The organism is Nostoc sp. LEGE 12454 (assembly GCF_056620565.1).
The window spans coordinates 230,687-288,357 of record NZ_JBWQXL010000006.1 but is presented as its reverse complement, the minus strand read 5'-3'; the positions used below and the strand labels follow the sequence as shown (position 1 = coordinate 288,357).

The window sequence follows — 57,671 nt, the reverse complement described above, 5'->3', positions numbered from 1 at the left end:
ACGCACAATTAACGGGTTATTATCTAAATCGCCACTAGAAGCACGAGTGATATGAGCTTTGTAGAGCTTTTCACGCAAATCTCGACGGGTGCTGTGCTGCATGAAAGGGCCGTAGCTGGGGAAGTCTAAAGTAATGCGCCAAGGGCCATTTTCTGGTGTGGCGTTCTCTTCTCCAGCAGCTCGTGCAGCTTGAGCGGCTAAACTCACCAAACTTGGTGGTAAACCGTCAATTTCCGCTTTTGTTGTCAGGGTTAAGCTAAAGGCTTTCGTGGCATCAAGTACATGGTTAGAGAATTTAGTAGAAAGTTCTGCCAACTCCATCTGAATGGCGTTGAAACGGTCTCTTGCCTCTCCTTTTAAGCCAACACCAGAAAGTTCTGCATCTCGAATGGCAGCTTCTACAATGCGCTGTTGGGCTAATTCTAAAGTTGCCCAACTATCACTGCTACGGAGTACCTTAAAAGCATTGTAGATGGGTTGGCTTTGACCGAGTTTGTTGATAAATTGTACAACTAGTGGCTGTACGATTTCATGAGCTTCGCGCAGTTCCGGGCTATTTTTAACACCCATTAAATGATTTACCACCCCCCAACTCCAGGTAAGCCGTTCCGTCACCTTTTCTAAGGGTTCTACTAAACCACTCCAAGTGGGCTGTACATTAGCCTCTAAGGTGGCAAGTTGTTGGTCAAGTTCTGCTAGCAACTGATTGAAGGCGGGTACTACTCGTTCTGGTTTAATCTCTGTAAATGGAGGTAAACCAGTGCCTTGGAGTAAGGGATTATCGGAAATAATGGTACTTGCACTCATGATTTTGTGTGAACTGCGAACGAAAAAAAATCATTGTTGATTTTTATTTATATATCTTCTAATGTAACGATCGCTGTGCTATTTAGTATTGCCATTGTGGCAAAAAAGTAAAAAAAACGATAATTCCTCACAAAAGTATCCCAATACGACTATTTTGTTTGGTGTTTGAACAATATTGTCGGGGACTGGGAACTGAGCAGGAAATCCTCCCCTCTGCTCCCTTCGTTTACTCGGCAATTTTAGAAATGTTAGGGAAAGTCTCTAAGATAATATAAATGCACCCATCCTCGACTCTGATACTATCTAGCTATATATTTGCGATCGCATTTGCTGGGTGCTTCGTACTATAGTAGATGACTAAAGGCGATGCCTATGGCGGGCTACGCCTACGCAAAAAGACGCGATCGTGTATTATGTCAAACAGGTAACTCCTCCGTCAGCATGGGCGTTACCTTGAAAGCGCAGTTTCAGCCCGATAATTGCACGTTTTCAAGGCGTAGAAGCGTACAAATCAACTGAGCGTCAGCGAGCGTCCTTAGCAAACCGAAAAGGAAGGCTCCAGATTTCCATATTTATGATATTATTTGGCAACTCATCTTTTTACTCGTAAAATCGAAGACAAGATCAAGGTCAGTAGAAAAGAGTCCCTAAATTAATGAATACGTTAATCAGTCAGGGTGGAAGAGCTATCACTAAATTTCAGATGGTAGACCGGATAAACGATATAGCTTGGCAAGCTCACCAAGGCAGCGTTGCGGCGATTATTCAGCTATTGAACGAAAAGCTAGCCCAGTCTTGTGTCAGAACTAGAGCCATTTTTTCTGATGGTGTCTTACAAATTCTGTGCGAGGCAGCTAAAGTAGAGCAACTTGAGCAATCTCCCCTGGTAGAACAAATCCAGCAAATTCTTGAATCTATCGCCCCGCGTCACATTCGCCGCGTCAAAATCAACAGTCGGATTGTTCGAGAACAACAATTGCTGTGGTTAAAAGAAATAGATAGCGATCGCGAAAATCAATTGCTTTGGTCACAGGAAATTACATTAATTCAGCCAAATATTGTAAAGCAATTAATTAAAGATTTCACAGAAGCTCAAGCTGAACTAGGAAAACCAAATTATCCTAAAACTCAAGTATCTCGTCCTTTAGTACTCATTAACAAAGAAAAATACAAAAATAAACCTAAAACAAAGATATTAGCAGCAGCTGGTTTATTCTCGTTGTTATTGCTTAGTTGGGTTGTTTATGCCCAGCTAGGTAATAAACTGAAAAATCTAATACAACCAGAAACTTCCAAATCTTTAACTACAGAAAATACCAACGATAGCAAAGCCCAAACACCATCTCGTCCTAACAATAGCTTTTCTGAGCCATCGGACGATCCATTTCAAATATCTGTGCGAATTGCCAACCAAGCTTCTGCATCTGGAAAAACAGCTACAACCTCAACTCAGTGGTTAGAGATTGCTGCTAAGTGGCAACGGGCTTCAGATTTAATGAGTACGGTACCACAAACCCACAGCCGTTATCAAGAAGCCAAGATTCGTACTCAACTTTATAAAAAATACAGTGAGGCGGCACAGAAAGAAGCAGATAAGAGCAAATCTTAGTTTTTTCTGATTGGAAGACTTCGATTAGTGATTAGTATTCCAGCGGTAGTTAATGGATTATTTACTTTACTTATCACGCTTGATCCAAGCGCATAAAACGAATTTCAATGGCTAACGTTTTTCTTGGGGAATAGGAGCAAATTCCCCACTTGATAATATTAGTTATACCGCCGAATAGGCGCTCAAGGGTTCTAGATAACACATACAGCAGCTTGCAAGTAACTGAGATACAAAATGCAGGACTCACGCATCAGATATAAAGAATTTCTACCTCCTGCCTCAAAGCCTATAGCTCAATACATTTCAGTTAAGCGTTTCTTCCTTCTCTTTGCGTCCTTTGCGTCCTTCTCTACGAGACGCTGCGCGATGGCGGTTCGTTAAAAAAATTGACTTTGGCAAAGGATTTTAGCCTTAACCCAAGCGTATTAGCCTATCGCTTTGTACTTATGCAAAAGAAAACTGCTGTATTTAATTTCTGAAGATATCTATAAAAAAATCGACTTTATTCACAATAAAGTCGATTTAATCAAGCAGATTAATTTGTAGGGTCAATCTAAAATCCAAAATGTGTATGTCCCCTAACTCAGGAGTTCTCCTGTTTCTTGCAGGGAGTGCAAGCGGCGGTAAATACCCTCGTGACGCAAGAGTTCATCGTGGCTACCCACTTCTACAATCTTTCCTTGCTCTAAAACGACAATTTTATCAGCTTCCCGGACTGTGCTTAAACGGTGGGCAATAACAATGGTGGTGCAAGTGCCCTGAATAGATCGCATCGCTAGCTGAATTGAGCGCTCAGACTCATAATCTAAACTAGAGGTGGCTTCGTCAAAAATCAGCACGTCTGGTTCCACTAACAACGCTCTAGCAATTCCCAAGCGTTGTCTTTGTCCTCCAGATAACCTGACACCTCGTTCTCCCACGACAGTGTAATAACCTTTGGGTAAGTGCTGCACTACTTCATCGACCCTGGCAATTCTACAAGCTTCCTGAACCTGCCCGAAAGTGGCATTTGGTCTGCCGTAGGTGAGGTTATCCAATATAGTACCGTTGAAAACGTCTACTTCTTGGTGAACGATCGCTAGCCTTCGTCTATACTTACCTACATCCAAAGTGCGAATATCTTGACCATCAATCAGAATTTGACCTGCTTGAGGTTCAAAATATCGCAACAGCAATTTTACTAAAGTAGACTTACCAGAACCGGAACGTCCCACTAATGCCACTGTTTGGTATGGCTCAATCAACAAGTTGATATCTTGCAAAACTTGACGGTTGGCATCATATCCAAAACTGAGGTGTGACAACTCAACTTTTCCAGTAAATTTATAAGGTGATTCTGTCTGGTTGCTCTCTTCTAAAAGACTAGCTGAATCAGATGCAGTTGGCTCTTGCAGAAATTCATGAAACCGCAGCATGGGAGAATAACGACGGGCAAAAACTTCTGCCAAATTACTAATAGGTTCTAATTCGGCATAAGCCATGCTAGAAAGAGTTAAGGTCATGACAAAGTGACCGAGAGAAATTCTCCCATTTACTGTTGCTGCTAAAGTCAAACCCAGAATTGTAAATACACAAAACTGAATTACGGTTCTTTGCCAAGTACCCAATATCGTATAACCTTTGTGGATGCGATAATCAAGCACCATTAGTTCGCGATCCAAACGTTGCTTTTGCCGCTTCAGTTCCCTAGCTTCTGTAGCAAAGGCTTTTACCGTTTTGATATTGGTGATTAATTCGGAAGTGCGGCTTTCGGTGTCTTCTCCATACTTATCCAGACGACTTTCGTGCCTAATTAGCTGTTGTAAACTCCTCAAGCTGAAGCTGAGAATAATTACAAAGGAAATTAGATATAAAATTGCAATCCGCCACTCAATGAACAAGATAAACACAAAAATCCCCAGCACACGAGCCAGTTTAGGAATCAACTGTCCGGCAACTTCAGGGTAACTAAAAGTATGATTAGAAATACCTCTAGCTACTCTTCCGGCAATGCGTCCAGGATTATTTTCATCATAAAATTCTAGTGGCAGAGTAAGAACTTTAGCGATCGCTGTTTCGTTTTTTTCTCGACGCGACCTGAAGGCTATATCCCAATGAAACCAATTGGTTAACCAGGGTTGTGTTGGCGCTCTCACTATGGTGACAACGAAAATTAAACCCAGTAATACACCCAAAGATAGAGTTTTATTAACTGGGTAATTGGTGATGTCCGAAAAAGTTGCGATCGCACTTTGAAGTGGTTTATCCAAGGGTTGAGCAGACAAAACGTTTAATATCTGCCCGATCGCATAAGGAACAACCAAATCAATAACTTCGTAAATGCTAGATGCTGTAATACTGAAAACACCCTGCTTCCAGTAAGAGCGAAAGTAATTGACAATATCTCGAAATTTGGCCATGATGCACACCGTCCAAGAGCGCGATCGTAAAACTTGGATTTTATATACTACAAATGTATTACAAAGTAGTCAAGAGCTAGATGACAAATCACTCTTTGGGAGTAGTTGGTAGTTCTTGAAGGAAAAATTCGAGGCGATAGCGGTAGAGAGCAACTGGTTGAGAACCCGCTTTAAAATAATCTGGATCTTGGGGTGAAAGATAAACAGCAGTAACTTGATCTGCTTCAATCGCCGGATTAGATGTTGAAACTTTATGATAAGCCGTAGTCGATTCTACAGAGTTTAAATAGGGGCGTGAGCCACCTTTAAATAGTTGTTGAAACACTTCTGTGGTGATGAACTTGCCATTAGGGGTAGTTTCTGTAGCACGTGCAGTCACAATAGAAACTAGTTGGCGACTGCCACGCAAGAACGTAATTTGACGATTAGGTGAATCTGGATCTACTTTGACTAATAACACTGCTTCATCCCCTAAATAAGCTCTTGCCAAATTCAAGCTATTAAATGCTCTATCTGCTACTAAATTTGGGGATTTGTAACCTATCTGAGGAAGTATTTTTAACCCAGAAATAGATGGTTGCTCTTTCACAAATCTTACTACAAAACTCACAGGTTGGTTTAATTGTCGGCGATTACCTTCAAACCCTGGTGTTACAATCTCTGGTGCTAAAGGCGCAGCTAAATCTACTAAGGTACTTGTAACTTTCCAAGTTCCAGCCATCCATTCAGGGTAAACCAAATCACCCGAAGCCGGTTGCACTGAAGTTAGTTTTTCCCATTGGGGAAAATTTGCTAACCTTTCAGATAACTCTCCTGCAAAAGCTTCACCACCCCACAATAGGAAAAAAAACAGCAAGCAAAAACTCCAAATTACCTTCATTACAAGCATTAGCAGTTTTGTATTTAATGTTTATTATTTATCGATTAAAAATTAAAACTTTGTAATGAGATAATTAGCCCTATCCCGAATTTATAGTGATAGCATGACATTGGCATTAGGCATGATTGAAGTTTATGGCGTTCCCACTGCTGTGGAAGCAGGAGATGCCATGTGTAAAGCTGCCCGTGTAACCCTTGTTGGTTATGAAAACACTGATTTGGGACGAATTACTGTCTTAATTCGAGGAGCTATAGGCGAGGTGAATGTAGCAGTGACAGCAGGATTAAAGGCGGTGATGCGAGTTGACGGTGGCGAGGTACTTTCTCATCACATTATTCCCCGTCCCCACGAAAATTTAGAATATATTTTACCGATTCATCGCAGCGTTAATATCGAGCAGTTCAGTGCAGATATCCGATTTCCTCCACCCCTATCAGTTTAGCTGTATTAAATTTCTGCTGGTAAAGGTTCCCAAAGTTCGCCATACTTCTCTTTTAGAGTTTCCCAAGCTTCCACTTGTCCTAGTTCATATTCTCCTGGTTTACCCCATTGCAAAAAGAGGCTTAAAGCAGCTTCTTGCTTATCATCTAAAAACCGAATAGCATAGGTTGTAAAGTTACCTCTCTTAGCTTCACCTGTTTCAAATTTCACCTGAGTTATTTTGTCCATATTCAAGTGAAACTCAAAGCCTTCAGTATGCATATTCGCATATTTACCTTTAGGCAATTCTGCATAAAATAACTTTTCTACCTTACCTCGTGCTTCTAAAACAGCAGCACTACTAGTAACAATTAAACGCAACGTTCCAAGAGTCTCGCAAGCTTCTAAAAATTCTTTCAATGTTGTGGTCATTTGTCATTTGTCCTTTGTCACTTGTCACTTGTCATTTGTCATTTGTCATTTGTCATTTGTCCTAGCCTGCGGGTAGCCGCTGGCGCGTCTACGTCATTTATTAGTTTTTTACTAATGACTAATGACCAATGACTAATGACTAATAACTATTTTTCATATTGTTCATAAGCCGCAACAATACGCTGAACTAGAGGATGGCGTACCACATCTCTTTGGGAAAATTCGCAAAAGGCAATGCCTTCAACGTGTTTTAAAATTTGTAAAGCCACTCCTAAACCTGATTGTTGGTGAAGTGGTAAATCAGTTTGTGTCATGTCGCCTGTAATCACCATCCGCGAACGGAAACCCAAACGAGTCAAAACCATTTTCATCTGAGCGGGTGTAGTATTTTGAGCTTCATCTACAATTACAAAAGCGTTATTGAGGGTGCGTCCCCGCATATAGGCGAGTGGTGCAACTTCAATCACACCGCGTTCCATTAAACTGGGTACTTTTTCTGGGTCGATGAATTCATAAATAGCATCGTAAAGTGGGCGAAGATAGGGATTCACTTTCTGCTGTAAGTCTCCAGGCAAAAAACCGAGTTTTTCACCGGCTTCGACGGCAGGGCGAGTTAGAATTAGCTTTTCAACTTGGTTGGCAAGGAGTGCCTGCACGGCGACAACAACAGCGAGATAAGTCTTGCCGGTACCAGCAGGACCAATTCCAAAGGTGAGATCGCGTTTGCGGAGTGCGTCAATATATTGGCGCTGGCGGAAGGTTTTGGCACGGACTTCTTCACCCCGGCGACTTTTGGCGAGGACATTTCGCTGTAAATCTTGTAGTTCTCCTTGCCGATCGCTATCTATGGCTTGACGGGCTGTTAAAATATCGGCACTGGAAATAGTATTGCCTTTAATCCAGAGGTCTTCAAGCGATCGCACTAATCGAGAAGCCAGATCGATTTGCTTTTCAGTACCAGAAATCACTAATTCCTGTCCGCGTAGCACTAAAGCGGCTCCTGTTTGCCGAGATAGGATTTTGAGATTTTCTTCTCCATCTCCGCCAAGAGCGATCGCACTGGTAACATTCGGCAGCTGAATTGTTAAGGCACCTGCCATAGTATTTCTTAATTGTTGAGGATCTGTATTTGACAAAGGTTAATATTTTCTCGCTAACGGCGAAATTATGCTTTTATTACCTACATTTTGAAAAATATTTGCAACAAATTAATCGTCCGTAGGGGCGTACAGCTTGCCCTCATCCCCTAACCCCTTCTCCCATGTTGGGAGAAGGGGAACTGGAGAATTTTCTCCCCTCTCCCAACATGGGAGAGGGGCTGGGGGTGAGGGCATAGCCCCTACTGGTGAAGAGTTCAAAAAAAGATTTAAAAATCTTTTTGCTACTTTCTATCTTTATAAAAATTCTGAGCGGAGGTAACAACAACCGCTCAGATTTACTTTCTAGTTTCAACCTAACGGAGGCGCGGTTTAACAATGGGTTTAGGCCCATCATTTCGCGGTTCTCTCTTAGTCGGCGGTGGCGATCGCTCTTCTGTCTCTTCATCAAAAGACATACCCTCGCGGCCCGGCGTGGTGCTGCCGTAGATATCCAGGTATGTTGATTGCCCAGCTGCGGCTGCGGCTGCGGCAATTACTGTACGAATCGCCTGAATATTGCGTCCCCCTCGACCAAACACTTTTCCTTTATCTGCGCTTTCAAAGGCGATGCGAACCCAAACCCGGTTAAGGGCCTGAGAAATTTCACAATCGACACTTAATGTCTCTGGAGATTCCAAAAACGGCTGCACCAAAAACCGAACCAGCTCAACATAGTTGGGGCTAGCTGTTGGGAGTTTTGTTCCGAAATTATGATGCGGCTGTTGCACTGACCTGCTCAAAAACATTAGCTTTTACTAGAATGCGACGAACGGTATCAGTGGGTTGAGCGCCTTGTTGTAGTCGCTTGACGATACCGGGAACGTCTAGTCGCACTTCATCAGTTCTGGGGTTATAAAAACCCAATTCTTCTAAGGGACGGCCATCGCGGCGAGCGAGGTTGTTAATGGCGACAATGCGGTAACTTGCTTCCCGCTTTTTACCGAATCTTTTCAAGCGCAGTTTGATCATGGTTGAAGAATCATTCTCCTGTTGTTAGATATTAGTTAGCAACTAATTGGTGAGGAAGTAACCTAAATCTGGCTGCTGCCGAGAAATTGAGGGTTAGTTTCCTCTGCTAATAAATTCTGAGGTCGAAATGCTAATTTTAGCACTGCCTAGCATTTGCTGCTATTTGTCATTAGTGATTAGTCCTTTGTCCTTTGTCATTGGTTAATGACCAATGACCAATGACTCTTGACTAAAGATTGCCAAAGCCTTTTTTCTTTTTATCTTTGGGTTTTTTCTTTTTCGTGGCTGGGACACCATCATAACCTCGCCATCCGGGGGCTGCGGGACGATTACCAGCACCTGCGAAGGCGTTGCCCATACCGCCACCGCCAAACATTCCCGGCATTCCAGGGAAGCCGCCTTGACCCATTTGCTGCATTAGCGATCGCATTTTTTGGAAATCACCCACCAGTTTGCTCACATCTGACTCTCTATAGCCGGAGCCAGCAGCAATCCGCCGCCGCCGACTGGGAGAACTGGCTAATAAATCGGGGTCGTGGCGTTCTTGGCGAGTCATGGAGTTAATCATCGCCTCACAGCGCTTTAACTGGGTTTCTCCCTGTTTGAGTTGATCGTCTGAGAGCTTGTTCATCCCTGGAATCATCTTGATCAAGCCTCCCAGAGAACCCATGTTCTTCAGCATCCGCAACTGCTTGAGAAAGTCAGTAAAGTCAAACTTTGCTGACAAAATTTTCTCCTGCATTTTCTCAGCATCAGCTAAGTCAAACTCTTCTTGGGCTTTTTCTACCAAAGTGAGAACATCACCCATACCGAGAATCCGCGATGCCATGCGATCGGGATAAAACGGTTGCAGTGCCTCGACTTTTTCACCCACGCCCACAAATTTAATCGGCGCTCCCGAAATTTTTCGCACTGAAAGCGCTGCACCACCACGGCTATCACCATCCAGCTTGGTGAGAATTGCCCCAGTAATTCCGATCTGATCGTGGAAGGTGCGGGTAAGATTTGCCGCCTCTTGACCAGTCATCGCGTCCACCACCAACAGAGTTTCATGGGGTTGAACGGTTGCTTTGATGCGGGCTAATTCCGCCATCATATCTTCGTCAATTTGCAGGCGTCCAGCAGTATCAATAATTACTGTGTTGACACCTTCTGCCCTAGCGCGTTCTACACCTTGTCGAGCAATTTCTACAGGATCGGCGTCGCTTCCTAGTTCAAATACTGGTACGTCAATTTGCTTACCCAACGTCACCAATTGGTCGATCGCTGCTGGGCGATATACATCTGTCGCCACCAACAAGCAGCTACGGTCTAATTTACGGAGATGTAAAGCTAACTTAGCGGTAGCTGTGGTTTTACCAGTACCTTGTAAACCAGCCATTAGCACGATGGTAGGCTGTTCCGGGGCTTCTGCTATGGGAACATTTTCTTCTCCCATCACCTGCACTAGTTCATCGTGAACAATTTTGATGAACTGTTGGTCAGGTCGCACGCCGGCAACCACCTCGGCTCCCTGTGCCTTGGCTTCGACTTCGCTAATAAAATCTTTGACTACCTGGAGATTGACATCTGCTTCCAACAAGGCGCGGCGCACTTCGCGCAATGCATCTTGAATGTTGGATTGAGAAATTTTGTCCTGTCCTCGCAGTTTTTTCCAGGCGGATTCTAAACGGTCAGATAATGCATCAAACATAATGTAATTACAGGTAGTTCGCCAATGAGGAATTTTGAACCGCCGATGAATGCGATTCCGAATTTCCGCTAAATTTTAAACGTGCTATTTACCAGCTTAGTAGTTTTCACGGCGACTGTAGCAACCAGATACCTACCGTTATTGAAGTAGTAAACCGTCCTTTGGGTGTAAATTTTGATTTTTCAAGGGGAAAAATGCCAGCACTACAGATAAATTAAGGATTTTAGTGTGAATAGTTGAGAAAGCGCAGGATAGCAAAAATATATGAAAGAATATAGAGCATATATGTGCGACTTTGGACATCAGTGGTCTATTTTTAAGGATAAACAAGACCCTGAAGATGAAGGAGACTGCATATGCTCAGAAGGTCATCCCGCAGTAATGCTCAAAAAGGAACCAGCAGTTGATGATGTTCAAATGACTTTTAGACCAGCAGGTAGAGTAGTAGATACAGTCAAGCAGCAGGTTCATGGACGAGGCAAATACTACATAATAATCTCCAACTTAGCAGGCACACAGGAGAGAGTTTCAAAAAAAGTATATTCTTGGGAAGAGGTATATCAAATTGGTAAAAGGTTTGATAAACGTTCATTTGAATGGGCATTAAACTATTGGCAAAGTCTTTCTCTTTGACTAGATTCTGGGTAGAACATACAATGCTTCAGCGAAAATAAATTCAAAAATTATTTATGAGCTAAGTGGCTACGGGAGCCAAGATGTCGCAGCGAATCAAAGTTTACTCATACTCGATATACCACTCGTCAAATTCATATATTGGTATTGCTCTTGCCGAAAAATCTTTGCAAGGTTTACCTGTTGATATTGAACGACGACCAATCTACATACCGAAGGAACGAGGTATAAAGGTCGCTGACCTTCAAGGACGAAGTGAAAGCGCCGTGTTATCGTCCTATCACAAAGAAGATTGTCTGCGGTGGGCAAAAAAGTACGGCATTGAAATTCGGCTCAAGGAGTTTGAAGAATTTGCCAAGTGGGTCAAGCGCTGGGAGAAAATGAAGTTTGGCCGCGAAGAACTTCCCGCGAGAGCCTATTACGCTGCTTGTGGAACTGGGAAGGAGCATCTGCTTGATGCCGCGTTCTTTCGAGCGACTCATCGTTGACCTACTTGATGTCAACGATGAGTCTGTGATTAAGAAAGTTGCAAATGATGTTGGGTTGAATGGCGATCGCATTCTTGAGTTAATCCACGGGGAAGCAGCAAAACTTGCAGCAGTGGCAGCTTTGGCAGAATACGAACAGTTTGGCTGTCCCGGAGTCCCGACTTGGGTAGTCGAAGGCGAGAGATTTTGGGGAAAAGATCGTGTTGATTGGGTAACAGAAAAGGTAAAACAATTGTGTAATATTACTGTTACCAAAACAGTAGTGAGTGCTGAGTAAAAAAGTGATAATTTTTCAGTTTAACTGGTAAAAATCATCACTTTACCTCTTTGCTTATACCTGGTCTAACACCTTGACTTTAGCTACTGATTTTCTAGCTGCGACCTGATGAATTGGCAACTCAATCGCAAACTCTGTACCTTTGCCAAGTTCAGATTGGCAGTATATTTTGCCGTTATGTTTTTCTGTGACTATCTGATAGCTGATAGACAGTCCCAACCCTGTACCTTTACCGACAACCTTGGTAGTAAAAAATGGATCGAACAGTCGAGAGAGGACTTTTTCATCTATGCCGAATCCGTTGTCGGCGATGCGAATGACAATCCAATCTTTATTGAGCAGGGAGGTAGAAATTTTGATTTTGCTGGGGTTTTTTGCGATCGCTTCAGAAGATTCCTGCATGGTTCGTTCTTCTAAGGCATCAATGGCATTGGACAGCAAATTCATAAATACCTGATTCAACTGACCGGGATAGCATTCTATTAGAGGTAAAGTACCATAATCTTTGCTTACATGAATGGTGAGGCTATCGGCTGAGGGCTTCAAACGGTTTTGTAAAATCATCAATGTGCTGTCGATGCCTTCGTGAATATTTGCTGGTTTGAAGTCAGCTTCGTCTAGGCGCGAGAAGTTCCGCAAAGATGTGACAATTTCCCGAATGCGTTCAGTGCCGACCTGCATGGACTGGAATAATTGAGGTAAATCCTCGATCAAATACGCTATTTCGGCTTTTTTGAAGAACTCTTGGATTTCTGGTGCGGCATCAGGATAATGATGCCAATAAAGCTGCACATAGCGAAGCAATTCTTGCGTGTATTGGTGGGCGTGTTCCAAGTTGCCGTGGATGAAATTAATCGGGTTATTAATTTCATGGGCAACTCCCGCCACCAGTTGCCCCAAACTGGCCATTTTTTCAGCGTGGATAATTTGCATTTGGGCAGTACGCAGTTCATTCAGTGTCTGCGCGAGTTGATTCGCTTCTTCACGAGTTTGACCCAGCAAACTGGATTGTTGAAACAAGTTGGCTTGACGCAGTGCTACGCTGAGTTGAGCCGCCACTTGGGTGACAAATTCCAATTCAGCTTCTTCCCAATGACGTGTATGGGTGCATTGGTGAATGCACAACAACCCCCAAAGTTCATCACCTTCCATCAACGGCACAATAATCTGTGCTTTGACTTGGAATCGCTCAATTACATCCAGATGAGGTACTTTGGAACCAACGCTGTTGACATCAGATATTACTTGCACTTCCCCTTGACGATATTGGGGTGCGTATTGATCGCCGAAGCAATAGTCTTGCACTTTCACGGCGAGGGCGGAATCGAACTTGGGTAAGACATCTTCAGCAATAAATTCACCGCTGCAAAAACCGACATTCGGATCGAAGCGGAAAATGCCAACTCGATCTGTATTTAGCGATCGCCGCACTTCCTGTACTGTAGTCTTAAGGATCGTCTCTAAATCCAAAGATTCCCGAATTTTGACAACCAAATCAAATAAAATCCGGCGCTGTTCAGCCGATTGTTGCAGTTCATCAGCGCGAGTTTGAATTTGAGTCACCATTTGAGAACTTTGCAGTGCTACTCCCAGTTGGCTAGCAACCTGTCCTAAAAATTCCACTTCCACAGTATCCCACTGGCGTGGTGCAGAATGTTGATAGGCAGCCACCAATCCCCACAAATTCCGTCCTACAAAAATTGGGGTTAACGCATAAGCGCGAATTTTGAACTGCTCCAAAATATCGAGGTGACAGCGTGAGTGTCCAGCTTGATAAATATCCTCTACAGCAAAATTTTCGTTGTTGCGGTAGCGTCCGCCTTTGGTTTCTTGGAGATGGGTATCTTCCCAAACGAGATTTTTGCCAAAGGGATTGATGCTGTCCCACTGTGGCTCAACCATGCCGAAATTACTGACGAATTCGCCACTCCAGTCTTCATTGAAGCGATAAACACCAACCCGCTCAACTCTTAGCAGTTTACATACTTCTTGGCAAGTAGTTTTTAGAATTAAATCAATATTTAAAGAGGAGCGAATTTTCCCAACCACTTCAGTTAATGCTCGTTGCCGAGCGATCGCATCTTTGAGGGCAACTGCCTGTTGTTTCGACTGAGCCAAATTCTCGGCTTGCTGAATCGCCACTCCCAATTGTGCCCCTACCTGTCCCAGGAATTCAACTTCGTAATTTGCCCATTGGCGCGGCCCGGAGTGTTGATAGGCTGCTATCAGTCCCCACAGTTTTGGGCCGATGAAGATAGGTGCTAAGGTATATGCCCGAATCTTGAATTGCTCCAAAATATCGATGTGACAACGCGAGTGTCCGGCTTGGTAGATGTCGTTGACAACAAAACTTTCGTTATTGCGGTAGCGTCCACCTTTTGTTTCTTGGAGGTGGGTATCTTGCCAAACGAGATTTCTGCCAAAGGGATTGATTTTATCCCATTGCGCCTCTACCATCCCGAATTGGCTGACAAATTCGCCGCTCCAGTCTTCATTAAAGCGGTAAATTGCTGCCCGCTCTAACTTCAGGAGTTTGCAGAGTTCTTGACAGGCAGTGTCTAGAATAATTTCGGGATTCACAGAGGAGCGAATATTTCCTACCACTTCCGTCAAAGCGCGTTGCCGCGCGATCGCATCTTGCAGTTCTGCTGTGCGTTGTTTGGTTTGTTCTAAATTTTCTGCCTGCTGCATTGCCACACCAAGATGGCTGGCAGCTTGGGCAAAGAATTCAACTTCGTGAGGATACCATTGCCGAGGAGCGGAGTGTTGATAGGCTGCAAGCATTCCCCACAATTTTGCACCAATAAAAATCGGTGCGATCGCATACGCCCGAATCTGAAACTGTTCTAATACCTCAATATGACAGCGAGCGTGCCCTGCATCGTAAATGTCAGCTACAGCAAACGGCTCATTTTTGCGATAGCGTCCGCCTTGGGTTTCTTGCAAATGCGAATCTTCCCACACCAAATCTTGTCCAAAGGCAGTTAATGCATCCCAAGGATGTTCTGCAAAGCCCAAGCGATCGATAAAACTACCGCTCCAATCTTCATTAAAGCGGTAGATTGCAACTCGCTCAATCTTCAATTGCCGACAAATATCTTGGCAAGAAGTTGAACATAGGGATTCGATGTTTACAGATGCGCGAATCTTAGCTAGAATTCTCGCCAATATTTTTTGATATTGAACCGTTAGCTGTAGCTGTTTGTGACACTCTTGCAAGCCTAAGTGGTTCGACGCTTCATAACTATTCGCTGTCATAAATTATAAAGAAAATACACTACCTGCTTTCAGTATTCCCTTGTTTATTTGTAATTGCTCAACTAGTCTTGGTTAGTGGAGAGTCTTGATTACTTGTAGTTTGCTGTGCGGTTTTTAGTTTCTGGATTTTCTTTCATAGCTTTACTATCAAGGCTTCTTTTGCCTCGTTCGATAGTTGTTTGAGGTCGGGCAGTTTTTCTATTTATTCAGTTAATCTCTATTTTGCCCTCTTGTTAAGAGTGTTGAGCAATTAAAAAATCAATTCATAATTAATTTTGGGTATAAAGCGGTCTAACTTAAATTATGAAAAATAGAAAACTGGTAAGTATTTTTATTCAGAGACACCGGGATTTATCCGTAGTGTAAAAATTACATAAAGAACTCATATTGATTGCGTCAAAAAGCTCAGTATAATTCAAATAGTCTTCTTGCTCTTGCCTTTTGCCTGCAAAACCAAGTTAGATCTCCGAATCAAAATGGATTCCTATATTTTTCTCTTACTGTCAACAGAATTCAAAATATAGCAATCCTAAATCATTTGGGAAATTCTCTGTTTCTTTTCTTGGCGATCTTGGCGACTTGGCGGTTCGATAGTTTTCACAACTCAAATAGGATTGCTATATAGAGCAATAGGGTTCGGTTAAAGCTGAAATCCTTTGTCAAAGTCAATTTTTTAACGAACCGCCAAGGCGCAGAGGACGCAGAGAGAAAAAAGAAATGCTTAACGGAACTGTATTGAAATTATAGATAGCCTGCCTGCTACTCAAGATTTAATAAACACTAGGGGCGCACAGCTAGCTGTGCGCCCCTACAAATCACCTATATTCCAAGCTACGAAAGTTTCGGGTTATGAAATCCAGATTACTTAGTAATGATTCAGGTTAATCCCAGCTTCTTTAGCCATTGCTTCTAACCCATTAATTTGTAGGGTTTTAATTGCTTTGGTAGACAATTTTAATCTCACCCAGCGATTTCCGGCTTCCCACCAAACCCGCTTGTCTTGCAGATTAGCGTGCTGAAGGCGTTTAGTACGGCGGTGGGAGTGCGAAACAGCAAAAGCATTATTTGCCTTCTTACCAGTTAGTTCACAGCGACGGGACATAGCTACTATCTCCAGATTGTTATTTTAATACAGCCTTTCCATTTTAGGTCTTAGGCAGCAGAAGTGGGGAGATGAGGGGGAAGGGGGGCAGGGGAGCAGGGGGGCAGAGGAGCAGAGGAGCAGAGGAGAAATAACTCCTAACTCCTAACTCCTAACTTCCTACTCAGCACTACTTACTCGCTTGTTCCGTCAGCTTGGTGAGTACGTCATTCGATCGCTCGACGAAAGATTTCATTCCCTCAGCGTCAAATCCTTTCTGAGACATCAGAGCTAAATCGTAGACGTGTTGGCAAATCAAGTTGACTAACTGATCTGTAGACGATTGACCGTCACCTTGGATAATACTACCTTGGTTCAGATTTGCCAGATTTTGAATTAGCGGGTGAGCAGTATTCACCAGCAAAATGTGATCTTCGGGAAACTCTGCTGTTCCCTGCTGCATCATGGCGTTCATTTCTCGCAGGCGGCGGAGAATCTCTGGTAAAAGCACGATCGCAGGTGGTGTACCTTGAGGATCGTCTGATTTCAAAGCTTCGGTACGGATGTTGAGTTTGGGTTTGTTGAGGGATTTCTCAAATAACTCTTTGATCGTCTCACTCCGAGTTTTGTTCGTCTTGGGATCGACAATTTCCTTATCTTTATCTTGTTCCAGCAGAGTATTATCTAAATCTGAGTCTACCCGCGTAAACTTGACATCCTGATATTCGCGCTCTAGGAAGTTGATAAAGTGGGTGTCGATGAAGGAGTCCATAAACAGGACTTCCAAACCTTGATTTTTGTGCAGTTCTATGTATGTAGATTGGGTTGCTTCATCGGTGCTGTAGAAAACCCGATTTTCGTTGCGTTCTTTGTTGCGTTCTAGATACTCTTTCAGCGTAGTATAGGGAGCGCTGGGTGCTGAGTCAGAACTGGGTGAAGGAGTGACATCTTGCCAAGCATCGCCGTCTGAAGACTGGACTTCAACCACTGGCGTTTCAGCCGCAACTTTTTCTGTCAATTTGGCGGTGGTGCGGAAGACGATGATATCTTCGATTTGTTTTTTGAATTTCTCGTCGTTGAGAACGCCGAATTTTACGAAAGTGCCGAGGTCTTTCCAGGCGCTAATGTATTGTTCGCGGTTGTCGCGGAAAAGTTCTTTGAGGCGATCGCCTACTTTTTTGGCAATGTAGTCACCAATTCTCCGCACGGTGCGATCGCCTTGCAAGGCACTCCGCGATACGTTCAGGGGAATATCGGTACTATCAATCACACCCCGCATTGGCATCAGAAATTGCGGGATAATTTCTTCGCAGTTGTCGCTGACAAAAACTTGATTGCAAAATAGCTTGATCTGCCCTTTGGTAACATCTACATCCGGTCGCATTTTCGGGAAATACAGAATCCCGTTGATGATAAAGGGATAGTCTGTATTTAGATGTACCCATAACAAAGGTTCTTCCTGAAAAGGATACAGGTAGCGGTAAAACTCTAAATAATCTTCTTGAGTCAGATTACTTGGAGACTCTCGCCACGGTGCTTTTTGCTTATTTATTACTTCGCCATCAAGTTTAATTGGGACTGGCAAAAAGTCGCAGTAAGTCTTGACAAGATTCTTAATTCGTGCAGATTCGAGAAATTCCTCTTCTTCCCCTTGCAGGCTGAGAATAATAGTAGTACCGCGAGTTGTCCGAGAAGATTCTTCGAGAGTGAAAGCTGGAGAACCATCGCAAGACCAGTGAACTGCCTGCGCTCCTTCTTGGTAGGATAAGGTATCAATTTCTACCTTTTGCGCCACCATGAAGGAAGAGTAGAAACCAAGACCGAAGTGGCCGATTATCGGTTGATCTGATTTGCCTTCATATTTATGAATAAATTCTTCCGCACTAGAGAAGGCAACCTGATTGATATATTTCTTAACTTCATCTGCGGTCATCCCGATACCGTTATCGGAGATGGATAGAGTTTTCTTATCTTTGTCAATGGCAATTTCAATTTCTGGTTCGCCGATATCTCCAGCATAATCGCCGGCGCGGGATACCATTTTTATCTTTTGGATGGCGTCTACAGCGTTGGATACCAGTTCCCGCAAGAAGATTTGATGATCTGAGTAAAGCGACTTCTTAATGATCGGGAAAATATTCTCAGTATGAATACTGATAGTGCCTTGTTCTAGCATAATTGGTAATTTTCGATGTTAGTATCTGAAATGATGATAGTAGGTAATACAACCTAGCCATCTGTTTTCCAGGATAAACCCGGAGAACACAGAAGGGCATGATACCAATTAGGATTTTAAAAGCATAGCTGAGGCGATCGCACCTTTTTTGAGCATTGTTTGCCGCCATTTTCTGATTCGGATTCCCCTACTTCCGACTTCCCACTCCCCACAGATTGCTGTTTAAGTATTACTAGAATTTTTCTCCAACACCAAAAAATAATGGTATGGATAAGTAGGATCGATAAATTCTTGCTTAACAGTTAACCCAGCTTTGGCAACAGAGTTTAAAATCCGCGTTTTCGGATATCCTTTTAAACCCATTTCCCAGCAGTGTTCGTCACAGACTGGCGTTGTACTCCAGAATTTTGGCACATTGAATAGTAAATGCCTTGGTCTACCTGAGAAAGAGGTTTTCACCTGAAACGAGAGGTATTGAGTGCAATAGGGAATCGAAATCACCAAAAATTTCTTAGTTGCAATAGCAAGTTTTCTCAATGCTTCTTCTGACTCAGGGTAGGGGAAGTGTTCCAGCACTTGAAACAGGACAATCGCATCAAATTTATCTTTTGGTAAGGAAAAATCTGTAGTCAAATCCAAAATTATTTCTGGCTTGAGGCTGGGGTCAACATCAGCAGTGGAGACATTGTATCCATTATTCTTCAAGATGTCTGTTAACAGAGAATTAAAAATCCCAATTTCCAGAACGTTTTTTACCTGATTACCCAGCGAAAAAATTAGACGCAACTGGTGATGATAACTGATGAGGCGATTTTTGGATAAATATTCTGAATTTCTAATATCTAACGAGCTAATGAGTTGCATAAATAAGCCTACCTAAGCTGAGAGATTAACAAATTTGGTGCGTATACAACTACAGGATTCCCGAAACAATCATCAAAGTAACATCTGAACCTCACTCCAAACCTCTCTCCTACAAGGAGAGAGGCTTTGAATCTTACTCCCCTTATCTCTCCTACGAGGAGAAATAAGAGAGAGGTAGGGAAGAGGTTAGGGGGATTTTCCAAGGCAAAATATCACTAACACCAAGCGTATTGGGTTAATGAGTAGATTCTACGCGCTAAAGTATTTGGCTAACGGGTGATAGGTAATAATCGCAGTGGTAGACTGTTCTGGATAAAGTTGTTCGCTTTCATCCATATACAAGTTAATCCTGTCAGTCTGCAATAACTCCAGTTGCTTGTATTGGTCTTGAATATTGGGACAAGCTGGATACCCAAAACTATACCGCGAACCACGATAGCGTTGTGCCAATATATCCCGAATATTGTCGGGTTCCTCAGCAGCAAAACCTAACTCGCGGCGAATTCTGGCGTGTGTCCACTCTGCTACAGCTTCCGCCACCTGCACCGCCATGCCGTGGAAATACAGATAATCGGTGTATTGATTGGCAGCAAACAGCTTTTGGGCGAACTCTGTGGCAATCTCACCCACAGTCACCGCCTGCATCGGGAAGACATCAATAATTCCCGACTCCTTCGGTGCAAAGAAATCTGCGATGCACAGCCGCCTTAAAGATTTCTGTCTGGGAAACTCGAAAGTTGTAACCTGTTGTGAGTGGTTCTCTGAATCATATATATGTAGAGAATTACCCTCGGCTTGACAAGGGAAATACCCGTAAATCACCTGGGGATGCAACAGATTCTCTTCAATAATTCGCTGTTTCCAAGTTTCTAAAACTGGGTAAACTTTCTCCGCTAAGAAAGCCTGATATTCTTCCTTAGATTGTTCCTTTGGTTTGCGGAATTGCCACTGTCCAGCAACTAAAGCTTGTAAATCTAAATGCCAGAATATTTCCTCAATGGGAATATCACTAGGCTGCAATAACTTCGTTCCCCAGAAAGGCGGTGTGGGACGTTCAATATCTACAGCCACAGCTTCGGAACGTCTCGTATCTACTACTTTTGGTTCAGCAGATGTTTCTTCAGCAGTCTTAGCTTTTGGTTCTTTGTGACCATTTGTCGAAACTTCAGCCGTTTCGACTTCGTTCAAAAATCCTTGCAAATCTTCCCAGTTATTAGTTGCCTTTGCTGGCATTAGTTTATCCATGAAGTGCAAGTCAGAAAAGGCATCTTTGCCATAAACAACTTTACCTTTATAGGTATTTTGGCAATCTTCATAGACAAACTTGGGAGTCAACGCCGCACCACCTAATATCACGGGGACACTAATTCCCTTTGCGTTGAATACCTCCAAGTTCTCTTTCATGAAGGCGGTGGATTTTACCAGTAAACCACTCATGGCTATACAATCAGCTTTATGCTGTTCGTAAGCGTTGATGATGTTTTCTACCGGCTGCTTAATTCCCAGGTTAATCACCTTATAGCCGTTGTTGGACAAGATGATATCCACCAAGTTTTTACCAATGTCGTGGACATCGCCTTTAACTGTGGCAATGATAAAGGTTCCCTTGGCGTTGTTACCTGATTCTGATTTTTCCATGAAGGGTTCTAGAAACGCCACCGCCGCTTTCATGGTTTCGGCAGATTGCAGAACGAAGGGTAACTGCATTTGTCCAGAACCGAATAATTCCCCGACAACTTTCATGCCATCTAGCAAGAAGGTGTTGATAATCTCCAAGGGGGGATGTTCTTCTAAGGCTTTTTTCAGATGTTCTTCTAAGCCAATACGTTCGCCATCGATGATGTGGCGTTTGAGGCGTTCTGGGATGGGGAGACTTTCATCTAAGGAGCGATCGCGCTTAGTTGTCACCCCGGCAAACGCTGTGGTAAGCTCTCCCAAGGGATCGTAAACGCAAACATTACCCTCAAATTTCCGCTCATCATAAATCAACTGGCGACAGATTTCTTGATGGCGGGCGTCAATCTTCGAGAGCGGTAAAATTTTGTTAGCACTGACAATGGCTGCATCCATTCCCGCCGTCGTCGCTTCGTGCAGAAACACCGAGTTCAGCACCATCCGCGAGGCTGGATTCAAACCAAAGGAAATATTGGAAACACCTAAAATCACATGGCATCCAGGCAATCCTTCACGAATCCGCCGGATAGATTCAATGGTGGCTTTACCGTTTTCTCGGTCTTCTTCAATCCCGGTGGAAATTGGTAACGCTAGGGTATCAAAGAATATTTCTGTGGGTGGTATGCCATATTCTACAGCTTGGCGGTATGCCCGTTGGGCGATCGCAAACTTTTTATCTGCTGTCCGCGCCATTCCATCTTCATCGATAGTACCAATGACTACACCAGCACCGTATTTTTTCGCTAACTCCAGCACCTTTAAAAAGCGCGATTCCCCATCTTCGTAGTTGGTGGAATTCAGCAAACACTTACCACCGGCAACCTTTAAACCCGCCTCCATCTTTTCCCATTCGGTGGAGTCAAGCATTAAGGGCAATGTGACATTATTAACAATGCGCGAAACTAATTCGTGCATATCCCGCACGCCGTCACGTCCCACATAATCGACGTTGACATCAAGGATGTGTGCGCCTTCTTTTACTTGCGCCCTCGCCATTGAAACGAGTCCGTCCCAATCTTCCGCGTTTAGCAAATCGCGGCACTTCTTAGAACCACTGGCGTTGAGACGTTCACCAACAATCAAGAAGGAATTATCTTGGTCGTAGGGCTGAGTGGTGTAAATTGATGCTGCTGCTGGTTCTAAGCTAGGATGTCTAACTTTTGGCTTCAAACCTTTAGCAACTTCTGCCAATTGTTGAATGTGTTCTGGACGCGTCCCACAGCAACCCCCGATCACTTGGACACCCAAATCTTCAACAAAATGCATCAATGACATCCGTAATTCCAACGGTGTCAGACGGTAGTGCGCTTGACCGCCGACGTTCTCAGGTAAACCTGCGTTGGGTATACAGGAAACGATGAAAGGTGAATGTTCTGCCAAATACTTGATATGTGGTTTCATCAAGTCTGGGCCGGTGGCGCAGTTTAGACCGAGAATGTCAATTGGATAAGGTTCTAAGATTGTCAGCACAGCGCTGATTTCGGAACCAACCAACATTGTGCCCATGCTTTCCATTGTCACAGACACCATCAACGGTCTGCGATCGCCCTTCTTAGCAAACACTTCTTCAATGGCATTCAGCGCCGCTTTAATTTGCAGCACATCTTGGCAAGTTTCCACCAGAAATAAATCGACACCACCATCCCACAGTGCCTCTGCTTGTTCAGCAAAAGTAGCTTTCATGGTGTCAAAGTCAATATGTCCCAAGGTAGGGAGTTTAGTTGTCGGGCCGATGGAACCTGCCACAAACCGGGGTTTTTCTGGCGTGGAAAATTCCGCAGCCACACGCTTGGCCAATTCTGCGGCTGTCTTGCTGAGGTAGTAGGCTTGGTCTGCCAAGTCATATTCTGCCAGCACCAGGGACGTACTGCCAAAGGTATCGGTTTCAATGACATCAGCACCAGCAGCGAGAAAGTCGCGGTGAACCTTAGCGACAGCTTCGGGTTTCGTGTGGACTAAGTATTCGTTACAACCTTCATACTGTGGGCCGCCGAAGTCTTCAGCAGTCAGGTTTTGGGTTTGTAAGTTGGTTCCCATCGCCCCGTCGAAAACGAGGACTGGGCTATCTGGACTACGCAAACGTTCAAGGAAAGGATGAGTCATATTTTCCTAGAATAAATGAGGATATCAAGTGAGTCATGCGATACTCGACTTACTTTATTATTTTCCAAGATTGTGATATTTTCGGCATCTTTTCATAAAGTCTGTTTTGCTGAAACTCACCATTGGTTCATTTTTACCTGATTTCTCAAGATTGACGACGACAGAATTATGCAAAAGCCGTCAAGGAATAATTGACGAGTCCATTCTTTGTAGAGACGGCGATTTATCGCGTCTCTCTAACGTGCCAGTTTTTTAGACGCAATAAATCGCGTCTCTCTAACGTGCCAGTTTTTTAGACGCAATAAATCGCGTCTCTACATGAGGGGTTTCTGGCTTATCCCAAGCGTATTGGAATAAAACTGGTGACTTGTGCGTACACCGCAGCCAAAGCATCGGGGGGTGGGGTGTAATGACTGTGGCTAGCATAACTAAATTATGCGGATATGATATCACTCTAGAAGTCGCCGGCTTACAAACAAAGCCCTGAAGATGTTGAGTTGAGGAAGGAAACGCAACCTACATTGGAGTTATTTTTTAGGCAAAACCTACACAGTATTGACACAGGTGAGATTTAACTGATTCTACATATAGTCAGATGAAATATTTCCGCCAAGTTTCTTATCTTGGGATCACAACTTAGAGTTGTCACTCCGTTCAGCTCAAAGATGGAAAAAACACCAGGAGTATAACTTGAGTCTTACTATGGATTTAAATTCTTTGTTCAATCTAAATACATTTATAGAATTATTACTGGGGATTAGTTTGAGCGCGGCGGCTGGCTTCAGAGTATTTGTACCACTGCTAGCATTGAGTGTGGCTTCAGTTTTTGGACATTTAGATTTGCCGACTAACTTTGATTGGGTGGAAACACCTCAAGCTGTAATTGTCTTTGCAGTCGCTTGTTCGCTGGAAATTATCGGGTATTACATTCCTTGGTTGGATCATCTGCTGGATATTGTAGCCACTCCTGCGGCATTTATCGCCGGGACAATTGTCACAGCATCCGTTGCTCCAGAGATGAATCCACTGGTGCAATGGACGTTAGCTTTAGTTGCTGGTGGTGGAACCGCAGGATTGACTCAGGGATTAACGAATATATTGCGGATAAGTTCTACTGGCGTTTCAGGTGGATTAACCAATCCAGTTGTGTCAACTATTGAGTTGCTCATCGCAATCGGACTGTCTGTGCTGGCGCTAGCTTTACCAGTGGTAGCAGGAACGATCGTGATTGGTTTTCTAATAATAGCTATTCAAAGGCTCTGGAATTTCTTCTTGAATAAACCATCTTCTCAAATTAACGAAACCGTTTCTCCATCAAGAGAATTGGGATAAGTAGTTATGGATTTGTTTCATAGCTGCGACACCGAATAGCCCGTCGTAGACATCGCAATTATAAAGCGATCGTAGTCTTAGAGTGTGTTAGCGCGAAAGCGTAACGCACCTTTGATACTCGTGAATGAACCTCAGAGCTTCGTCGATGAACCTCAGAGCTTCGTCGATGAACCTCAAAGCTTCGTGAATGAACCTCAGAGCTTCGTCGATGAACCTCAGAGCTTCGTCGATGAACCTCAAAGCTTCGTGAATGAACCTCAAAGCTTCGTGAATGAACCTCAGAGCTTCGTCGATGAACCTCAGAGCTTCGTCGATGAACCTCAGAGCTTCGTCGATGAACCTCAGAGCTTTGTCAATGAGTCTTTTATCTCCGTTAACGAGTCTTTTATACTCGTGAATGAGTGAATGTTATTGCGAGGGTAGTGATGTCTACAACGGGCTACACCTACGCACCCTGCTAATTTAAACATTACAGCCCTTTCTATGCAGATAGAACACATTAATCTAGCCCCACTCCCCATAACCTGCGATACACTAATCTGGTAAATATCGCTACAGAGTTGGTGAGGTTTGCAGATGACAAACGAAGAACTGTTGCAAATTATTGAAAAAGCTGCCAGAGAAAAGGCAACGCATCTACCCCTCTCTTTCAATCAACTCAGCAGCCTGCCGCCAGAAATTAGCCAACTCTCCAACTTGACAATGCTATACCTATCTTGCAATCAACTCAGCAGCCTGCCGCCAAAATTCAGCCAACTCTCTAACTTGACAACGCTAGTCCTCGATAACAATCAACTCCGCAACGTGCCACGAGAAATCAGCCAACTCTCTAACTTGACATGGCTATACCTCAATAAAAATCAACTCAGTAGTCTGCCGCCAGAAATCAGCCAACTTTCCAACTTGACATGGCTAAAGCTCAACAACAATCAACTCAGCAGTCTGCCGCCAGAAATTGGCCAACTCTCCAACTTGAAATGGCTATACCTCGATAACAATCAACTCAGCAATCTGCCGCCAGAAATTGGTCAACTCTCCAACTTGACAACGCTACACCTCAATGACAATCAACTCAGCAGTCTGCCGCCAGAAATTGGTCAACTCTCCAACTTGACAACGCTACACCTCAATGACAATCAACTCAGCAGTCTGCCGCCAGAAATTGGCCAACTCTCCAGCTTGACATGGCTAGACCTCAATAACAATCAATTCAGCAGCCTACCGCCAGAAATTAGCCAACTCTCCAGCCTGGTTGGCCTATCCCTCTATAACAATCAACTCAGCACTCTGCGGCCAGAAATTGGCCAACTCTCTAATTTAGATGAGCTAGACCTCGATCACAATCCATTAACCTCGCCACCGCCTGAAATTGTTGAGCAGGGAACGCAGGCGATTTTGAACTATCTTCGAGCCAGGTTAGAAGCTAAAGGATAATATTTTTCTAAACTGCTGGTAGTTGGTGAAGAAAATGTGGGTAAAACATCATTAAGAGCGCTACACGATGAAGACTTTCACACCCACGAATCCACTACCCACGGCATTGAAATTAAATGGCTTTTAACAGCACTATTGCAGAGATTATCAAGGTATATTTGACTAGAATTAAGGTATTATAGCGATTATTATTTGGATACCATAAGCAGTAGGGGTTTACGGAAGTGCGCCTCTACAACTGACACGCCAGTTTAGCTATAAATTAATATCTACGGTTTTACGGGTATTAGAAAAATGAAGTTTACAGACTGGGTGACTAGGGTGCTACTAATCTGGCTGATGTTCGCCACTTTAATTGTAGTACTGCTAATTGGACGAGCAACAAAATTACACAACAATCCGACAACCTCCCGTGCATCCAATCCACAGGTTACAGCTTTCAGTAAATATCCCCAGGCGCAATTTCAATCAGCGAAAGAGCCAGAGAAGAAATTTCAAAATGTTATCAAGTCCCCAGTCAAGACTAACCAGCCTGTAGCAAGGTACATAACCACTCAAGCTTTTGCCCAGTACAGACCTAATTATCAAGTTGTCTCAGTCGATCCAAGTAACTACGGTGAACGTTACGCCCAAGATGTTAATGGCATTCCTCTCAGCAACCAACCAATTATCGTCATCCATGAAACTGGTTATTCAGCTTCTAGCGCCATCAATTTCTTTCAAGTAGCTCATACTGATGAAGGGGTGCAAGCAAGTTACCACGCCTTAATCAAGTTAGACGGAACGGTGGTTTATCTAGTACCGCCAGACAAGCGGGCTTTTGGTGCAGCTAACTCAGTATTTGAGACTCCACAGGGAGTGGAAACTGTGCAGACTAATCCGACTTTACCCGCGTCTGTGAATAATTTTGCTTATCACGTCTCTTTGGAAACACCGCCAGATAGTTATGACAGTGGCAGTCAACAAACCCATAGCGGTTACACGGAAGCTCAATATCATTCTCTTGCTTGGTTAATTGCTCAAAGTCAAGTTCCAGACGATCGCATCACTACGCACCATTTAGTAGACCGTTCTGGTAAAAAAGTTGACCCGATAAATTTTGATGGTCATAAATTTCTCAGCTTGCTTAATACTTATCGTCAGGTTAGACCAATCTATCGAGTCAGCAAATAATTTAGATGAATAAGAGATCCCCCAACCCCCTTAAAAAGGGGGCTTTTTATATCCCCCCTTTTTAAGGGGGGTTAGGGGGGATCAAGTTTTCAGGTTTTTGGGTGCGTAAGTCCTATTTAATTTTGAATTGTTAACTTGCTCAAGAAGGCGCGATCGCGTCAAAATAAGAGTTAAGACGCTGTAATCTAACTTAACAATGACCATAACGCAGCTTGAGCAAATTTCCCCTCAACTAACACCGCCAAATGAGCGGGGATATGAATATGATTTGGTAATTGTCGGCGGTGGGATTATTGGGTTAACTCTAGCCTCTGCTTTAAAAGATTCTGGTTTGAGTATTTTACTAATTGAGGCGAAAGTCGCATCAGTCGCGGTAGCGAAGGGACAAGCTTATGCAGTTCATCAGCTTTCGTCGCTAATTTATCAAGGAATTGGCGTTTGGGACAAAATGTTGCCTCAAATCGCCAAGTATTGCCGAGTTCGTCTTTCGGATGCCGATCATCCCGATGTGGTGGAATTTACCACAGATGATATAAATACAGCAGAGTTGGGTTATGTGGCGGAACACCAAGCCCTATTGCAGCCGTTGCAAGATTTTGTGCAAAATTGCCCCAACGTGACTTATCTGTGTCCGGCGGAAGTGGTAAATACACAATACCAGCAGAATATAGTCGCGATAGAAATAAAAATTGCCGATCGCCTAAAGACAGTTCGCAGCAAATTAGTTGTAGCAGCAGATGGATCGCGATCGCCAATTCGCCAAGCTGCTGGAATCAAAACTTCGGGCTGGAAATATTGGCAATCTTGCATTGTGGCCTTTGTCAAACCAGAAAAGCCCCACAATAACACCGCTTACGAAAGATTTTGGTCTAGCGGCCCCTTTGCGATTTTACCTTTACCGGGGAACCGTTGCCGCATTGTCTGGACTGCCCCCCACGAAGAAGCAAAAGCTTTGTGTGCTTTAAATGATGAGCAATTTTTGGCAGAACTAACCCGTCGTTATGGCGATCAGATGGGGAAATTGGAATTACTAGGCGATCGCTTTGTTTTTCAGGTACAACTCATGCAAAGCGATCGCTACGTTCTCCCCCGCCTAGCATTAATTGGTGATGCGGCACACAATTGCCATCCCGTCGGCGGACAAGGTTTAAATTTGGGCATTCGGGATGCAGCAGCTTTGGCGCAAGTAATTCAAGCAGCGCACAAAGCGGGTAAAGATATTGGCGATATTCAGATTCTCAAAGGTTATGAACGCTGGCGCAAGCTAGAGAATCTGACAATTTTAGGTTTCACCGATTTGTTAGATCGGATGTTTTCTAATAATTTCTTCCCTGTGGTGGTGGTTCGTCGCTTGGGTTTATGGTTCTTGCAGCGAGTACCTATATTAAAAGTATTTATGCTGAAATTGATGATTGGCTTAAAGGGGCGGACTCCAGAATTAGCAAAACGCTAAGGCTTGAGAACGCGATCGCTGATATGTTTACTTTTTAAATTTGCAAAAAGTTAGCGATCGCTTGCGGTAATGGCAGAATAATTACAATCAACAAAGCCATTGCCAGTAACCCCCAAACGTCACGTTTGTTATCCAATTCAGTGACATCATTCAGTGCAGGTTCATCAATCAACGGCATAAATAATAAGATAATTGCCCACACCAAAAATTCTTCCCGAACTAAAGAAAGTAATAGCAACAACACGCGAGCAATTTGACCAATTACGATCGCAGTTCGTTGTCCAAACATCGCATGGACAATATGACCTCCATCTAATTGTCCCACAGGCATTAAATTTAAGGCTGTGACAATTAGTCCTAAGAAACCTGCTACTGCAACTGGATGCAGATCGAGGGCTGATTTTGCCGTTAATTGGCTTCCCAAAGCTAACTTTGAGAGGATAGCCAGTAAAATTGAATACTTAGGATTGAGAGCATCAGGATTTAAAAGTTGGGTTTTTTCACTCAGGGAAACCACATCAGAATGAGCCAAACCCCATATTAGTAATGGCAAGGTAACAACAAAACCTGCAATTGGCCCGGCGATACTAATATCAAATAAAGCTTTGCGGTTAGGAATGGGACTACGCATCTGAATAAATGCGCCAAATGTTCCTAAGAAGAAAGGCACGGGAATAAAGTAAGGCAACGTCGAGCGAATCTTGTAGAATCTAGCTGTCAAATAATGCCCAAGTTCGTGAATGCCTAAAATAGTCATCAGTCCTAAAGCATAAGGCAATCCCTTCAATAGGACATCTGGGTTAGATAGAAGTTTGAACAAAGATCCAATTTGCCAAATAGGCGGCAGAGTAACACCAGCATTTTCCACCCCCACCAAGGTAGTAGTGATCAAAGTAGCTACTAGCAGCATCAGCGCTAATCCTGGTCGAGTTAATCGTTCCTGATTGCGTCGTGGTGTATCTGTCTGTTTAGCAGCTTGAGTATTCGGAACCAGGACAAAGAAAGGTTTGCCATTGAAGCCTTCTTGAAAGATCAGCAAGAAGCGATCGCCAAATTGTGCTTCAATATTAGTTTTAATCTGCTGGTAAGCGTTGCTGGCTTTAGTTCGCAACTGCCCCCGGCAAATCACAGATTGTGGTCGATACTCAATATTTTGAACGTAGTATACAGACCAAGGAAAACAATTTCGCAATTGGGTTTCTTCCGTTGGTTCAATGGGACGCACTATTGGTTCTGGGGTAGGCTGGATAGTCGGCTGTGATTCTAAGGCTGGGGTTTGGGCTTCGTCGGTCTGTGTTGTATCTCTTGGTACTTGACGCCCCCATTGAAACAACACCCAGTACAAGACTGTGCAGAAAAATACCGACCAGAGGATCAGCCCTGGCGGTGGAGGTTGTTTCGCCCCGTAGATTAGCGTCCATCCACTCAACAGAAATGCTGGTGTCATTAAAACCAGCCACAACAACCATACTGGTGTGCGGGTGATGTGAGCAACGCTGCGCTGCACCATGAGATAAGTAGCTAGCCCCAGCAGGAGGATAAACAGAAACCAAAATGCCATGTTCTCTTCAGTAATTTTGATAAAACGCCCCACCAGTAGCTTCAGCACCATAGCATTAACTACAAGGCAGACTCTCAAATTCCAATTTTTTTCACAACGGTTAACAGTGCTAGTTAACGCTCAAGTTTCAATTCTTGAGCATTTCCGCACTGTAATCAAATTGTCCACAACTCCTCAGTTTCGGTTCTTTGATTATGTGCCCTTTACCTCAACAGCCAAGTCATACAACTAAGCCACCACGGGCTGTCTTCCCTGACGAAGTTCTGAGCGGAGGTTCTCTGCAATCGGACTTCGCACAAGAGAGCTTTTTTGCTTTTCCACCCAATCGGGACACATTAGGGGGAACCTCTTATTTTATTGTAAGAAATGAAGGCAATATCCTCATAGATTGCCCTGCACTAGAAAAAACAAATCAAGATTTTTTAGCAGCGCATGGAGGCGTGCGTTGGTTATTTATCACCCATCGCGGCGCTATTGGCAAGACTGCTGAATTTCAGCAAGACTTTGATTGCGAGGTGCTGATTCAAGAGCAAGAAGCGTATTTATTACCAGGCTTAACCGTAACTACTTTCAGGCAAGAATTTACTCTTGATGCTGCAACACAAGTGATTTGGACACCAGGGCATTCTCCCGGATCATCTTGTCTCTACTACAGTAAACTTGGAGGTATATTATTTTCTGGTCGCCATTTACTCCCTAACCAGCACGGTCAAGCAGTACCATTACGGACAGCTAAAACCTTCCACTGGCCAAGGCAAATTCAGAGCATTAGATTATTGTTAGAACGTTTTACACCAGAAACTCTCCAGTATATTTGTCCTGGAGCTAATACAGGCTTTCTTAGAGGTAAGCGAGTTATAGATCGAGCTTATCAACACCTCGCCTCTCTGGATTTACCAACTTTGCTGGGGATGCAACCATTTTAGAGGTAGCAGGGCTATTCGCTCTCATTATAAATGTCAGTATACTGCTGGGGAGCGAGGTTTTTCTGGAGTCAGTTTAAGGCGTGTTAATTTACGAGGAAGTCACTTTAGTAACATTGACCTCAGTGGCGCAGATATATACACCGCGCATTTGAGAAGCATCAACCTCAGTAATGCTAATTTATTTTATTGTCTTACTATTCATCCGAAAAAATGACAGCATGGTTATGCATCGGATTAAGATAAGTGGAAGTAACTGTTTACACTAAAACGTTGGAAAAATCAGCAGAAAGTAGACAATGGAAGATAATAAAAGCTTTCAGCAGCAAGTAACAAAAATAAAACCTCCGATTAATGAAGCAAAGAGTCGAGTTCGGCAAATTGCTGCGATTATAGGCAGTGTCACTGGATTATTAGGTATCAGTGGTGTTGCAGCAGTAGGATATTATGCATTTGTACCGCCGCCCATAAAACGGTTGCCACTTTCGCAAAATCTGATTTCTTTAGAATCATCAGTAGGGCAGAAAATATTAAGTTCTACTCAGATAAAACAAGATTACACGCCACTTATTACTTATCTAGAAACTCAAAAACGTCCCGCTTATTGTGGTGTTGCCAGTGGAGTAACGGTGCTTAATGCTTTAGGCAAAGGTGAAAGTGCGTATCAGCGTCTCGATCAAGAAAGTTTTTTCAATGGCGTTGCTCAAAGTTTTCGCTCACCTTATTTAGTCACTTTTTTTGGTATGAGCCTTGATGAGCTAGCAGCACTTGTGCAAAGCCATAATCGTACTGTGGAGATATATCATGCATCAAGCACTACGTTAGAACAATTCCGTACCCAAGCCAAAGCAAATTTAAAACACGATAAAGATTTCATAATTGTCAATTACGACCGTTCGCAGTTAGGGCAAACTGGTGGAGGGCATATCTCTCCGATCGCAGCTTATTCCGAGAAGATGGATAAATTTCTAATTCTGGACGTATCGACTTATAAATATCCTCCTGTTTGGGTTTCAGCCTCAACACTTTGGGCGGCGATGAATACTGTTGATGTTGTTACCAAGAAAACGCGGGGATACTTAATAGTTAAGAGGTAGGCGCATTCGCAGAGCGTCTGTCTGCGACACGCTGCGCGAACGTAGAGAAGCGGCTTACCCCAGAGGAGACACAGAGAAGAAAGAAATTGTTAACTGAAATATCTTGAGGTCTAATCAAGATTTCGGTGGAGCGTGAGTGTAAGGCTACAACAACTCGGTGATAGAAAATAACCGTTGTCGGTCTATTTGTTGAAGCTTGATTTTTTCAGTGTAGAAAGCCTGATAATAATATTCATATCGCTCTGGTTCCGCTTCTGGATCGGTTTGTTGCCATAGTTCCAAAAAGTGACGATAGCGTTTTTCAAGCATCACTAAATCCATACAAGCGATCGCAGCTTGAACTACTTGCGGAGTCCGCAGTATTTCTTTTTGGTTTTTTTCATCCACATGAAATAAATGGGAAATTAACCCGATCTCGCTGTCAAATTCTAAGAACCGATCTTGGAGGCGGGAAATTAAATCTGGTAGAGACGCAAAGTTTTTTGTTTCTCCATCACCGGATGAAATTTCTAAAATCTGTTGCCATAAAAATCGGTGGTGGGAAAGGCTAAATTGCAAATCTCGCTCCTCTAGTTCGTCAACAATTATTTGACGTTGTTCGGGACAATGCAAGTAAATTCGCAATAATAACGCCTCTGCATGTTCTAAAAGGCTGCGTTCTGTAGGGAGTGAGGAGTTGGGAATGGAGAGTGGGGATTTGCCACCTCCCCATGCTTTCTTCGCTGATACAGGCTTAGAATATGTCGCCGCAGCCGGAGCAATTTGAGTTAGCAGATTTTCGACTCTTAGGGGTATAAGTCTGGTATCTCCTAAACTGAGTATTTCTGCACAGTAAGAAACGTAATAGTTGCGTGTATCGCTGTTAGCTATATTTTTAAGTAATTTGACTATTTGCTGAGTTACTTGCTGAAAATCAGTAGCCTGTTTTAAGTCTCGGTCTTGAATAATTTGCTGAATCTGCCAGTCTAGCCAAAGTGGCGCATTTTTTAGCAGTTCTCCATAATCTTCTGGAGTGTGGCTATGCAAGTATTCATCAGCATCTTTGCCATCGGGTAAATTGAGAATTTTTAGCTGAACTTCGCCCTTGTATGCTAGTTCGGCAATTTCACCAATCGCCCGTTCGGTTGCATTGGTTCCAGCTTTATCAGCATCAAAGTTGAGTACTAATTGTTTCGATTCGGTGTAGCGTAATATTAACCGGACTTGTTCTAAGCTTAAAGCTGTACCGAGTGAGGCGATGGCGTTATTAATACCAGCAGCGTGGAGAGCGATCGCATCAAAATATCCTTCTACCACCACGGCCCGATCGAGTTTAGAAATTCCATCTTTGGCTCGATCGAGGGCGAATAAAGTTTTACCTTTACTAAAAAGTTCGGTTTCGGGTGAATTCAGATATTTAGGCTGTTCATCAGTTAGAGTTCTCCCACCAAAGGCAATGACGCGCCCTTGGACATCACGGATGGGAATCATCAAGCGATCGCGAAATACATCATAATAACCGCCCCCTTCCCGGCGTGGTTTAATTAATCCCGCTTTTTCCAGTATTTGCACTGGGTAATGTTTATCATCCACTAAATAACGATAGAGAGTTTCCCAACCTGCGGGGGCATAACCTAAACCAAATTGCTGTATAGTTTCTTCTTTGAGTTGGCGGTTAGATTGCAAATATTGAAGTGCTTTTTGTCCTTGCGATTGTCTGAGGGCGTGTTGATAAAACTGGGCTGAAGAAGCCAGAACTTCATATAACTGCTCGCGCAAAGATAGCTGACGCTGTAATTCTTGACGTTGTTCGGGTTCTAAGGTTTGCACGGGTACTTGGTAACGCCGTGCTAAATCCAGTACCACATCAGCAAAAGAACGCTTTCCCAACTCCATGACAAACTTAATAGCATTTCCCCCAGCTTGACAGCCGAAGCAATAGTACATTTGCTTGGTCTGGCTGACGGTGAAACTGGGAGATTTCTCATCATGGAAGGGGCACAAACCGACAAAATCCTTTCCTCGTTTGCGTAAAACTACGTATTCCGAGACGACATCTACAATATCAGCTCGTAGTTTAACTTCCTCAATTGTGTCTGGGTGCAAGCGGGGGATTTGCATGGCTTTGTCATTTGTCACTTGTACTGAGCGAAGCCGAAGTATTGGTCATTGGTCATTGGTCATGAACTTTGGAGAAATACCAAAGGACAAATGACTTTAGACTTCTGATAGCTATTATATTCTTGTTGCCAGACCAAGAATGATATATACAATTGCTTAGACTTAATTTTACCAGAGGAAATACTGAAAATGGGGCGTATTTTTATATCAGCAGCTCATGGAGGCAAAGAAGCGGGAGGAATAGATCTAGGTGCGATCGCAGGTGGTACAAGTGAAGCCAAAGAAATGATTCTGCTGCGGGATTTGATTGTCACGGAACTGAGAGCGCGGAGTTTGGAAATTTTAGCGGTTCCTGATGACTTGAGTGCCGCCCAAACTATCACCTGGATCAATTCCCGCGGCCGCCGGGGTGATGTCGCCCTAGAAATTGCAGCTAATGCGGCTAACAGCCCTTCTGTGCGTGGGGCTAGCGTTTTCTACATTGCTAATAATAGCGATCGCAAGAGCAATGCCGAACAGTTGCTAGTGGGATTGTTGCGCCGCGTACCCCAATTACCGAATCGGGGAGTCAAGCCAGATACAGATAGTGGATTGGGTAGTTTAGCATTCTGTCGTCAGACAACGCTGCCAGCTTTGGTGATGCAAGTGGGGTTTCTCAGCAATCCAGAAGATCGGGCTTTACTGCAAACTCGTCGCCGCGATTTTGCTTTGGGAATTGTCGATGGATTGGTGACTTGGAGTCGTGTGATTGACCCCACTCCCGGAACTCCAGCCGAAGCAAATTATCCGCCTATTAATATTAATATTAATGGACAAAGTTACACAGAACAAGGAGTTTTAGTTAATGGTAATGCTTACATTCCAATTGATTTAGTAGACCTTCTACGAATTGACCTTTCAAAAGCAGCTAATGTCAATAAAATTACCTATCACAAAATAGTTTATGTCAAAGCCATCGAACTACGAGATTTTAATGTTGCAGTCAGTTGGGATGCGGCAACGCGTACTGTTAGCTTACGCTCGAATTTAGCGGTTTGCCCTGGTCAATTTTCGCGGGTAATGTCGAACGGTAATACTTCCGAAATACAGTTACAATTATTTCTGAGAAATAATAATGAAAATGCTTTAGCAAAGTTTCCTGATATCCCAAAACTTTATCGGGAAGAAGCAGGTATAGAAGGAGTGAACTATGATATTGCCTTTTGCCAAATGTGTGTAGAAACTGGATTTTTACGGTTTGGTGGCGATATTAGACCTGAGCAAAATAACTTTGCAGGCTTAGGTGCGATCGGTGGTGGTTCGGAGGCTGCGTCTTTTCCAAGTGCCAGAATTGGAGTCAGGGCGCACATCCAACATTTGAAAGCTTACGCCAGTTTAGAACCTTTGGTACAAGAAGTAGTAGATCCCAGATTTCGCTTTGTCACACGCGGGATTGCGCCATTAATCGATCAGCTATCAGGGCGGTGGTCAGCAGATTTGGATTATAGTGCAAAGATTTCAGCAATGCTCAAACGATTATATGAATCAGCAGGACTTCTTTGAGTCAGGAAAGGAAAATTACTCAGGTTCTGCAATGTGCGATCGCCTATGGTGGGCGGAACGCGATCGCAAATACGATCTGCTTCAGCCAGAATGTGGGTTTTGAGTATCTTATCATTGCGATTTTTTTTGCTATTCTGCCCACTCAGAGGCGATCGTACTTTCACAACACTCATACATCCCTGTTAGGAGAATTATAAAATTTTTATTAAATTCCTTAATTGTCTTAACTGTCCTTGCTTTTTGTTGAACTAAATTTTAATATTTTTTCATTGAGCAAAAAAAAGGACATAAATATATCGGTAAAAAAAACTGTCAATGACGTGACTATTTTGGATGTAAAAGGCAGCAGAAACATTGCAGAAGGTTCTGTAGCTCTTCGTAAGGCAATTATAAACGCCCTTGAAGGTGGGGGTAAAAATGATATTCAAATCATACTTCAATAATTTCTCATAGCAATTGTCACAATTAACACATATATCTTGGCACTTCGCAAACTACTGCCATAGTATTTTGCTCCAGGGTTTTACCAAGACAATCCGCTTGCAGACATCGCGGGCGGTGAGAAATCCCTGAAAAATCATTGATTACAAGTAATTGGAAATTATTTAATGAAAGCATTACTGGCTGAAGCCACATGGACACCCAAGAAGCAAAACCTGAACAAAAATTTAGGTGTTACCGGGAGCCTTGCTTGGAAAGATCCACAATTTAAAATTGTTGATAAAAGCTTCCCTGTTCTTAGGCATGATGAGGTTTTAGTAAGGGTTAAATATTGTGGTGTCTGTGGATCAGATACTCACGTTTATGAGACAGATAAAGAAGGGTATATTCTATTTTCTGGCCCTACCAAGTTACCCATTGTTTTAGGACACGAGCTTTCAGGTGAAATCGTTGAAGTTGGTAAAGAAGTTAAAGGATTTTACCAGGGTGATATTATAACTACGGAAAGCATTTTATGGTGTGGACACTGTACACCTTGCCGCATAGGAATGCCGAATCAGTGTGAAAATGTAGAACTGTTGGGATTAACAGTAGATGGTGGCTTCGCTGAATATATAACTCTCAAAGCAAAATATTGTTGGAAACTTAATCACTTACAAGAAAGATATTCCTTTGAAGAGGTTTGTAAAATAGGTGCTTTAATAGAACCTATCGGTTGTGCTTATAACGGTATCTTTATATCGGGAAATGGTTTCTTACCTGGTGGATTTGCCATAGTTTATGGTGTAGGAGCAATTGGACTAGGTGCTGTGATGTTACTTAAAGCAGCAGGTGCAGCAATAGTAATAGCAGTTGATTCTATTGAAGAAAGACTCAATATTGCTAAATCAATGGGAGCTGATTACACTTACAATATAGCCTCCACAAATGATTTTTCGGAAATGGTTCAAGAAATTACAGGAGGTTGGGGAGCCGATATCCAAGTTGAAGCCGCAGGAGCAGCTAAATATACCATCCCAATGATGGAAAGAAATATTGCCAAAAGAGGAAAAATTATTTATTTAGGTAGGGCAGAGTCAGAAGCATTTATAGATTTGAATAGTCTTGTAAGTGGGGCACATACAATAGTAGGTTCTCGCGGACATTCTGGGTATGGCATATTTAATAACGTAATCACTATGATTCACAAAGGAAAACTTTGTGGAATTGAAAAACTTGTAACTTCATCTTTCCCCTTGAGAGACATTTTAAATGCTTTCGAGTCTTCGCGTTCCAGAAAAGAGGGAAAAATATTAATTAATATGCACTCTGTATAAGATAATCAGAAAATAGTTGCTTATCTAGCTGAATTATTGCCTGCGGTATTAATATCAGTGATGCATTTACACTTCTAATCTTGTTGGCTACTCCAGCATACTATTAGGAGTTTAAAACAAGCGATTAATTACCTTGCCTTGAATGTTTGAAAATAGTATTTAACAATGAACAAAACTTTATTTCATCTTACTTTCCCTGTGACAGACCTTGCTCTGGCAAAAACATACTATGTCGATGGTTTGGGTTGTATTCCTGGTCGAGAAAACCGTCAACTTTTAATTCTTAATCTCCACGGACATCAATTTGTTGCTTTCTTGACTAAAGAAACCCTTGTACCTCAACCTATATACCCCAGGCATTGCGGAATTGTCTTTAGCTTAAAAAGTGATTGGGAAGAAGTGCTTTCAAGGGCAGAGGAACAAAAGCTCACTTTTAGACAAAAACCTGAACTCCGTTTTGCTGATTCTTTTATAGAGCATGACACCTTTTTTTTAGAAGATCCTTTCTATAACTTGATAGAGTTTAAACATTATCATCACCCGGAAGCAATCTTTGGATATTATGATTATACGCAAATAGAAGAACGGGTTTGATAGGAGTTAAAATCATTCGTAATTTGTAATCAAGTTCCTACGTTGCAAACGTAATTCCTGATTAAAGTAGTAGTAAATTTATTTACAACTAATTCCAAATCACCAATTTGACAATTTGGTGTGGTGTTGCGCCGAAAATAACGAATTACGAATTAGCTAAATATCCAATCGCATCAGCTAACTCATTCCAAATGTTAGGAAATAATGACTTGCAAGACCGATGGATTCCTCGCTATTTCAGATTAGCGATCGCGAATATGCTCTCGAATTTAATGGTGCCGTTGTCTGGAATGGTTAGTGTTTCCTTTTTAGGACACCTGCAAGACATTCGTCATTTAGCTGGCGTTGCACTGGGGACAGTTCTGTTTAATTACTTCTATCGAACATTCAATTTTTTGCGTCTCTCTGTGACTGGCACAACTGCCCAGGCGACTGGAAGGAACGATCGAGAAGAAGTACTACTGCTAGGCTTACGGAATGTTTTAATTGCCCTCAGCTTGGGATTTGCTGTTTTGCTCCTACAATACCCACTGCGAGAGTTGGGGTTTATTGTCTTGAACAATGCTCCAGAGGTGAAAGCGTCTGGAGTGGACTACTTCAATATGCGGATTTGGGGTGTACCTGCGGTTCTGGTGAATATGGTGCTGTTCGGCTGGTTGATGGGGCGCGAACAGAGCCAGAAAGTGTTGGCCTTATCGGCTTTTGGTAACGTCCTTAACATCGTCTTAAGTTACCAGATGATTCTGCGAGCGGGTTGGGACAGCGTGGGAGCAGGCTTGGCACAAGCTTTGAGCCAATTTCTCATGATGGTGCTTGGACTAATTTGGATCAAGAGTGAAATCCAGTGGCAAGAGATCCGTGCCGTCGCGCCTCAGCTTTGGGACAAATCTGCCTGGAATGAGACTTTTGCCTTGAGTCGGGAGCTTTTTGTGCGGACACTGGCAGTTGGGTTCACCTTTTGGGCTTTTACCAATCTCTTTGCTGGGATGGGAAGAATCGCCTTTGCGGAAAATGTCTTGCTGCTTGAGTTTATGACGCTAGGAATTCAAATACTCAATGGCTTGTCTTATGCAACAGAAACCTTGACAGGCAACTTTCATGGCACAAACGAGCAGAGGCGGATGGTGCCACTGCTTGGCGTTTCTGTAGGCGTGACTCTGATGTTTGCAATTACCATGTCCCTTACCTGCATCCTGTTTCCTCAGACGGTATTTGGGCTACTCACAAATCATACGGAAATAACCACCCAGATCGATCGCTACATTCCCTGGCTAATGAGCGTACTGGCGCTGTATGCCTTCGTCGTCTCAATTGAGGCTTATTTCTTTGGTTTGGCAGAAGCATTAATACTCCGGAATGCGGCTTTTATTGCAACTGGGTTAGGGTTTATTCCGACAGCAGCCCTGGCTTGGAAGTTACAGAGTGTCCATCTATTGTGGTTGGCGATGTCTTTATTCATGGTGACTAGGGTTTTAGTGCAGGGAATTCAGATCCCTAGAACCTTAAAACTAGCAACAGAAGATATTGTTCCTGCTCAAAAGACTCAAGCTTGATGAAATGTCACGAAAGCAACTAAGGCAAATTCATCGTGCTACCACAGATGTCGATACTATGGAGTTGACGCTGACGAGAAGAAAATATGACAGTCCGGCACTATACAGCGATTACACCGGATGCCTTTAGGAATAAGGCTTAATCTTTGAATCAGCAAGCTTACTAAAAAAACCAGACGCGATCGCAATTATCCTTTCCTTAATTAGTAAAACTAAATATTAGCCATGCAAATTATTAGTAGAACAAGGATCAAAGTCCTGAATCAATAAAGTATAAAGGATTATTAGACGACTTTAAGCCACAGCATTCCTGCGGCGATTACGGTATTAAGCCGAGATAACACCTACTTACTTTTTCCGAACTACTAAATAAATCGTATAAAAGTTAAGGGTGGGGCTATTCATTGCAGTGTATGGTGTCTCGTGTATAGAGAAGAATAATTGTCACAATCCGGAGCGGAAAAATTGGGGTAATCAATTTTACTTAAGCTAGGGTGTAAGAGAGTAGGGTGTGAGGTGTAGAGATAAGCAGAATTATTCATACTCATAATCATACTTATAAGAAAAGGGATAAGGTGATTCTTTAATAATTGAATCTATATCCTCTTTATCAACAAAATCGTATCGAACCATGTAGTTGGAAACTATCTCTTCAATTACTTGTTCAAAAATGGGAACTGTTTTATTTGGTTCTGTTTTATTTAATTCATCAATATACTGATACAGTATATTTATTCCTTCATTAAAACTACTATAAAAGTTTTTTCTAATATCTGAATGGCGTTGATCTGAGTAATAAATTCTTAGATCATTATAGCTATCAAATCTCATCATTAAAAGATAGTCATAATCAAAGTTAAGTCTCAGATCGCCATAAGAAAAGTCACTAACTGCAATTCTGTCTGTCTTTTTTCCAACCCAAATAAATTGAATTCCCATATCTCTTTTATAATAATTTAAATTATTTTTGACCTCAAGTATTTTACGTTCTAAGCTATTATCATAATCCTTAAAAAATATAAGATGATACGCATCACCAGATATTTCTCCAGGAAAAAGTCTCTTCAAATCTCTTTTAAACAAGTCTTCAAACTCTAAACATTTTGGATTCCATCTTTTAATATAAAACTTTTTATCACCATTTTTGTCTTCAAAAATATCTTCAAACTCTAGCTTTTTGAGATCATTTAAATATGAAATTATTTCTTTATAATTAATTCTATCTAATAAATTAATATCGATTTTTTTGAATCTTAACTCTGAATGATCCAGTAATGCTTCAATATAATTTTTTTGAGAATTCAAATCATAAACAAGAATGCCAAAATCTTGATCTAAATATGTTTTAACTACCTCTGAGCTACCATTGCTAAACTTTTCTAAAAAATTTGTATATGAACGAAGCGAACAAATAAACACTCGACCATCTTTACCATAACTATTATGGCTAGCTTGTAGTATGTATCGATACTTACTAGCTGTTCTTATGGAAGAGAAAACGAATAACCTAATAGTGTTTTTAGGTTGTTTAGCAATATAATCTTTTGCTAATAGCTTGTTTTTTGAATCGGTCCAGAAAGTTGACACAGATTCACTGCTGATTGCATACACTTCATTTGCATTTTCAAACATAGAACGCGCTCTAACTAGAAAATTTTTCTCGATTCCCACGTCAATTTTATACTCTTGTTCTTGGTCTTTTACTTTTTTAATCTCTTTATAAGCCTCATCAAGAATTCTTCTGATTAAATCGGCTCTAAATTTTAATAAATTACGTAAATCTTTGATTGAATTTTTAATTAAACTTAGCTCCTGGGGAATTAATTGAAAATCCATTTTAGATTTACCTTCAAAATACTCTCTTAATTGCATTCTCAGCTCATCTATCGTAGAGTATTTAAACCGCAAACTGTCAGTCAAAAAATACAGATAAGATGGTATATTTATCCGATCATCCTCTCTCTTTTCCATAAGAAAAATTTGCTTTGAGCGTTCATGCGCTCTAATTAATTCACTTACAACTTCATTGGAGCTAAGTGAATTAATTGATACTAGTAAACAATCAGCCTCATCGAGTTTTACTGATATTACTTCATGAATATTTTGAGATGGTTTAATAGCTTCTACATCAATAATAACTTCAACATTTTTAATATTTTCTAGGTAAGAAGTAAGAGCAGCCCTTAAATTTTGATCTGTTTCCCATTTATAACTAATAAATACTTTAATTTTTTCTATTGTCATATTTTCTAAAAAAAGATATTATTTTATTGATTTACTCACAAAAATAGTAGCATAAAATTCTTTTTTAGGTATATACTTAAAAGAATTTGCTAAGAGGCTGTTTGAAAAGTCGGTAAGTTTGTAAAAAAGCTATCTCGGTATACGCTGTGAATAGATATATAGACAGCACCGAGAGAACAACGTGAGTAAAGCATACCCCAGCAATCTGACTCGTGCATAATATGAATTTCTCAGTGAGACGATTCCAGAACCCAAAAGAGGTGGTCGCAAGCGTGAAGTCGAGATGTGGGAAGTCCTCAATGCGATCTTCTATATCCATCTGCATAATTTTCTCTTAAGAAGTTGTTTTAAAAGCATTTTTGGTAATATCAAAGCCTCACAAACCTAACCCCCATTGCCTGATAGTAAATGGGGGTTTCAAAGCCTTACATATCTCCCTTATATTCTTCTAACAATTGCGGAATGTGATCGTACCCATCTACACCGATAACAGCAATAATTTTCGGGCGATGTTGTTGTAAGAACTTTTGGAAAGCTTCTGCCCCAATTTGCCCTTGTAAAATTGTCAGTAACCCTGCTGCTTGACGCCACTCATTAGAGGCGATTTGCTCCAAAAGATACATTCCCAAGCAACCTGTATAAACAGTTTTTTCCGAATTTTGCAGATGATAATAAGCTTCTGCTAAATAAGCTAAGTTCCGCCCTTGGAGATACAAATCACCGGAAACTTGCGCTGTTTTAAAACCATCTTCCAGATATTTAATTGCAGTTTGGTGTTCTCCGATTACTAAATAGGCAATTCCTAAGCTGCTGACACATAAGGCTTTACTTTGAAGATCGCCTAATTTTTCTGATAATTTTAAACCTTGTTCCAAATAATTAATTGCGGCTTCATAAGTTTCTGGTTCTAAATTTTCCAGTTCTTGAGCTTGCATGACTTCGCTGTAACCCAAATTCACTAACGCATTTGCTTCTCCTGTCCGATCGCCTGCTTGCCGACTCAGTATTAATGCTCGTTGACTGTAGTTAATTGCCTCAGCATAATTTTGCTGTTGCACGTAGGTACGGCTGAGGTGGTTGAGATTGGCAATTTCACAGGTGCGATCGCCTGCATTCCTGGCTATCTCTAACGCCTGCTGATGAAAATCAATTGAGCGCTGGTATTGTCCTAAAGCACGCTGAGAATAGCCTAAAAGTGTCAAAATACGTGCCTTTTCCTGGGTTCCCTCGCCTCTTCGTAGCGGTTCATCTAAATAATCGAGGGCATCTCGTAAATAAGTACCAGTAAAAGAGGCAAAAATCCCGCCGTAAAAGGGAAAATATGGACGCTGGGCAAAGGTTCGCAAAATCTGGAGCATGATTTGAGAACAGGCATCGCTGTATATTGTCCCAATACTTCTAAAACCACTTGCTAATTGACTCCAAATCACCGCAAAGGTCAAAAAAGTGGAAATGGACAATTTTGGGCCGGCCTTAATATCGTAAGCTTGTTGGTCAAACCAGCCAATTAGTCCCCGTTGCAAAAACTGTAAAATTAATGCCATTTCCACCCAATCTCTGAGGGTGATACCACGCTGTCGCTCGGTAAATTCAATTACGGATTCTTCCCTAGCTAAAGTGCGAAGCAGTGCTTGGGGTAACTCACTATTGAGTTGTTTCGCCCAACTTGCCCAAGGGCCGCGTTCTCCCGGTACACCGCCAAACCCTAGAGATTCTTTTTGCTCGTACATCCAACTGAGCAAGTTGTCTTGCAATCGCTGCCAAGAAGCTAAACCACGGGTAATCCCTTCGGAAAATTGTTGTAAATCAGCATCTGCCTGAGCAAATTGTTGCAATGCCTTGGACAACTGCTGTAACTGTTGTAAATTTAGCGGATACTTTTGATTTGGGTCAGTAACTCGGATAAATGTCGCTAGACGCTCGGCAGCAGGGGCTGTAGTGATTTCTGTAACTGCGGAGGCGATCGCTTCTGTGGCTTTATTTTGCTCTTGCCAGCGTTGCCATTGACTTTGAATAGTCTTAATGGCTCTCAAACTGCGAGTCGCCTTGGCTTTCTTGAGTTCGTCTTTTTCGCTATCTACTTGGCTTTGGAGGGAATTCAGGCGATCGCTCAAAGCTAGCTCAAAGACTTCCCCTGTACCGGAAGTAATTCCTTTAAGCAGCATTTGATACACCTGTTCTACAGAGCTAATTTTGCCCTTGAGAGTGGTTTCGACAATTTCATCGATTAAGGCAAGATAGCGATCGCTTAATGGCAGAGAGTCTGGCACTTTGGCTACTAGGAGAATGTCACGTCAATTCTCATTCTAGTCTTGACCGCAGAGGTAGGGGAAACAATTGGCCACTTTTGGGCAGTCATGGTCATAACAAATGCGAAATTTAGAAAAAATTTATTTAGCGATTTGTTATCATTCCTTGAGTGATTCGCTGTTTAACTACACGATAAAAAAATAATGGAATACCTAAAATATAACGGTCTGCTAGACGAGTAGGTTCAGTAATTAAGCGTGTTAACCACTCCAAACCATTATCAGTCAACCAACGCGGCCCGCGATATATAGAGTCAGTATAAAAATCTAGACAAGCACCTAAAGGTAAAAATACAGTAGTTTCAATTTTATTGAAGTTATCTAAAATCCAGCGTTCCTGTAATGGCATACCAAAACCAATATATAAAATATCTGGTTGGAATTTATTAATTTTTTCTATTACCAAATCATTCTCTTTGCCGGATTTTTCAAAATAACCATGATGTCCCTGTACGCGTAAATTAGGCGCAATCGATCCTAACTTAGTAATTGCCTTATCAACTACACCAGGTTTTCCAGCTAACAAAAATAAAGAAAGGTTTTCTCGTTCGCACTTTAATGCTAAATCTTCTATGTAATCTGGTGCTGTCATTCGATGTGCAGATTGCATTGAATAACCATTGAATCTAGCTCCTACCATTACACCAAATCCGTCACAAAATACTAAATCAGCCTTATTCAAAAAATCTCGATACCAAGACTTTTCATAAGCGAAATTCATTGCTCTGATATTTACATGTCCTACAACTGTCTTTTTTTGATTTTTTGCTGCTTCTATTAAATAATCAACTAATTCTTGTACTTGAACTTTATGAAATCTTGTATCAAACAATTTAACTTCCGGAAAAGTTTTCATTTCTGCACTCCCTCACTTATTAGCCAGTATACCAAGTTTAGAAGAATCAGAACAACAAAATAATAATACCTTTATCGCTACCTTAAATTTTCCTAACTTTAAATTAAATTCATACCTTTGTAACGCCTATTATCCTTGATACAGAATAAATTACGTCGTTTTTTAATTTGGTGTTTAATACATAGGCTAAGTAAATTAAACCTATTTTCTTTTATTAAGATGGTTATCCATTGATAACTGCTGTATAAATGCCTCTTAAAGATATAAGATATTTGTTTATGTCCAAGTGTTTAACTCTGAGTCGTGCGTTATTTCCCAAAGATATTCTCAGATTTTCGTCTGCAATTAACGATTGCATTGCCTCTGACAATTGTTGAATATTCCCCGGATTAACTAATAAACCATTCTGATTTTGAGTAACTACTTCGGGTATTCCTCCTACTGCGGTAGTGATAACTGCCAAACCCCAACTCATTGCTTCTAGTAGTGCCATAGGCAGACCTTCGTTGTAGGAAGGTAACACAAAGACATCAGCTTTAGTTAAAAGATCGTCACGTTTTTCTCGATCTACCCAATCAAGAATAGTGATGTAGTCAGTAAGATTTAGAGTTGGTATCAAACTACGAGCTTGTTCTACATCTCCATCCCCCGCTATAACTAACTTGGCTTGACTTTGTTGAGCAACTGGCATAGAAGCAAATGCTTTAATTAAATCAAAAGTACCTTTGCGCTCACCAATGCGCCCTAAAAATAAGAAAAATATTTGTTTAGAATCTCTTCGCTGTGGAATTTGCGCGGGAATTTTTACTGGGTTAGGCAGAACAATAACTTGCTCTGATTTCAAGCCAAGATTCTCAATGTAGAATTTTTTCCAGCTATCTGATAAAACAATGAAACGGGTACATTTACAAAACGACCAACTTAACCACTGCTTAAGCCATTGGGGTAGTTTAGAGTAAAACAAATGAAAATCAGCACTATGAGTATGAATAATTACTGGTTTTTGAAATAGCCAACCAATAAGAGTAGTGATTGAATGACGAAAAGCACTACCTCTATCTGAGACATGGATGTGAATTAGGTCAGTATTTTGGTTTAATAAGTTCCAAAACAACTTACCTATTGCCTGCAAAAAAACTAAAACTTTATAAACAGTAGAACCATTCGGTAAAGTTGTAATGTGTTTAATTTGAATATCAGAGGTAGTTTCTTCAATAATGAGCTTTTCTACAGAAACTATTCCACCTTGGCGCTCCAAGCTTTCGCCCAACATAGTAATTTTTATGGGACTCATAATTGCTATTAATATGTTTTGGAAATTGAGTACACGGCTATTTATATAAGCTATTGAACGAATTTATTCTAGTTTATATCCAAAGGCCCACTCACAGAGCATTTTGAGAATTAATCCTAATAACTCTATCTGCTTGAGCGCAGATCCACAAATTTATTCAATGTACACTTTTATGATTTTACAGGATGATCTCTATAACAAAATTCTGTCATAGAAATTGTTATGAGGATGTTGAAAAAATTGTTGTTAATAACAGCATTCTAGCACTCTGTCATAACTAAAAGCTAAGTAACAATTTTTTGTTTAAGCTAAATCATGTATTTACAAGTCGGAAAAACAATGAATTTATTTGAGCTTTTAGTAGGAGAAGACAATCATCTAGCCCTAGTTACGCCTGATGGGCGATCGCTAACTTATAAGCAATTGCGCGAGAATGTTGTTGGACTGGTATCTCAACTCAACAGCTTTGGATTGAAACGGGGAGAACGCATTGCCATTGCCATGACTAACGGTTCACCAATGGCGATTACCTTTTTGGCTGCTGCCTTATGTGGCACTGCTGCACCCTTAAATCCCAAATACAAACAAGAAGAATTTGCCTTTTACTATCAAGATACCCAAGCAAAAGCACTGATTACGTTGTCTGAGGGGTCAGAAGCAGCTATTGCTAGTGTCACACCCGATATGATACTGATTAATGCCAAGATAAATACTGACGGCACATTAAGCTTTGAATCAGTCAAAACAGTCTCAGAACCAGCAGAATCCGCGAATCCCACAGCCCCCAACGCTGATGATATAGCGATGATTCTCCACACTAGCGGCACTACCAGTCGTCCCAAGCGTGTGCCGATTCGTCATCGCAACTTAATCGCTTCAGCCAGCAACCTGATTAGTGCTTACTCACTCACAGCAGCTGATACTACACTTTGCCTAATGCCCTTGTTCCATGTTCACGGATTAGTGGGCTGTTTGCTGGCAACTCTGGCTTCGGGTGGTACATTAGTTTGTCCCAATGGTTTTAATGCCTTGGAGTTTTGGAAACTGGTAGATACCTACAAACCCAGCTGGTACTCCGCAGCGCCAACCATGCACCAGACAATTTTGGCGCGCGCTAGTCGCAACCCAGAAATTGTCAAAGCAAACCGCTTTCGTTTCATTCGCTCTAGTAGCGCTTCTTTGCCGCCGATTATCATTGAACAGCTAGAGGCAACTCTGAATGCTCCTGTGGTGGAATCTTACAGCATGACTGAAGCATCTCACTTAATGACTACCAATCCTCTACCGCCAAAAGTCAGAAAACCAGGTACTGTAGGTTATGGCTTTGGTGTAGAAGTCGGCATTATGGACTCCGAAGGCAACCTGTTATCTCAGGGAAGCTTGGGCGAGGTGGTGATAAAAGCACCCAACGTTATAGATGGCTACGAAAACAATCCAGAAGCTAACGCCACTGCTTTTGTGAACGGTTGGTTCCGCACAGGGGATCGGGGTGCAGTGGATGCAGACGGCTACCTCCGCTTGACTGGACGGATTAAAGAATTGATTAACCGGGGTGGAGAAAAAATTTCTCCTTTAGAAGTGGATGATGTCTTGCTGCGCCATCCTGCCGTCGCCGAAGCCTTAGCCTTTGCCGTTCCCCACAAATCTTTAGGAGAAGATATCCACGCGGCTGTGGTTCTGAAAGCAGAAGTTGGCGAAAAAGAACTTTTAGCTCACTGTGCAACTATGCTGGCAGACTTCAAAGTTCCCAAGCAAATTCACATTTTAGAACAACTACCTCGTGGTGCTACCGGGAAACTGCAACGGTTGGCGATGGCGAAATTGCTGAATATAGGGGAGTAGGGAGTGGGGAGATAACGACACAATCTACAAAAACAGAGATTGAACAGTCAGATCCTTCTGGGTGATGCTGAAGTTACGCTGTTCTGCTGTGGCAATAAATGAAACGATCGCTTCACACGCCACAGCAACGGTTAACATCACCAGGTTTCGTGCCAGCGGATAATCACAGACATCATCATTAACCTCGGAAGGAACGCGATAAACGTCATTCCAAATCACTTCTGCATAATCAGCCGATAGTCCAGCATGAAGACAAGGAATGCTTAATTGTTCAGCATAATCTTTCACTGCTTGACGTGCCACGCTATTGTCAAAAACATCGACAATTAGCTGGCTGTCTTTGAGTAGTTGAGTTGCATTTGCTGGTGTCAACTCCTTTGTTTTGGCATCAACTTTAGTACCAATTGCTCGATATAAATTGTTCGCCAAAATTTTCGCCTTGAACGCTCCAACATCGGAACGATAGTAAGGCTGAGTCGAAAGATTACGCTCCTCAATGCGATCGCGATCTATTACTGTAAGTTTATCAAAACCAGACCGAGCTAAGTTTTCCGCAATGTTAGCTCCTAATGCTCCAGCGCCACAAATTGTTACAGGATAATTTTTTAGTTTTGCCATCACAGCATTACTGCGGTAAAGCTGTTCGTGAAAAAAGATGCTCATTGTCCTCACCACTCTTGTTGTTCCATTACACCTACTAAAGATTGCAAATCAAAATCGCGATCGCGTCCACTCAGACAAATACCAGAACTGACAACAGTCAAGTCAGCTTTAGCGATCGCACTACTATGGCGAACACCATCAGCAGTTGTCCAATCGACTGTCCAATAATCGCTGCGATCGTGGAATTGATTTAATTCACCGCCACCCATTTGCAAAGCCTTTCTCAATCGCTTTTCATCCTGTTGGGGTTGAGTAAATCCCTCAATGCGCCGCGTTGCTAATTCATACACTGTGCGGATTTCTGGAGTAATACCCTTAAACTGTAATTCTTCAGCAGCAATGAGTTGCTTGACGGCAGATTGCAGAGTTTCAGAAATTGCCGGATCGGTACGGCGATCGACTTCCTCAAACCAGCATGAATGTCCATTCCATCGGGCAATGATTTGCTCAAAGGTAACGCCCTCGGTAACTAAGTGGACTGCGATCGGCTTAACTACCTTCAACCGTTGACGCATATCTACTTCATTTACAGGGTATGCTAACCAAGTTTGTCCCCGCAGCTGGTGTGCTAACCGCAGTCGTATTTGGGGAAAGTGTTGCAGGTATTCCCCAATTTGGGGTAAGCCTGCTTCTTCTACAACCGTTGCTGTTTTCTCATCCACAGCCTGAAAGATGCCCCAACCTTGAAATTTACTAGGCTTTGGACTGAAGGTGTAGATCATCCCGGCTACCCGTGTGCGAACTCGTCCACCTTTGACGCAGGGTGCGAGAAATTGGGTTGTAGACAATTGTGCTTCTGCGATCGCAATTTGGTTGATTAGCTTAAGGATCTCAGTCATCATTATCTCTCTTTACGCATAATTACTCAAGATTATTGCTAGTAATCGAGTATATAAAAAAACATATTTTATGCTCAATCAACCCAAAAAAATAGAAAAATAATGACTACCCAAATACAACAAATATCAGAATCCCGAAAAAAGTTAGCATCTGCTTACCGTGCAGTTTACGCAATTGGAGTTTTGTGTATTTTTCTAAGCATAATATTCTTTGTTGCTGGTAATCGATTGCCTGATTATCTAGTATTGGGAATTGGTTTTTTATTTTTTGGTTTACTCTATCTAGTTCTAGGTTTCTTTGTCCAACGTAAATCAAAAATTGCACTAGGTATTGCAGTAGGATTGATGTCGCTAAATGTGTTAACTGCTATTTACAATTTGATTCAAACAGGTAAACCGTTTGGCTTGGCTATTCCCATGATATTTTTAGGTCAGACTATAGAAGGATTTAAAGCTATAGAAGTATTAAAGTCAAAGACTTGAAGTTAATTTTCATTTTGTTAATCGATAGCCTTTTACTTAGGAATTAATACAATTCTTGCGTGCAAGTTGGTGGAGCATTGCGTGTTCTCAGTTACTAGAGGGACTCCGCTGGTGAGTTGTTATACACTCTTTCAAGGATGGCTACTTTTAAGCCTACCTCCCAGGTTCTTCGCACTCCCCGTTCACACACACCCACTGCATTTGGCAGTGTTACCTTTCCTCTCGTACTAGTATGTAGGCTCCAAGAGTTGGGGCACGCAGGATATTAATGTAATACAATATACTACATAAAATTGGAAGAGATGAAAAGAGAGGTTTTGGAGTAGAGCGATCATTTTATAGCGTGATAGTTCATTTCTCTATCAATAAAAGTTTAAGCTTATAATTTTAATTAATTAACAATATCAGCAAAAATCTTGCTAACCAAAAAATGCACGAATCATACTATCTATAGGTATATCTTCAGTCAGCAAATGTTTTAAGTAAGAACTACTAATTATAAGAATGTCCATCCGTACTAATAATTCCATATTTTTACTTGAAATAACCTGAACTAAATCTAAAGGTGCAGTTTGAAGATGTTTTGGTAAAGAATATTCATAAATAACAAATGGCACTTGCTTTAAAGTTGCCTTGTCCAAAGATATCTCACCTGTAGCTGAATCTACATCTTTCGGATTAAAACTACAAGAATAAAGCTGCGCTGTAGTTACAATACACGGAACAATAAGTTGAGTTTCATAATCCAACTTAGGAATAGGATTATATGTAGCCTGTTTTTGGGTATGTTGTGTTTCCTCCATCCATATTGCTTGTGTAGCTAAAGCAACTTGATAAGCTGCATCTGTCACGGCAGCATTTGAAGTTTTTGTTTTCTGCCCACTCTTAAAAGATTGATAGTCACCACGAGTCTCCCTTGCTTCACTAAACAAAGTAACTGAATTAATTGGCAACCGCATCAGATGAGTGTTCACATCCCATCCTACATTTGGTTCTTGTTTTGTTTGATTTTCTATCACACGAACAACAAACTGTCTTTGAGCCATCTCTCCCCTTTTAGGAAAGAAAACCCAATCAACAAAATCCGGATTATTCTTTTTACATTCGACTATAAAAGTAACGATTTTAGAACCATCACGTAATTCAACTCTAATATCAAGAGCGCTTTCCTTACCTCTAAAAGGCCCATTGGGAGGAGGAAATTCTACTGGATAGTTGGTTGACACAACCTTTAGTTCAGGTACAGACTGGAACAGATTCTCGCACCAATGTTCAAAAAATACCCCATGAATATTTATAGAATGTATTGTCCATTCATTATCTGTCTGTGGATTTACCATAATGACATTCTCTCCCCTCAAAAATTGAATGACAGTAGCAACATTGGAAATGGCACTGCCCACAAATTTATTTAATGAGCAATGCCATATTCTAACCTCACTTATCTTCTCTTACAGGCAACGGCATATCCAAAATCTCCATCAGCAAATCCAGGCGAGAGGGGCGCGTCAAGAGTGGGACGATGTTCGGCAAACTGTAGTAGTCACCGGCGAAAGTGAACGTATCTACAGGTGCTTGCTGCTGCTTCAGTTGAGTCTCCACCCAGTTGTAATGAGTACCCACACGGACAATCACCACATTGGGCATTATCGCCAACTCCCGGCAGTAGTTCTTGTAGACTTCACCGAAATAAGGAGCCGCATTTTCGCCCTCATCCGTCACCAAAATTATCTGGTCAACTACCTGCTTCTTCTTCCGCATTGCTTCCAATGCACAGCCGATGCTAGTACCACCACCTGCATTGATGTGCTGGAAGGCACGCTCCCAGTCGCTCAACTCCTTGCCCTTTGCTGTAACAGCGTAAGGAATGGTGTCAAAGGCGTAGACAAACAGTTCTGCCTGAGTGATACCAGACATTAGGGCAGCGAGTTGCTTACCGATCGCGATCGCATTTTCCATTGAGCCAGACTTGTCCACCAATAAAGCAGTTGGACGAGCGATCGCACCACGCCGCTTTACCTGTTCGTTTGTCACCTTTTCCAGTTGGGCAACGGTGTCTGCGTCAAAATCTCCCGCGTCTGTGGCAATTTGTGCTTTGAATGCTGAGACACGCCCACTCTTAGACGCTGCTTCCAGCTTAGAGTCAATCAGCTTCTTGACTTGTGGATGATCCATTGCACCTCTAGTCTGGAGAGACTTGAGGTTGTTGATCGCTTCTTGAGGAGACATGCTGTTGATTAACGCCACCAATACAACTGGTGTAAGTTGCTTGATAGCACCAATTGCGATCGTGTAGGGAATTTTAAACTCCACAATCAGCCGTGCCTGTTCTGCGGCATTTTCAGCCTTAGCAACCTGCTTCAGCACATTTGCTAAGGAACCCTCTGGAGGAGTATCGCGGAACAGAATCGCATTTGCCCGCTCATTTGGCTTGATGTGCAGCGAAGCATATAAGTGCTTCATTGCCTTACGACCTCGCAAAGCGGCGCGATCGAACAGAGCCGGATTGCTCTCCCGCACCTTTAGATAACGCCGTACCGCAGTACGAGCGGAACGAGGCAGTTTATTCTGCTGCTGCTTCATGAAGTCCACCACACGAGCCACCTGATAGGGTGGAAACTCTTGCAGCATCATAAATCCAGCATCTCGGTGTTCAGTCAGATTGCTAGTTAACAAATGAGCAACAAACACCTCCTTGTGGTCGCGGACATCACCATGACGCTGATACCAAACTGCCAGGTGTCCGTAGAAGATGGGATCGAGTTCAACAATTAACTGATGAATTTCTGCGACTTGCTCAAGTTTACGGTGAGGAGTTGTGAGCAAACTGTTGAGCATTTCCAAACGCAGGTCACGTTCTGCGGTATTCATTATGAACCTCCTCTAGTTGTGATGGATGAGGAGGCAGATGTTGCACGCGAGGTGATATCACCGCGCAAGTTGTAGAAGCATTATGTATAACTTGTGCAGAGTTATGTAAGCTTCTGCGATCGGGGCGCGGCAACAACTGCCAATAACTATGTAGCAATCCTAATTAGTATGTGAAATTCTCTGTCTTTTTCTTCAACTTCGCGTCCTTTGCGTCCTTTGCGGTTCGTTTAAAAAAGTAATTTTTGCAACTCGACAAAGACACGAAGAAAATACCGAAAGAGAAGTTTTCATCAATCATTAATGAAATATAGCGGTTCTCGCGTGGATGCAATACACTCTGACCTCTCTCCAAACCTCTCTCCTAAAAGGAGAGAGGCTTTGAATCTTGCTCCCCTTCCCTTGTAGGGAAGGGGTTGGGGGTTAGGTCTGTATTGCGCTCAACCGAGAAGCGCTATAATATCGCTTCGTGCAAGTCGAAAAAGCTGTTGATTCACACACGGGATTTGAACCCGTAGTTGCTTGATCTTCAGTCAAGTGCCTTACCATTCGGCTAGTATGTAAGCTTTTTCAGTTAGGGCACGAAGTGAAAAATTTAGGTTTTAGAAAGTTGATTTAAAATAAATCGAATTTCTTTCTTGTTACACTGCTGTTTCCTAACAGCGTAAATCATTCGACCTCTATACATTGCCGCAGAACGATGAATTATCCCTTTGACAACATCCGTCACATAATGAGTTGGTGGCGGTGGAAAATCTTCAAAGGTAATGAAATACCAAATCTCGTTTAGCTTCTGGTATTGATGATAATTATCAATGATGACAATATCAGTTTGTTCCTGCTTTTGCTTCTGCTTTCGAGGCACTGTCTCGACTGCACAAAGAATTCCGGTTTCAGGATGGATATAGAAGCGATCGCGATGGCTTGTATTTAGCTAATTTCGATACCCTTGGTAAGGCTTGCTATAAAAACCACCATCAATTATTTCCACATGCCGTTCAACGTAGTCCCACACATGACCGATAACATGCTGTCCTGCCATTGTGCTGGGATCTAGTCGTTGACACAGTTGGCTGTAAACCTCATTCCAAGGCTGTCCGACTTGCGATCGCAAAAACCGACGCAAAGGCCCGAGATGGTCTGAAAGATACTTAGATTTATTTATTGGTTTAATCAGGTAGGGATTCAACAATCCATCCTGAATGGCATCCTGGGTGATTTTGTATAATTGCTTCTTAAAGCCAGTCACCTTTTTGAGGCTAATTCTCCTCCCACCGCGAGGACGCTCAATTACAATCTCGCTCAAACGATGTTCGCTCATATCTCACGTTGTTTAAATGCAGTTGTTCTAATTGAGTTGTTATTAAACATGAGTTAGCTAACATCATTGAACTCACCTCCGTATTGAGTAAAGGTTATAGATAAATCCGATTTAAATAATAGAAATTCCGCACAAGTTAGCAAAGCAGTTTTCACAATTGCCTATACCAATTTGGCTACGCTCCCATCAAAGGGAGCGACAGGATTTGAACCTGCATTCCGTTGCCGGAGTGTGTAGACTTTACAAGTTAGGGCGCGGAATTAAGTCTTAAATCATTCCGTGCAAGTTCAAGAAGCTTTTTACAGCTACGGCCGCTCTTACCAAATATTGGCAGTGGGCACGCACGCTAAATCTGCGAGAGACTTAGAAATCATGCTTCGCTTAATTCGATCGCTCGAACTTTACTACCTTAGGGCCGTTATCAATGTGTATGTATGCTTCTTGTGTTAGGGCACGGATGACTCTGAAAGTTAACCATAGACAGCTTCAGGACGAACGATCAAATCGCCACTAGGACGGCGATCGATTACGTAAGCAGAAAGGCGATCGCTATTCACATCTAAATGCCGAGCAACGCGCTCTTTCACTGCTACATCATTCATCCCTACTGCAATTCCCAATTGGGTTTTTGGGATATCAACAGAACGTCCTTCAAATCGAATATGAACCATTGCGATCGCCTCCTGTTGTATTTACGAACTGATATTAGTGGATCTGATCGGGATTGAACCGATACCCTCCCTGTGAGAGTTACACTCACACCTCGTGCGAGTCGAAAAAGCTGTGGTTACACCGCAGGAATTGAACCTGCAACTTATCGTTCAAGAGACGATCGCTCTACCATTGAGCAAGTATGTAAGCTTTTTCTGTCAGGGCACAAGTGACATCCGGGATCTCTACCGTTAGAGCTACAGACCCAAGGAAAGCATTATTGCAATGCTTTTGAGGAGGCTTTTCTTGCATACTACAAATGTAATATGCAATTTACATAATGTCAAGTGTCGGGATGGATCGGGCAATTGTCCTTGATGTAGTGTTATGGAAACCATTGCCCGACAGCATCGAACATTTTTCACCATTTGGCACGAGCGCGGCGGAACCAGTACCTTCTTTCATGACAGTCTTTCAAGTCAACACCACAATCTTGGTTTTCAGCCAGCAACAGAGCAGGTTGACTTGGTGCATAATCCAAGAGCGCCAGCGTTGTACAGTCCATTTGCCGTAGCTAAGTCGCTCAGTGACCACCTGTCCCCTGCCTCTTGCCTCCTGCCTCCTTCACGACTTTGTTTTTAATTAAAAAGTATTGAATGCAGTTGACAAATTCTTCTAATTCTAAAATTAAATTAGTAGTACCTTTAAGGTCTCGATCGCTAGCTAGTTGTTCTAGTTTGTCAGTTGCTAAGTACATAGATGTGGCCCCAATGTTGACACTAGCACCTTTAAGATGATGAGTTTCTCGTGCTATTTGCCCAAAGTCATCAGCTGCGATCGCTGCTTTAATTATTTCTAAACGTGGTTTAATATCCTCAATGGATATTTGCAATAAATTTAATTCAAATTCTTCATCATTTCCCGATATCCGATGCAAGTGTTCCCAATCAATTTCTAAGTCAGTGAAAACTGTCTGTTCATACACACCTGCCTCTTGCTGGGAAACGATCACACCTGTCCAATGCTCTAAAGTCTCAGCCAATTTTTCTTTAAATACTGGCTTACTTAAATAGTCGTCCATTCCGGCATTTAGACAAGTTTCTTCGTCTTCTTTCATCACATTAGCCGTCATCGCAATTACCACAGGACGATGACCCAATGCAAAAGCATCCTCTTGCCAACGATGAATTTCTTTTGTGGTTTCCAAACCGTCGAGAATTGGCATTTGGCAATCCATTAAAATCAAATCGTAAGGAATTTTTTCTAATAGCTGCAAAACTTCTTTTCCATTAGCAACGACATCGGCTTTGTAGCCCAAACTATGAAGCTGCTTTAGTGCTACTTTTTGATTCACCAAATTATCTTCAGCTAAGAGAATTCTTAATTTGGATTTAGTAGAAGGATTAGGGGGACAGGAAGTAAGAATACTTGAAGTTTCTGTTTCTGTACTGGGGATTTCTTCTGTAGCCTCTAGCTTTCTGCCTCTACACCCTTGTTCTGATTCCGGCTGAGTTTCTAAAATATTTATGATGGCATCAAGGAGTCGTGATGGCTTAATGGGTTTGAATAAATAAGTAGTAAATCCGATTTTGAGCGCCTGTTGTACTTCATCCCGTTGATTAGTAGAGGCGAGCATAATCAAAGGGATCTTAGCAATTGCAGAATTAGCTGGAATTTGTTCTTTTATCGTCATGCCATTTGTTTGGGCTATTTGCATATCAACCAAGGCAAGATGATATGATTTCCCCTGTTCGCTAGCTTGCTGAATAACTTTAACGGCCGCAGCAATACTGTCAGATCGATCTACCTGCATTCCCCAATGAGTAGCTTGATGGGAGATGATTTTATAATTAGTAGTGTTGTTATCCACTACCAATAAGCGGCTATTTTGCAAAAGTCCGCGTTCGCATTTTGGCTCAACAGGCTCAACTTGTTTGGTAAAAAGCAACTCAAACCAAAACTTAGATCCTTTGTCCATCTGGCTTTCTACCCCAATTACTCCTCCCATCAAAGTTACAAGTTGTTTACAGATGGCTAATCCCAAACCCGTACCACCATACTTGCGAGTGGTTGAAGCATCCACTTGGGTAAATGGCGTAAAGAGTTTGCGTTGGTCTTCAGGGCTAATGCCAAGACCTGTATCTGTAATGGCAAAATGGATGGTGGCTGTAGTCGGAGAAAGCGATCGCAATTCGGCTTGCACTAATACCTCGCCAGCGCTGGTAAACTTGATGGCGTTGCTGATTAAGTTCATCAAAATTTGCCGCAGCCTACCAGTATCTCCTTTGAGTTGAGTGGGGACGTTGCGATCGATCAGTGCGGCAATTTCTAATCCCTTGTTATGGGCTGAGGGAGCCAATAATTCCACCACTTCTTCTACACAAGTGGATAAGTCAAAATCGAGAGTTTCGAGAGCCATCTCTCCAGCCTCAAGTTTGGAAAGATCCAAAATCTCGTTGATTAAACTTAAAAGAGCGTCTCCACTACTGCGAATTATTTCAATAAAATCTCGTTGTTCTTCGTCTAAGGGAGTATCTAAGACCAAACTGGTCATCCCCAATACAGCGTTCATCGGAGTGCGAATTTCATGACTGATATTTGCCAAAAAGGCACTTTTCGTCTGAGAAGCTAATTCGGCTTGACGACGGGCAATTTCAAGTTCTTGTCGCTGACGAGTTTCTGCTGCTAATAGTTGGGCTTGGGTTAAAGCAATACCTACTTGGTCGGCTATTTGCCGCAAAAGATCGGTTTCAAAGCTAGACCAGTGGTGGGAATCGTCACACTGATGAACTATGAACAAACCGCTAAGTTCTTCTTTAACAAGAATAGGTACAACTAAATTGACTTTGACCCCAAACTGTTGCATTAATTCCAGATGAC

General features: G+C 42.3%; 50 protein-coding genes and 2 tRNA genes (2 of these 52 running past the window's edge). 23 read left to right on the top strand and 29 right to left on the bottom strand.

What is annotated here, in order from left to right; translation table 11 throughout:
• On the bottom strand, positions 1 to 807 hold the 5' portion of the coding sequence (locus tag AC1F2U_RS09390; RefSeq protein ID WP_480260849.1) for a M3 family metallopeptidase. It extends 1,299 nt beyond the left edge of the window; only the first 807 of its 2,106 coding nucleotides appear in the window; it begins with the start codon at positions 805 to 807; its stop codon lies beyond the left edge, outside the window.
• A gap of 655 nt (positions 808 to 1,462) precedes the next feature.
• Between AC1F2U_RS09390 and AC1F2U_RS09385 the strand changes: the two genes are divergently transcribed.
• Complete coding sequence (locus tag AC1F2U_RS09385; RefSeq protein WP_480260848.1) at positions 1,463 to 2,416, top strand: hypothetical protein; 954 nt, start codon at positions 1,463 to 1,465, stop codon at positions 2,414 to 2,416.
• Between the two features lie 578 nt (positions 2,417 to 2,994).
• Here the strand turns inward: AC1F2U_RS09385 and AC1F2U_RS09380 are convergent.
• Both AC1F2U_RS09380 and AC1F2U_RS09375 read right to left on the bottom strand, forming a co-directional pair.
• Positions 2,995 to 4,815, bottom strand: coding sequence for an ABC transporter ATP-binding protein (locus AC1F2U_RS09380; protein ID WP_480260847.1), 1,821 nt, complete (start codon positions 4,813 to 4,815; stop codon positions 2,995 to 2,997).
• Between the two features lie 88 nt (positions 4,816 to 4,903).
• Entirely contained in the window at positions 4,904 to 5,704 is an 801-nt protein-coding gene (locus AC1F2U_RS09375) for a DUF6816 family protein (protein ID WP_480260846.1), read from the bottom strand.
• Positions 5,705 to 5,798: 94 nt separating this feature from the next.
• On the opposite strand from AC1F2U_RS09375, the gene AC1F2U_RS09370 reads away from it, so the two are divergent.
• Positions 5,799 to 6,137 carry a carbon dioxide-concentrating mechanism protein CcmK gene (locus AC1F2U_RS09370; protein WP_480260845.1) on the top strand — a complete coding sequence of 113 codons (339 nt, stop codon included), beginning with the start codon at positions 5,799 to 5,801 and terminating at the stop codon, positions 6,135 to 6,137.
• Positions 6,138 to 6,142: 5 nt separating this feature from the next.
• Here the strand turns inward: AC1F2U_RS09370 and AC1F2U_RS09365 are convergent, their stop codons facing one another.
• The 5 genes from AC1F2U_RS09365 to ffh form a co-directional block, all read right to left on the bottom strand.
• Entirely contained in the window at positions 6,143 to 6,547 is a 405-nt protein-coding gene (locus tag AC1F2U_RS09365; protein ID WP_480260844.1) for a ChuX/HutX family heme-like substrate-binding protein, read from the bottom strand.
• A 146-nt stretch (positions 6,548 to 6,693) separates the two neighbouring features.
• Positions 6,694 to 7,647: a PhoH family protein gene (locus tag AC1F2U_RS09360; RefSeq protein ID WP_480260843.1), complete on the bottom strand. Its 954-nt coding sequence runs from the start codon at positions 7,645 to 7,647 to the stop codon at positions 6,694 to 6,696.
• A 353-nt stretch (positions 7,648 to 8,000) separates the two neighbouring features.
• Positions 8,001 to 8,432: a KH domain-containing protein gene (locus AC1F2U_RS09355; RefSeq protein ID WP_335008055.1), complete on the bottom strand. Its 432-nt coding sequence runs from the start codon at positions 8,430 to 8,432 to the stop codon at positions 8,001 to 8,003.
• Positions 8,395 to 8,655 carry a 30S ribosomal protein S16 gene (gene rpsP / locus AC1F2U_RS09350; RefSeq protein WP_012409382.1) on the bottom strand — a complete coding sequence of 87 codons (261 nt, stop codon included), beginning with the start codon at positions 8,653 to 8,655 and terminating at the stop codon, positions 8,395 to 8,397. The genes AC1F2U_RS09355 and rpsP overlap by 38 nt, the downstream gene beginning before the upstream one ends.
• A gap of 229 nt (positions 8,656 to 8,884) precedes the next feature.
• On the bottom strand, positions 8,885 to 10,348 hold the full coding sequence (ffh, locus tag AC1F2U_RS09345; protein WP_480260842.1) for a signal recognition particle protein: 1,464 nt from the start codon (positions 10,346 to 10,348) through the stop codon (positions 8,885 to 8,887).
• A gap of 264 nt (positions 10,349 to 10,612) precedes the next feature.
• Between ffh and AC1F2U_RS09340 the strand changes: the two genes are divergently transcribed.
• The 3 genes from AC1F2U_RS09340 to AC1F2U_RS09330 all read left to right on the top strand — a co-directional run bounded on the left by AC1F2U_RS09340 (position 10,613) and on the right by AC1F2U_RS09330 (position 11,746).
• Positions 10,613 to 10,981 carry a hypothetical protein gene (locus tag AC1F2U_RS09340; RefSeq protein ID WP_480260841.1) on the top strand — a complete coding sequence of 123 codons (369 nt, stop codon included), beginning with the start codon at positions 10,613 to 10,615 and terminating at the stop codon, positions 10,979 to 10,981.
• An 83-nt stretch (positions 10,982 to 11,064) separates the two neighbouring features.
• Complete coding sequence (locus tag AC1F2U_RS09335) at positions 11,065 to 11,469, top strand: thioredoxin domain-containing protein (protein ID WP_480260840.1); 405 nt, start codon at positions 11,065 to 11,067, stop codon at positions 11,467 to 11,469.
• Positions 11,438 to 11,746: a DsbA family protein gene (locus AC1F2U_RS09330; RefSeq protein ID WP_480260839.1), complete on the top strand. Its 309-nt coding sequence runs from the start codon at positions 11,438 to 11,440 to the stop codon at positions 11,744 to 11,746. The genes AC1F2U_RS09335 and AC1F2U_RS09330 overlap by 32 nt, the downstream gene beginning before the upstream one ends.
• A 54-nt stretch (positions 11,747 to 11,800) precedes the next feature.
• Here the strand turns inward: AC1F2U_RS09330 and AC1F2U_RS09325 are convergent, their stop codons facing one another.
• From AC1F2U_RS09325 to metH, 5 genes are all read right to left on the bottom strand, one after another.
• Positions 11,801 to 15,004: a GAF domain-containing sensor histidine kinase gene (locus tag AC1F2U_RS09325; protein WP_480260838.1), complete on the bottom strand. Its 3,204-nt coding sequence runs from the start codon at positions 15,002 to 15,004 to the stop codon at positions 11,801 to 11,803.
• Between the two features lie 865 nt (positions 15,005 to 15,869).
• Positions 15,870 to 16,106, bottom strand: coding sequence for a 50S ribosomal protein L28 (rpmB, locus tag AC1F2U_RS09320; protein ID WP_480260837.1), 237 nt, complete (start codon positions 16,104 to 16,106; stop codon positions 15,870 to 15,872).
• Positions 16,107 to 16,275: 169 nt separating this feature from the next.
• Positions 16,276 to 18,261 carry a molecular chaperone HtpG gene (gene htpG / locus AC1F2U_RS09315; RefSeq protein ID WP_480260836.1) on the bottom strand — a complete coding sequence of 662 codons (1,986 nt, stop codon included), beginning with the start codon at positions 18,259 to 18,261 and terminating at the stop codon, positions 16,276 to 16,278.
• 222 nt (positions 18,262 to 18,483) lie between these two features.
• Positions 18,484 to 19,125, bottom strand: a complete 642-nt coding sequence (locus AC1F2U_RS09310) for a class I SAM-dependent methyltransferase (protein ID WP_322708981.1) — start codon at positions 19,123 to 19,125, stop codon at positions 18,484 to 18,486.
• A 249-nt stretch (positions 19,126 to 19,374) separates the two neighbouring features.
• Complete coding sequence (metH, locus tag AC1F2U_RS09305) at positions 19,375 to 22,902, bottom strand: methionine synthase (protein ID WP_480260835.1); 3,528 nt, start codon at positions 22,900 to 22,902, stop codon at positions 19,375 to 19,377.
• 702 nt (positions 22,903 to 23,604) lie between these two features.
• On the opposite strand from metH, the gene AC1F2U_RS09300 reads away from it, so the two are divergent.
• From AC1F2U_RS09300 to AC1F2U_RS09275, 6 genes are all read left to right on the top strand, one after another.
• Complete coding sequence (locus AC1F2U_RS09300) at positions 23,605 to 24,234, top strand: DUF4126 domain-containing protein (RefSeq protein WP_480260834.1); 630 nt, start codon at positions 23,605 to 23,607, stop codon at positions 24,232 to 24,234.
• A 120-nt stretch (positions 24,235 to 24,354) separates the two neighbouring features.
• Complete coding sequence (locus AC1F2U_RS09295) at positions 24,355 to 24,639, top strand: hypothetical protein (RefSeq protein WP_480260833.1); 285 nt, start codon at positions 24,355 to 24,357, stop codon at positions 24,637 to 24,639.
• Between the two features lie 171 nt (positions 24,640 to 24,810).
• Positions 24,811 to 25,668, top strand: a complete 858-nt coding sequence (locus AC1F2U_RS09290; protein WP_480260832.1) for a leucine-rich repeat domain-containing protein — start codon at positions 24,811 to 24,813, stop codon at positions 25,666 to 25,668.
• A 36-nt stretch (positions 25,669 to 25,704) separates the two neighbouring features.
• Positions 25,705 to 25,830, top strand: a complete 126-nt coding sequence (locus AC1F2U_RS09285; RefSeq protein WP_480260831.1) for a hypothetical protein — start codon at positions 25,705 to 25,707, stop codon at positions 25,828 to 25,830.
• Between the two features lie 132 nt (positions 25,831 to 25,962).
• Positions 25,963 to 26,841, top strand: a complete 879-nt coding sequence (locus AC1F2U_RS09280) for an N-acetylmuramoyl-L-alanine amidase (RefSeq protein ID WP_480260830.1) — start codon at positions 25,963 to 25,965, stop codon at positions 26,839 to 26,841.
• 196 nt (positions 26,842 to 27,037) lie between these two features.
• Positions 27,038 to 28,294, top strand: coding sequence for an FAD-dependent hydroxylase (locus AC1F2U_RS09275; RefSeq protein ID WP_480260829.1), 1,257 nt, complete (start codon positions 27,038 to 27,040; stop codon positions 28,292 to 28,294).
• Between the two features lie 34 nt (positions 28,295 to 28,328).
• On the opposite strand, the gene AC1F2U_RS09270 is transcribed toward AC1F2U_RS09275, so the two are convergent.
• On the bottom strand, positions 28,329 to 29,855 hold the full coding sequence (locus AC1F2U_RS09270; RefSeq protein WP_480260870.1) for a site-2 protease family protein: 1,527 nt from the start codon (positions 29,853 to 29,855) through the stop codon (positions 28,329 to 28,331).
• A gap of 194 nt (positions 29,856 to 30,049) precedes the next feature.
• Here AC1F2U_RS09270 and AC1F2U_RS09265 point away from each other — a divergent pair, with 194 nt between their 5' ends.
• The 3 genes from AC1F2U_RS09265 (at position 30,050) to AC1F2U_RS09255 (ending at position 31,875) form a co-directional block, all read left to right on the top strand.
• A complete protein-coding gene (locus AC1F2U_RS09265; RefSeq protein ID WP_480260828.1) occupies positions 30,050 to 30,781 on the top strand; it encodes an MBL fold metallo-hydrolase in 732 nt (243 codons plus the stop codon).
• Entirely contained in the window at positions 30,717 to 30,995 is a 279-nt protein-coding gene (locus tag AC1F2U_RS09260) for a pentapeptide repeat-containing protein (protein WP_480260869.1), read from the top strand. Before AC1F2U_RS09265 ends, AC1F2U_RS09260 begins: the two co-directional genes overlap by 65 nt.
• Positions 30,996 to 31,077: 82 nt before the next feature.
• Entirely contained in the window at positions 31,078 to 31,875 is a 798-nt protein-coding gene (locus tag AC1F2U_RS09255) for a phytochelatin synthase family protein (protein ID WP_480260826.1), read from the top strand.
• Between the two features lie 144 nt (positions 31,876 to 32,019).
• Here the strand turns inward: AC1F2U_RS09255 and dnaG are convergent, their stop codons facing one another.
• Entirely contained in the window at positions 32,020 to 33,975 is a 1,956-nt protein-coding gene (gene dnaG, locus AC1F2U_RS09250) for a DNA primase (RefSeq protein WP_480260868.1), read from the bottom strand.
• Between the two features lie 189 nt (positions 33,976 to 34,164).
• Here dnaG and tftA point away from each other — a divergent pair, with 189 nt between their 5' ends.
• The 6 genes from tftA to gntT all read left to right on the top strand — a co-directional run bounded on the left by tftA (position 34,165) and on the right by gntT (position 39,421).
• Positions 34,165 to 35,517, top strand: a complete 1,353-nt coding sequence (gene tftA / locus AC1F2U_RS09245) for a hormogonium tapered terminus morphoprotein TftA (protein ID WP_480260824.1) — start codon at positions 34,165 to 34,167, stop codon at positions 35,515 to 35,517.
• Positions 35,514 to 35,714 carry a hypothetical protein gene (locus AC1F2U_RS09240; RefSeq protein ID WP_480260823.1) on the top strand — a complete coding sequence of 67 codons (201 nt, stop codon included), beginning with the start codon at positions 35,514 to 35,516 and terminating at the stop codon, positions 35,712 to 35,714. Before tftA ends, AC1F2U_RS09240 begins: the two co-directional genes overlap by 4 nt.
• Before the next feature lie 36 nt (positions 35,715 to 35,750).
• Positions 35,751 to 35,960, top strand: coding sequence for a hypothetical protein (locus AC1F2U_RS09235; protein WP_480260822.1), 210 nt, complete (start codon positions 35,751 to 35,753; stop codon positions 35,958 to 35,960).
• Between the two features lie 165 nt (positions 35,961 to 36,125).
• Positions 36,126 to 37,274: a scyllo-inosose 3-dehydrogenase gene (iolM, locus tag AC1F2U_RS09230; RefSeq protein WP_480260821.1), complete on the top strand. Its 1,149-nt coding sequence runs from the start codon at positions 36,126 to 36,128 to the stop codon at positions 37,272 to 37,274.
• A gap of 165 nt (positions 37,275 to 37,439) precedes the next feature.
• A complete protein-coding gene (locus AC1F2U_RS09225; RefSeq protein WP_480260820.1) occupies positions 37,440 to 37,868 on the top strand; it encodes a VOC family protein in 429 nt (142 codons plus the stop codon).
• Between the two features lie 107 nt (positions 37,869 to 37,975).
• The gene (gene gntT, locus AC1F2U_RS09220) at positions 37,976 to 39,421 is read left to right on the top strand and encodes a guanitoxin biosynthesis MATE family efflux transporter GntT (RefSeq protein ID WP_480260819.1); all 1,446 of its coding nucleotides are present in this window, start codon (positions 37,976 to 37,978) and stop codon (positions 39,419 to 39,421) included.
• A 534-nt stretch (positions 39,422 to 39,955) separates the two neighbouring features.
• Here gntT and AC1F2U_RS09215 read toward each other — a convergent pair.
• The 4 genes from AC1F2U_RS09215 to AC1F2U_RS09200 all read right to left on the bottom strand — a co-directional run bounded on the left by AC1F2U_RS09215 (position 39,956) and on the right by AC1F2U_RS09200 (position 46,124).
• Entirely contained in the window at positions 39,956 to 41,665 is a 1,710-nt protein-coding gene (locus tag AC1F2U_RS09215; RefSeq protein ID WP_480260818.1) for a toll/interleukin-1 receptor domain-containing protein, read from the bottom strand.
• Between the two features lie 425 nt (positions 41,666 to 42,090).
• The gene (locus tag AC1F2U_RS09210; protein ID WP_480260817.1) at positions 42,091 to 43,935 is read right to left on the bottom strand and encodes a tetratricopeptide repeat protein; all 1,845 of its coding nucleotides are present in this window, start codon (positions 43,933 to 43,935) and stop codon (positions 42,091 to 42,093) included.
• 124 nt (positions 43,936 to 44,059) lie between these two features.
• Positions 44,060 to 44,830, bottom strand: coding sequence for a WecB/TagA/CpsF family glycosyltransferase (locus AC1F2U_RS09205; protein WP_480260816.1), 771 nt, complete (start codon positions 44,828 to 44,830; stop codon positions 44,060 to 44,062).
• 223 nt (positions 44,831 to 45,053) lie between these two features.
• Positions 45,054 to 46,124: a glycosyltransferase family 4 protein gene (locus tag AC1F2U_RS09200; protein WP_480260815.1), complete on the bottom strand. Its 1,071-nt coding sequence runs from the start codon at positions 46,122 to 46,124 to the stop codon at positions 45,054 to 45,056.
• Between the two features lie 339 nt (positions 46,125 to 46,463).
• On the opposite strand from AC1F2U_RS09200, the gene AC1F2U_RS09195 reads away from it, so the two are divergent.
• Positions 46,464 to 47,966 (top strand): acyl--CoA ligase, encoded by a 1,503-nt coding sequence (locus AC1F2U_RS09195; protein WP_480260814.1) that lies wholly within the window; start codon positions 46,464 to 46,466, stop codon positions 47,964 to 47,966.
• A gap of 24 nt (positions 47,967 to 47,990) precedes the next feature.
• On the opposite strand, the gene AC1F2U_RS09190 is transcribed toward AC1F2U_RS09195, so the two are convergent.
• Both AC1F2U_RS09190 and AC1F2U_RS09185 read right to left on the bottom strand, forming a co-directional pair.
• Positions 47,991 to 48,629, bottom strand: coding sequence for a HesA/MoeB/ThiF family protein (locus AC1F2U_RS09190; protein ID WP_480260813.1), 639 nt, complete (start codon positions 48,627 to 48,629; stop codon positions 47,991 to 47,993).
• Positions 48,630 to 48,634: 5 nt separating this feature from the next.
• Complete coding sequence (locus tag AC1F2U_RS09185) at positions 48,635 to 49,468, bottom strand: hypothetical protein (RefSeq protein ID WP_480260867.1); 834 nt, start codon at positions 49,466 to 49,468, stop codon at positions 48,635 to 48,637.
• A gap of 102 nt (positions 49,469 to 49,570) precedes the next feature.
• Here AC1F2U_RS09185 and AC1F2U_RS09180 point away from each other — a divergent pair, with 102 nt between their 5' ends.
• Positions 49,571 to 49,951 carry a hypothetical protein gene (locus AC1F2U_RS09180; RefSeq protein WP_480260812.1) on the top strand — a complete coding sequence of 127 codons (381 nt, stop codon included), beginning with the start codon at positions 49,571 to 49,573 and terminating at the stop codon, positions 49,949 to 49,951.
• Positions 49,952 to 50,370: 419 nt separating this feature from the next.
• On the opposite strand, the gene AC1F2U_RS09175 is transcribed toward AC1F2U_RS09180, so the two are convergent.
• The 7 genes from AC1F2U_RS09175 to AC1F2U_RS09145 form a co-directional block, all read right to left on the bottom strand.
• A complete protein-coding gene (locus tag AC1F2U_RS09175) occupies positions 50,371 to 51,354 on the bottom strand; it encodes a hypothetical protein (protein ID WP_480260811.1) in 984 nt (327 codons plus the stop codon).
• Positions 51,355 to 51,388: 34 nt separating this feature from the next.
• A complete protein-coding gene (locus tag AC1F2U_RS09170) occupies positions 51,389 to 52,822 on the bottom strand; it encodes a vWA domain-containing protein (protein ID WP_480260810.1) in 1,434 nt (477 codons plus the stop codon).
• Between the two features lie 491 nt (positions 52,823 to 53,313).
• Positions 53,314 to 53,382 (bottom strand) — tRNA-Phe (locus AC1F2U_RS09165).
• A 32-nt stretch (positions 53,383 to 53,414) separates the two neighbouring features.
• Positions 53,415 to 53,684: a hypothetical protein gene (locus AC1F2U_RS09160; RefSeq protein WP_480260809.1), complete on the bottom strand. Its 270-nt coding sequence runs from the start codon at positions 53,682 to 53,684 to the stop codon at positions 53,415 to 53,417.
• Between the two features lie 69 nt (positions 53,685 to 53,753).
• Entirely contained in the window at positions 53,754 to 54,140 is a 387-nt protein-coding gene (locus AC1F2U_RS09155; protein WP_480260808.1) for a hypothetical protein, read from the bottom strand.
• Positions 54,141 to 54,610: 470 nt separating this feature from the next.
• A complete protein-coding gene (locus AC1F2U_RS09150; protein WP_480260807.1) occupies positions 54,611 to 54,811 on the bottom strand; it encodes a hypothetical protein in 201 nt (66 codons plus the stop codon).
• A 113-nt stretch (positions 54,812 to 54,924) separates the two neighbouring features.
• A tRNA-Lys gene (locus AC1F2U_RS09145) sits at positions 54,925 to 54,996 on the bottom strand.
• A gap of 135 nt (positions 54,997 to 55,131) precedes the next feature.
• Between AC1F2U_RS09145 and AC1F2U_RS09140 the strand changes: the two genes are divergently transcribed.
• Entirely contained in the window at positions 55,132 to 55,365 is a 234-nt protein-coding gene (locus AC1F2U_RS09140) for a hypothetical protein (RefSeq protein ID WP_480260806.1), read from the top strand.
• A gap of 9 nt (positions 55,366 to 55,374) precedes the next feature.
• Here the strand turns inward: AC1F2U_RS09140 and AC1F2U_RS09135 are convergent, their stop codons facing one another.
• A protein-coding gene (locus AC1F2U_RS09135) for a GAF domain-containing protein (RefSeq protein ID WP_480260805.1) crosses the window boundary here: on the bottom strand, positions 55,375 to 57,671 show its final stretch. Its footprint extends 2,404 nt past the window's final position; 2,297 of the gene's 4,701 nt are visible here — the last part of the coding sequence; the start codon falls outside the window, past its right edge; its stop codon occupies positions 55,375 to 55,377.

Coding starts and splice junctions, on each gene's coding strand:
- AC1F2U_RS09385 (WP_480260848.1), top strand. CDS start 1,463: ATGAATACGTTAATCAGTCAGGGTGGAAGAGCTATCACTAAATTTCAG.
- AC1F2U_RS09380 (WP_480260847.1), bottom strand. CDS start 4,815: ATGGCCAAATTTCGAGATATTGTCAATTACTTTCGCTCTTACTGGAAG.
- AC1F2U_RS09375 (WP_480260846.1), bottom strand. CDS start 5,704: ATGCTTGTAATGAAGGTAATTTGGAGTTTTTGCTTGCTGTTTTTTTTC.
- AC1F2U_RS09370 (WP_480260845.1), top strand. CDS start 5,799: ATGACATTGGCATTAGGCATGATTGAAGTTTATGGCGTTCCCACTGCT.
- AC1F2U_RS09365 (WP_480260844.1), bottom strand. CDS start 6,547: ATGACCACAACATTGAAAGAATTTTTAGAAGCTTGCGAGACTCTTGGA.
- AC1F2U_RS09360 (WP_480260843.1), bottom strand. CDS start 7,647: ATGGCAGGTGCCTTAACAATTCAGCTGCCGAATGTTACCAGTGCGATC.
- AC1F2U_RS09355 (WP_335008055.1), bottom strand. CDS start 8,432: ATGTTTTTGAGCAGGTCAGTGCAACAGCCGCATCATAATTTCGGAACA.
- rpsP (WP_012409382.1), bottom strand. CDS start 8,655: ATGATCAAACTGCGCTTGAAAAGATTCGGTAAAAAGCGGGAAGCAAGT.
- ffh (WP_480260842.1), bottom strand. CDS start 10,348: ATGTTTGATGCATTATCTGACCGTTTAGAATCCGCCTGGAAAAAACTG.
- AC1F2U_RS09340 (WP_480260841.1), top strand. CDS start 10,613: ATGAAAGAATATAGAGCATATATGTGCGACTTTGGACATCAGTGGTCT.
- AC1F2U_RS09335 (WP_480260840.1), top strand. CDS start 11,065: ATGTCGCAGCGAATCAAAGTTTACTCATACTCGATATACCACTCGTCA.
- AC1F2U_RS09330 (WP_480260839.1), top strand. CDS start 11,438: ATGCCGCGTTCTTTCGAGCGACTCATCGTTGACCTACTTGATGTCAAC.
- AC1F2U_RS09325 (WP_480260838.1), bottom strand. CDS start 15,004: ATGACAGCGAATAGTTATGAAGCGTCGAACCACTTAGGCTTGCAAGAG.
- rpmB (WP_480260837.1), bottom strand. CDS start 16,106: ATGTCCCGTCGCTGTGAACTAACTGGTAAGAAGGCAAATAATGCTTTT.
- htpG (WP_480260836.1), bottom strand. CDS start 18,261: ATGCTAGAACAAGGCACTATCAGTATTCATACTGAGAATATTTTCCCG.
- AC1F2U_RS09310 (WP_322708981.1), bottom strand. CDS start 19,125: ATGCAACTCATTAGCTCGTTAGATATTAGAAATTCAGAATATTTATCC.
- metH (WP_480260835.1), bottom strand. CDS start 22,902: ATGACTCATCCTTTCCTTGAACGTTTGCGTAGTCCAGATAGCCCAGTC.
- AC1F2U_RS09300 (WP_480260834.1), top strand. CDS start 23,605: ATGGATTTAAATTCTTTGTTCAATCTAAATACATTTATAGAATTATTA.
- AC1F2U_RS09290 (WP_480260832.1), top strand. CDS start 24,811: ATGACAAACGAAGAACTGTTGCAAATTATTGAAAAAGCTGCCAGAGAA.
- AC1F2U_RS09280 (WP_480260830.1), top strand. CDS start 25,963: ATGAAGTTTACAGACTGGGTGACTAGGGTGCTACTAATCTGGCTGATG.
- AC1F2U_RS09275 (WP_480260829.1), top strand. CDS start 27,038: ATGACCATAACGCAGCTTGAGCAAATTTCCCCTCAACTAACACCGCCA.
- AC1F2U_RS09270 (WP_480260870.1), bottom strand. CDS start 29,855: ATGGCATTTTGGTTTCTGTTTATCCTCCTGCTGGGGCTAGCTACTTAT.
- AC1F2U_RS09265 (WP_480260828.1), top strand. CDS start 30,050: ATGTGCCCTTTACCTCAACAGCCAAGTCATACAACTAAGCCACCACGG.
- AC1F2U_RS09255 (WP_480260826.1), top strand. CDS start 31,078: ATGGAAGATAATAAAAGCTTTCAGCAGCAAGTAACAAAAATAAAACCT.
- dnaG (WP_480260868.1), bottom strand. CDS start 33,975: ATGCAAATCCCCCGCTTGCACCCAGACACAATTGAGGAAGTTAAACTA.
- tftA (WP_480260824.1), top strand. CDS start 34,165: ATGGGGCGTATTTTTATATCAGCAGCTCATGGAGGCAAAGAAGCGGGA.
- iolM (WP_480260821.1), top strand. CDS start 36,126: ATGAAAGCATTACTGGCTGAAGCCACATGGACACCCAAGAAGCAAAAC.
- AC1F2U_RS09225 (WP_480260820.1), top strand. CDS start 37,440: ATGAACAAAACTTTATTTCATCTTACTTTCCCTGTGACAGACCTTGCT.
- AC1F2U_RS09215 (WP_480260818.1), bottom strand. CDS start 41,665: ATGACAATAGAAAAAATTAAAGTATTTATTAGTTATAAATGGGAAACA.
- AC1F2U_RS09205 (WP_480260816.1), bottom strand. CDS start 44,830: ATGAAAACTTTTCCGGAAGTTAAATTGTTTGATACAAGATTTCATAAA.
- AC1F2U_RS09200 (WP_480260815.1), bottom strand. CDS start 46,124: ATGAGTCCCATAAAAATTACTATGTTGGGCGAAAGCTTGGAGCGCCAA.
- AC1F2U_RS09195 (WP_480260814.1), top strand. CDS start 46,464: ATGAATTTATTTGAGCTTTTAGTAGGAGAAGACAATCATCTAGCCCTA.
- AC1F2U_RS09190 (WP_480260813.1), bottom strand. CDS start 48,629: ATGAGCATCTTTTTTCACGAACAGCTTTACCGCAGTAATGCTGTGATG.
- AC1F2U_RS09185 (WP_480260867.1), bottom strand. CDS start 49,468: ATGACTGAGATCCTTAAGCTAATCAACCAAATTGCGATCGCAGAAGCA.
- AC1F2U_RS09180 (WP_480260812.1), top strand. CDS start 49,571: ATGACTACCCAAATACAACAAATATCAGAATCCCGAAAAAAGTTAGCA.
- AC1F2U_RS09170 (WP_480260810.1), bottom strand. CDS start 52,822: ATGAATACCGCAGAACGTGACCTGCGTTTGGAAATGCTCAACAGTTTG.
- AC1F2U_RS09155 (WP_480260808.1), bottom strand. CDS start 54,140: ATGAGCGAACATCGTTTGAGCGAGATTGTAATTGAGCGTCCTCGCGGT.
- AC1F2U_RS09150 (WP_480260807.1), bottom strand. CDS start 54,811: ATGGTTCATATTCGATTTGAAGGACGTTCTGTTGATATCCCAAAAACC.
- AC1F2U_RS09140 (WP_480260806.1), top strand. CDS start 55,132: ATGTCAAGTGTCGGGATGGATCGGGCAATTGTCCTTGATGTAGTGTTA.